We start from the raw sequence: 49,791 nt of genomic DNA on the forward strand, positions 1-49,791 counted from the left end.
ATTGATACGCCTGCGCAGCACGATCGATGGCGCTGTCGAGTGCGGTCTCGAACGTCTCGAAGCCGCCGCCATAGCGTCCGGTTTCCGCGATGTCGTAGAGCAGCTGCTCGGCATGCTGGATCTGATCTTGGGGTGCGCAATCCACCGCCGCGTCAAAGGCGCTGCCGAGCATGTCCTCCGCGATCTTGATCAGCTCGCGTCGCACCGCGAGATCGTAGACGGTGCCGCCATAATCGGGTGCGTTGATAACGGTCGTCGCTTCCGCGGCCAGGCGCGCGAGATATTGCGCGACAGATAGTCCGGCGATGTCGAGTGTCGCGGGAAGGAAGGCCTTCAGCGTGATCGGGCTGGCAATTCGGTTCGAGCGGATCAGCTCGCTCATGAGCTCGAACATGCGGCCATGCAGAGGTTCGAAGAAATGGTTCGGCTTCAGGAAGTCGGCAACGCGATAGAACGCATCATTGTTGATGAAAATGGCGCCAAGCAGCGCTTGCTCGGCCTCAATGTTCTGAGGAAGCTCCCGATAGGGCGGAGCGTCCAACGCCGTCAGTTTGAGTACCGCTTCTGCCACGTTTATCCGTCCGCCGACACCAATGTTGACGTGCAGGATCTACGAACAACATTTGATCATGCGGGGGAGGACGACGAATCGTCCTTCGATGACGGAGTTTAACGTCAGACCCGATATATCCAATGGCTAAGCTGACCGCGACGGTCTCGGGGACCAAGAGGCCGTCGCTCCATGATCTGCCGAATGGTCCCGGGTTTTATAGCCGGTGTTGGCCGCTGCACTGCGCTCTTGCGTCAGGGATGGCCGCCCGCGAGGGGGAAGCCCCGTATGCGGGGCTTCAGCGCAGCCGCCAGCCCGGCCCGGCCCGGCCCGGCAGGGCGACGCCCAACCCCTTTCTCGAATCACGGTCGCATGCCGCGCCGAGGTGCCGGAAATTTCCAGCAATCAGTCATCTACCGAAGGGACCTAGGGTCAGAACTCATTGATCAGAGCCAAAAGATGACGGCGGCTGCGATGCAGATGGCTGACAAGAAGGTATGGGCGCATCGGTCGTAGCGTGTATGGATGCGCCGCCAGTCCTTCAGCCTGCCGAACATGTTCTCGATCTTGTGGCGCTGGCGATAGAGCACACGATCATGCTCGATCGGCGTCTTGCGATTGGACTTCGACGGAATGCATGCCGTGATGCCGCGCGCGGCAAGCGCCTGGCGGAACCAGTCGGCGTCGTAGCCTTTGTCGCCGAGCAACTGCCTGGCGGGCGGCAACGCATCGAGCATCAATGCAGCGCCCTTGTAATCGCTCATCTGGCCTTCGCTGAGCAGCAGGATGACGGGACGTCCCTGACCATCGCATACGGCGTGCAGCTTCGAGTTCAGGCCGCCCTTGGTGCGCCCGATACGCCTGGGAACAGGCCCTTTTTAAAAAGGCTCGCAGCGGTGCGATGCGCCTTTAAATGCGTGGCATCGATCATCAACCGGGATGGTTTGCCGGCCTTGCGGGCCAGTTCGGCGAAGATTTTATTGAACACGCCGAGCCGGCTCCAGCGCACGAACCGATTGTAGATGGTCTTGTGCGGGCCATACTCGCGCGGCGCATCGCGCCAGCGCAGCCCGTTTCGGATGACGAAGATGATGCCGCTGACCACCCGCCGGTCATCGACCCTCGCGATCCCGTGCGATAACGGAAAATACGGTTCGATCCGGCGCATCTGCGCCTCTGACAGCAAAAACAAATCAGCCATGGCGGCGGCCCCCTCACGACACCAGTGAATCAGCCAATCAGGCAAACCGCAAGAAAATTAATGGGTCCTGATCCTAGCACTACTTTGGCAGATCTATTCACGCCGCTGTTTTTCGCTGATTTGTCTTCTGCAGTATGGGCATCGCTGATTTGGTGGTCGAAGAATGAGTTCGACGATGGCGTGGCGCACGGCCGGCAAACTCGGCTGTGGCGGTGGGCCGTTGATTCTTTTTTTTCCGCCCCGCTTGTGCGAGACGGCGATGTTGGAGGAATGCGTAAGCGATCATGGTCATGAGCGCGTGACGATGGAGGCCTTGCCAGGATCGTCCCTCGAAGTGATCAAGCCCGAGTTCCTCTTTCAACTGCTGATGGGCCTGTTCGCAAATCCATCGGGCTTTGATCGTGGCAGCTAACGCGCGCAGCTTCGTCTTGGCCGGCAGATTGGCGAGATAATATTTCTTCTCTCCCGACGTCCTGTGTTCGCCGATGAGCCAGGCTTCGTCCCCCGGAAGATGCTGCTGGCCCATGTCCTTGATCCGCTGAGGTGGCCCATCGGCGGTTCGCACGCGAACAGCGGCGAAGCGAGCTTCCAGCCGACCCTTGGTACCGTTTCGCCAACTCACATTTTGCCACTTGGCATTGGCCAGCATATCTTCGGCCGCCCTCGATAGGATATCCGGAATGTGCCGCTTGCGGGGACGGCCCCGACCAGCAACCGGCCAGATCAGTTTAACCCCGACCGGATACACCTTCAGGTGACGAGGAATTCCGACGGCCCAGGCAAGGCCGCGTGTCGTGAGCCCCTGACGGAACGGCGCGCTGAGCCCGTAACCGGCATCCGCCAGCACACAGCCGAAGCGAGCACCGGCTGCTATCACGCGATCGATCTCCGCCAAGGCGATCTCTGGCTTGGTCCGCGCTGCGCGGTGCTCGACTGGAACGCCCGCACGCTTCAAACGCCCCGGATTGCTCGTCCAACTCTCGGGAACGAAGAGACGTAATGCCACCATGACCGGCACTTCACCCCGCGCAAGCGTCAGCGACACCAATGTTTGGCAATTGGCCGTCTTGCCGAGCGACGAGGCATATTGCGGAGCGACACCAACCGAACGATCGCCCTTCTTCGGCATCGCCGTGTCGTCGATGACCAACACCGCATCTTTGCCGCCGACAAGGCGATCGGCCTGAACGAGCAATTCTGACTCCAACGGCGCCGCATCCCAGACGCCATCAGCGATGAAATGGTGCAACTGGTCATAGTCGTTTGGTGCCAGCCGCGCCGCCATCGGCTGGACGCTCTTGCGATCACCCGGTCCAATCAGTCCCGAAACATACAGCGGACACATCCGCCGCCGGGCCTTGTGACCTAAACGATCCAGGAATGGCTTGAGCCAGCGTCCAAGCTCGTCTTCCCACTTCGACCCCGTGTCCACCATGGTCGGCCCTCCAAAAGCCGACCACCCATGAATCATTGAAAATCTGATTCGGGAATCCAGTTGCGCCCATCAATCGCAAAATCTGCCAAAGTAGTGCTAGGGTCAGGACTCATTGATCAGAGCCAAAAGATGACGGCGGCTGCGATGCAGATGGCTGACAAGAAGGTATGGGCGCATCGGTCGTAGCGTGTATGGATGCGCCGCGAGTCCTTCAGCCTGCCGAACATGTTCTCGATCTTGTGGCGCTGGCGATAGAGCACACGATCATGCTCGATCGGCGTCTTGCGATTGGACTTCGACGGAATGCATGCCGTGATGCCGCGCGCGGCAAGCGCCTGGCGGAACCAGTCGGCGTCGTAGCCTTTGTCGCCGAGCAACTGCCTGGCGGGCGGCAACGCATCGAGCATCAATGCAGCGCCCTTGTAATCGCTCATCTGGCCTTCGCTGAGCAGCAGGATGACGGGACGTCCCTGACCATCGCATACGGCGTGCAGCTTCGAGTTCAGGCCGCCCTTGGTGCGCCCGATACGCCTGGGAACAGGCCCTTTTTAAAAAGGCTCGCAGCGGTGCGATGCGCCTTTAAATGCGTGGCATCGATCATCAACCGGGATGGTTTGCCGGCCTTGCGGGCCAGTTCGGCGAAGATTTTATTGAACACGCCGAGCCGGCTCCAGCGCACGAACCGATTGTAGATGGTCTTGTGCGGGCCATACTCGCGCGGCGCATCGCGCCAGCGCAGCCCGTTTCGGATGACGAAGATGATGCCGCTGACCACCCGCCGGTCATCGACCCTCGCGATCCCGTGCGATAACGGAAAATACGGTTCGATCCGGCGCATCTGCGCCTCTGACAGCAAAAACAAATCAGCCATGGCGGCGGCCCCCTCACGACACCAGTGAATCAGCCAATCAGGCAAACCGCAAGAAAATTAATGGGTCCTGATCCTAGCACTACAGTTGCCTTTTTGAGAGACGTCTGAATCCATAGGCAACCATGATTCGGAGATCATGGACGCAAGCAGCGTCGATTGAGGAGACGCTTGCGTTGTGGGCGGCGTCGCTTCGAGAAATCAAGCAGCGGATACGTCCGTTGTTCACGCAACAGCGTATTGCAGCGAATGCCGGCCTGTTCCTGGAAGGCCTGCTCGGAGACGAGCCGCGCAAGACCGGTTGGATGCGCGCCGAGGCGGCAGGCGATCCTGGCCCCTGGCGGCAGCAGGCCATTCTGGGTCGTGGAGATTGGGACGCGGATGCCCTGCGCGATATCGTGCGCGACTATGTCATCGAGCATCTGGCGGATGACGATGCGGTGCTGGTGATCGACGAGACCGGCTTTCTCAAGCAGGGCAAAGCGTCCTGCGGCGTGGCGCGGCAATACACGGGTTCGGCAGGGAAGATTACGAACTGCCAGATCGGGGTCTTCGCGACCTACGTTTCGCGTCATGGTCATGCGTTCATCGATCGGGCGTTGTATCTTGCGAAGGAATGGACCGACGATCCCGACCGTCTAAAAGCCGCATATGTGCCTGCCGACGTCGGCTTTGCGACCAAACCGAAGCTTGCGACAAGAATGATCGCACGCGCGATAGCCGCGTCTGTCCCATTCAAGTGGGTTGCCGGTGATACCGTCTACGGTGTTGGCGACATCGAACAGCAACTGCGTCGGGCAGGCAAAGGCTACGTGCTTGGGGTCAGCAGCGCTCATGTGTTTCGATCCTGGGGCAAGCGATCGCCGGTCGCCGGGACGGCTGCAGACATCGCCCGGACGCGGCGCTCATCTGACTGGAAGCGCCTGTCGGCGGGAGCCGGAACCAAAGGGCCGCGGCTGCACGACTGGTGTTATCTCGAATTGGCCGATCTCGAGGCCGGTCAGTTCAACCGCACAAATGATGGTGTGTGGACGCGCGGTCTCCTGATCCGCCGTCGCATCGCCGACGATGACCTCGCCTTCTTCACCACCTGGTGTCCAGCAGGCACATCAATTGAAACGCTGGTCGCGGTTGAAGGCCATCGATGGGCAATCGAGGACAGCTTTGAAACCGCGAAAAACGAGTTCGGCCTCGATCACAACGAGAGCAGATCCTGGCATGGGTGGCACCGTCATGTGTCCCTGGTGATGCTCGCCTTCGCCATGATGGCGGCGATCCGACATCGCGCTAATCCGCCACCCAAAAAAACCAAACGCCGCCCGCCGGCAAAAGCCAAAGCATCACCACGCCGCCACTGATCCGTTGGTCGATCCAGGAAATTCGCCGCGTTGCCATCCGACTCGCGCGAAAGCGGATCCAACCCGCACACATCATCGCATGGTCTTGCTGGCGCAGGGCTCACCAGGCTGCCGCTCAGCGCGCTCACTTCAAATCAAAACGGCAACTGTAATGCTAGATCGCAGGCTGCCAAACGGTTATGAATCGGGCGGGGCGGTACGCGCTGCCCTGGGGCGTGGAAACCCCGCTAGCGGTTTGGTGCCGGCCGTTACGGCGCCGCACTCTAGCCGCGCGGGTGTCAATCTTCTTCTTGTTTCCTACATCGTCTCTGATTTTGTTGGGCTTTCGGTTTGCACGCGAAGCTCTGAAGGCAACAGGCTGTCGTTGCCGGATTGCTCCGACATTTCAAGTTTCAGCGCTGTTGTCCTGCTCGCAAGATCATCAGTCTCTCCGTAGTCACGCTGCCTTCTTCCGATCGCGGCGGCTACATTATGATGTTCAATAAGAACAAACAGGTGGGACCAATAGGGGCCACGGCTTCAGCGTTGATCGGGAAGATCCCGGTCAACCAGCCACCCGACCGAACGTCGCTCACCCATCTGCCGTCTTGCTGCAAGACCCCCGGCTTCAGAACTCACCGGGGTTTTCGTTCAGACGGCCGCCGTGGCGACCCGTCCGGATTTCGAGGCAACAACAATTAGCTCCTGTTTGAGCTTGATGCGTTCTTGAGGGCTCAGATTCTTTGGCCGGAAACGATCATTGTTCAGCCACATGTTGTGCATGATCATCGCCAGCTTCCGTGCGACGGCGATCCGGGCTTTGGAGAAGCCAATACGTTTCGCCAGACGTACGCCCCAAGCTTTCAGGCTGTTCCATTGTTGTGTGCCTGAGAGCAAGACTGTTGCTGCTAACGAGGACACGGCGGGTTGCCGGATCGCCGCGGCGGGAGATACCGCCCATGAAGTTCGTCTCCCCTGACTGGAACTGGCGCGGCGTCAGCCCAAAGTAAGCGGCCACGTCCGACGACTTCTGGAAGCGCTGCGGATTATCGACAGCGGCATAGAACGATAAAGCGGTGACCGGCCCTATGCCGGGAATATCCATAAATCGCCGCACCATTTCGATACTATTGGCGATCGCTTGAATCTTTTCTGTCAATGGCGCAATCTTCTCCACCGCCTCCATGTAGAGATTGAGCGATGGCAACACATACGGCCTGACATGAACGCCGTTTCGCTCGGCCTCCGCCAGCCCCTCAAGGGTCCGCTTGTAGAAGGTTTCCGCCGTCACGTTACCGCGTTCGACGATGACTCCGAATGGTTTGAGGACGCCGGCGATATGATTTTCGAGGCCGACCTTCTGGCTGACCAGGTGATCACGCATTGCCAGCAGCACCCTGGTTTCCTGCGAGGCTTGCGAGCGGATGCTGACAACCTTCAAGAAGTCTTCTCCGCCCATTCGGACGAGCTGCGCCAGGCCTCGGGCGTCGTTCTTGTCGGTTTTGTTCCGGTAGGTGGCCAAGAAGCGATGAGCCTGGAACGTCTCCATGCAGACGACATCGAAGCCAAATTTCACGAGGCCGCTGTAAAGCCAACTGCTCATGTTGCCGGCCTCCAAACCAACCTTCGACGTTTTGCCTTCTTCAACGCGATTGGTCAGCCAGCCGCGAATGTCTTCTGGCTGGGAATTACATTTCCCTTCGCAGAATTTCTTGCCGTCGCCGTCGATGACGCAGATCGAGGTTGTCCTCTGCGAAACATCGAGCCCAACAAAATAATCGTATGACCTATGCATGTTCTCTCTTCCGTTTGATGAACCTACGTGAGAGATGATAAAGCCTTCTCGGCTTGGTGAAGCGGTTAGCGCGGCTACACCATAGGGAGCCTGTGGCGTATGCAACAGGTTCATCCGAACTAAAGGCCATAGGGCCGTCTAGCACGGTTTCCAACTCCCCGATCACCAAGAGTCAGCGAGGGATCGTTTGCGGGGGCGTACCGCAGACAAATCCTTATCCGGGGAACATGCGGTGCCGAAGCTGAGATCAGCTCAAGGGGGATCATTGGAGGCGCGAACCGTCGCCGCGCACCGTGCATATGTGACCGCTTTGGCGGCGTGGGAGCGGTTCGCCCACCGGGCGACCTGTCCTGTCTGCCGGACGGAAGATGTGTCCCCTGAACAACAGCAGCGCCAGTGCGATGCCGCAGAGACCGAGAAAGAGCGCTGCCGAGCTGCCTTTCGCGATCTTTGCGGCGAGCTCGGATTTGTGCCGACCGGTCAAGGGTTGCCTTGCCGCCTGAAGATTACCCCTGTCGTCGCGGCCGCTCACCCAACTGAAGCCCGCCGAGGTGAGGAAGGGGCCCGCGCCCTGACGAAGTTGACGGAACTGACGAAAGCTACCATATTGGGGCAAGCATTGGAGGTGGCTCATGACTGTCACACAGAAAAAGCGCGGAAATGCGCGGAAACGCGCCGCGCGGCGCGAGCCGCTGACGCTCGGCTTTGCAACCTCGTTCGGGTCGATCGGAAAGGACGTCGCCGGCCGCAAGGCGGCGCGAGGGCTCTTGTCCGGTTATGCGAACGCCATGAAGCACGCGGAACGGACCGGCAGGTCGGTGCGGATGACCGTCGTGATCGATCCCAAGGCTGCGGCTCCGCAGATCGCGGTCGAGGAGGTTTCACCCCCGAAGGGCGATATGCTTGATACGGCCTTGGCGGCCGCGCGCCAGCGCGGCTCGGCGCGGGTCGCTGAAATCTTGAACGACACGGACATGCTGTCGGCGGATGCGTTTGCCGAGGAGATCGGCGCGACCCGTGAAACGGTGCATAAAAAACGGCGGCGCCACGAGGTGCTTGGTCTCGAAGGCCCGAAGCGCGGCGTCCGCTTTCCAAAGTGGCAAGTCGGCGAGTCGGGCGGCCTGATCCCGAGCCTGCCGCAACTCTTTGAGGTCTTGGGAGATCATCCTTGGACGATCTACCGTTTTTTGCTCGAAGAGCATGACGAACTTGACGGCCGCAGCGGGCTCGAGGCACTTCGCGCCGGCCGCATCGCCGACGTGATGGCAACCGCGGAGACCATCGGCAGAGGCGCCTTCTCCTGACCGGGTCGTCGCCAGGACCGTTGCCGCCGGCCGGGTTTGCATCGCGCGCCCTGTCGGTGGCCGACGTCGCGCGCGGCGCGGCATGGCGGCGGCTTTACAAGAGCCGCTTCCCGGACGCGCTTGGTTATGGTTTCGGCCCGAGCCGGTTCAGCGATCCCGAGACGACGTTGGTCCCGCCGGAGCGTTTCGGCGTCGTTTACTTCGGCAGCAGCATCAAGGTGTGTTTCGTCGAAACGATTCTGCGGGACCGAGGTGTCGCCCGAACCCATACTTTCCCGATCGAATGGGCGGAGCTCGAGGCGTGGAGCTGCGCCGAGGTCCGGGTCGAGGCTGCGTTAAGGGTCGTCGACCTGCGTGGCGATGGTCTCGTTCGCATGGGAATTCCGACCGACGTCGCGCGCGCAAGCGCGCAGGGTCTTGCCCGCGTCTGGTCGCGGGCGCTTTGGGCGCACGACACGAAACCTGACGGCCTGATGTACGACTCACGGCTCAACGGCGAGACGAACGTCGTTGTCTTCGACAGGGCTTTACCAAAGCTGGTGGCGGTCGCGACGCCACGCCTCGTCGATTGCCGCGGCGATCTTGCGACCATCCTCACGGATTTGGATCTGGCCATCGTGTGAACCGCGGGCTCTGTGACTTACCGACTGGAGCCCACGCCCCATGATCAGAAGCTTTCTAAGGTTGTGCAACCGGTGAGCGAACCGTCGCGCAATGGTGCTTTGTGACCATACCGCTCCGATCCGGTTCATGACCAACTCGGCTTGTCCCACAAGCTGAGGAGTCTTCAATGCTCATGGTCATTCCTGGCTCGGACATCAGTCGGCACGCCTGGCTGATGGATCGAGTCTTCCGTTTCCGTCATTCGATCTTTGTCGACGAGAAGGGCTGGATGGACCTGCGCCAGCCGGACGGCCTGGAGCGCGACCGCTTCGACGATGTTCATGCGATCCACCAGATCTGCCTTCGTGGCGACGACATCGTCGGGTATCAGCGTCTTCTGCCGACAACGAGGCCGCATCTACTCAGCGACGTCTTGACCGAACTGTGTCATCGCCGGCCGCCGCGCGGACCGCGCGTCTTCGAGTGGACGCGCTTTTGTGTCGCCCCTAGCAGCCGCGAGATGCGCCCGCGTGCGGACGGCCCCTTTCTCGAGCTCGCGCAAGGCGTCGTCGAATGGGGGATGGCACACCGGGTCGACACTGTCACGGTCGCGATCGATTGGCGTCTGATGGTGATCGCCATGCAGTTGCGGTTCTTCGTACGACCTCTGGGATTTCCTAAGCGCATCGGCCGCGATGAAGTGGTCGCGCTGCGCATGTCCTTCAATCGCGAAACGCTCGCCACGATCCGCCAGGCACGCGGATGTGCCGACCCGATGCTTCCAGATCTACCGCTGCCGACGGCGGCCTAACGGCGCACCCATTCAGACGAGACAGGAGAATGTAAGGTGATTCGAACCGCCGATACGAAGATTGTTGCTCAGGAACTCCTCACGCGATACGATCATGCTCGCGCTGTGACGCTCATCGGACGAACGCTTCAGAAAGCCTTGTTCGCAGGCCGCTCCGATGAAGTCGTCTTCTGGGCTCTTGTCCATGTTCATTATCGTGGCGGCATTCTTTGCAACGCGATGGAAGAGCAACTGCGCGATTTCGCGGATTTCATCATCCGTGAACCATCCGAGATGAACTAGCTGAATGGGCACTGACGGCAGCACACTTCAACGCTGCGGAATGGTGACCCACGGCCTCGGTGATGGACCAATGTGTCGTAATCCGTTTCCTTGTCCGGCGGATGGTGGTGGGCACCACAAGTCAGACATCGGTTGGCGATACGATGATGGACGCGGTGCTGGCTGCCGGCGGGTTGGCGGCGATACCGGTCGAGGTCGGGAAATCGCCGGGCCCGGAGGGGCCACACATGGCCTGACCCTCTTGGCAATTTGGATTTGCCATCGCGCGCGCATTGTTTGCCATCTTGCAGATGGTCGTCCCGTTGATATCGGCGAAGCCGGAGCACGAGCCCGAATTCAGCATCTTTTGGCAATTGCCGGTGCCAAGCTGAATACAGGCGGCAATAAAGCTGGCATCGACTTTCTGGCCATCGAACGTTGACATCGAGGCCAGTTGTCTGACCGCAGGTGAATTATAGCCGTCATTGGTCAGCTTGGCCCAAGCGTCGACCTGATCCTGCAGCGACATACAGCCGTAACCCGCCCGGTCGGTACCGGCATATTTCTGGACGTTGGCATTGTTGAGCTGGAAGATGCCGGTGCAGCAGCTGCCATTGTAGTTGCCTTTGTTGCCGCCGGATTCGAAACGCCCCAATCCGCCAAGCGAGCAAGACGTTCCTTTGAGATCGTCCCGTAATGGCGAGTTCCTCACGGCATCGGTGATATCCTGGGCAGAATAGTTGGTGCGTTCGCAATACTGTCCCGCAACGGCGTGCCCAGCTCCGAGCCACTGAATGCTCGCGCAAAGAACCAAGAAAAGCATTGGACCGCTAAGGCGCGTGCACACGGATTCCCTCCGCATCCCAGAATGTCATTTGAGCGAATAGACGCGTGCGCAGCTCGGCACGTCACGGCCACCGATCATCGTGCGGAAGCTGATCGTGCCGGCTGCCGGATCGTAGCGCGTGTACGAATTGTCGTTGCGGTTCTTCGCCGGCAGGTCCGGGTCGGCGTGATCCGCGTAACAGCCGGTGTCCGACTTGATGGACATCACCTTGCCGTTTTCGATGATGGCGATGCGCAAAGGGCAGATCGACGGCTCGATTTCGGCGCCTTTGTCATTGGCGCCACTATCACAAGCGCGCGACAGCGCCGTGCTGACGATGATGGTGCGGCTGCCGTCACGATAGGTCGAGGCGAGTGCAGTCACCAAGGCATTGTTGCCGCCGAGGGGCCGCTTGAGCTCCGTGGTCACGTAGGCGTTGGCCTCGCGGATGACGTCGGGCCAGACCAGCGTCTGCAGCGGGTCGGTCGTCGACGGGGTCTGGAAACTGTAATAGGTCATCGCCTGCCAAGCACCGGCAGCTTGATTTTGCGCGGCTGCAACGCCTGACATCGTGAGCAGCGCGACAACCGGAACGATGAACTTGAATCGCATCGAAGCCTCCTGATGCTGAGATTGCCCATCAGCATGACACGGCCGCGAGCGCGGTCCAGGCCGCGCGCCAGCGCGCCCCGCAGGGGTCGCCTTGAGGGCGCTGTCAGCGGCCGTGACACCATGATAGACGGGCGGGCAACATGTCATGGCGGATACAGCGCGATGTTTTGTGAGCAACCATCGACGGCCTGGTGATCGATGATGACACCGGTTCTTACGGTCTTGGTGGCGACATCATAGGACGCGTAGGACGCAGCCTGCGGGGTGACGCTGGTGCCGGCGACGGGCGAGGCGAGTTCGAGAAAACACGCGCGGCCACCGTCGAGGGTGTGAACCTGGAGTCCTTCATAGATGGCGATGCGCAGCGGGCAGAGTTTTACGGTCGCGCCGGCGGCGGCGCGCAGTTCTTTCAGCGTGCAGCCGGCGACCGTGTTGAGAATCGAGAGCACGACGGATTTCGTGGAGCTCCAGATCACGAAATGCGCTTCCGTGGCGGGTGCGTTACCCTCGGCGAATCTCTGGTCGCCCCGTGCCTTGTAAGCGCGGTTGTTGACCTCGATGGCGTCTTTCCAGATATTTTGATAGGTCGCGGTTTGTGGTGACTGTTTCTGAAGATCCGCATATGACATTGGCCGCCAAGCCCCGGGGTCGGGCGTTAGCGATTGCGCGTCAGCGCCTGTGGCAAGATCGACCATCATGATCCCCGCGATCAATGCGTGTACCGAGCGCCGTCCAAGCTGCCGGCAAGGGGTGGACGAAATCTGATAACATCTAATATATTGTCCGTGGCTTGTCGACACCCGCGCGGCGCGCACCTCCGCCTCCTATTCGTAGCGAGGCCGGCCGGGGACCCACCACCAGAAGTCCTTCGGCGAGCGCTCACGATTGCGCCAGGGAACGGCGGCGTGTGGCGGATAAACCGGCTGCATGTTCCAGACCGCGCCGTAATAGTAAAAGTTGGCTGTCTCGCGCCGCGATCGCCGTCCCGCGCTGTCGAGAAAGTCCGTCGCACAATGGACCACGGGACCACGGTAGCGCGTCACGCGGGCGGTCTGTTCATCGAGCGCACCCGGCTTGCAGCCGAACAGCCAGATGGAAGCAGGATAGCAGCGGTCCGCTGGCGTGGTTGCGAGGAGGCGACGATAGGCGGCATTGGCCTCGGTCTGCGTCGGATAAGGAAAGCGCTCCGTCAACACCGGTGCGAAGGTCGAACGGTCAGGGGCACATTCCAGGCGGCCCGGGTTCACCTGGTCCGGACTATAAAGGGGCTCGGGCGCCGGCGGACCCGGCTCGACCACCGGCGCAGCGGGCGCGGCGCAACCGGCAAGCGCGATCAACAAGGGGGTGACAAGGCAACAGCGTCTTCCGATCATGGCGTCGCCTCGTCACGCGCCATCGGCTGCCGGTTGCTATTACGGCCGGCGCGCCACTGCCATGGCATCTGGAAGGTGCTCGACCAAAGGCCTCGGTAGGCTTTGCGCGCATTCTGCTCGGCCAGCGCATAGCTGCGAATCCCAGGGTCATCTTGCGTCGCCGGCGACACCACGGCCACGCCTTCTCGGATCATGTCCGCGGCAATATCCTGATGGCCGGCGGCGGCACAACGCACCAGATGTTCGCCAGCCTCGTCGTCGCGTAGCGTGGCGCAGGCGAGCCATGTGTTGAGCGTCGCGGTCACGAGCCACGCCGTGGCCATCGTCCCGCACGGCCAGGCCTGGCGGCCGAGGCGTGCGGATTGATCGGGAGCGCAGGTGTCGATTCCGTAGAGCCGATAGGCTTCGTGCGTTTCGATATCGCGAAAGCGCGTGCCATCGATCACCTCGACGCGCAACGGCGGCGATTGGACGGCAGCCTTGGGAGAATAAACGCCAGGTGAGGCGGCGGGCGTTTGAGCCGTCCCCGCGTGGCTGTTGAAGACCGCAAAGCCCCACACCATCCCAAGGACGAGCTTACGCGGCTGCATCGTCGCGCGATCCGAGATCGAGCTTGTGGAAGACGTTGGCGATGATGTCGGTCGTGTAGACGGTTTCACCGTCCTTCTTGTAGGACCCGTCGGCAATTCTGCATTCGGCATAAACCGCGTCGCCTTTGGCGACGTTCGCGATCGTCCATTCAGCGGCCTTCTCATTGAGGATCGTGACGGTCACCCAGTCTGTCTCCTCGCGCCGTTCTCCCTTGCCGTCGGCCCAGGCGCGGTCGGTCGCGACGTTGATCTTGGCTGCCTTGTTGAAGGCCTTCGGGGCCTGACCGACGCGGCCGCGCAGGATAAAAAGATTGGTCGTTCTCATATTCTCTCTCCCGGAAATGCTTGATGGTTGTCAGGGTGTTTGCGGTGGCGGGGATGACGTCGTCGCTCGGGGCGAAGGGGGCGGGGTTTGCTGATTCAGGGCGCGCAGGATGATGGCGTTCGGATCAGGCAGGTCCGAAAATGCCCACAACCCGGCCTTAGCGCGTTGCGCGACAAGCTGCGCGACGAAATAGGGCGCGTGGACCGGCTGCCCGTCCGGCTTCAGGGCCGCGAAGGCGAATCCGGTCGCGATCAAGGCCGTGCCGAGATCGATCCGCGACCCGGCGCCGGCGCCAGTCACGCGGGTCGCGACACAGAAGACGAAGACGGTTCTGGTCTGAGCCTGTTCGGCGGCGTCGTAGCATTGCGGGCGCAGATCTCGCGTCAGCGCCACCAGCATCGCAAGCGAGGCCTCGCCGCAATCGCGCTGAAGGCCGTGCGCGTTGGTAAAGCTGGTACCGCGAAGGCAGGATTGCACACCGTAGAGACGGTAGGTGACGCCAGCATCAGACCAACTGTCGCCGGTCAGATAGAGGGCGTTCGCGGGGACGGGAAACCAACGGGAGGCAGGCGCTTCTGCACGTGCCGCAGTGAGCGCCAACAAATGCGCGATGATCGCGGTGAGGGCTTGCGCTCGCCGCATGTCAGTAGCCCTGCAGAGAGAAGTAGAAGCGTTGGCTGCCGTTCGCCGTGCTGATGTCAACGTAATAAGGATCGCTGCGCGGATCGCGCGCCGTCGTTGAATAGGTCGTGGTGCAACCGCCATCGCCGCCCGAGCAGACCTGTTGCGGCTTCGAGAGGTCGGCACAAAGATTGCCGCTGGGCGACGCGCCCACCCCGCCATCCGATGCTGATTGAACCGGCGTCAAGCCAGCCGGGCACGCTTGATAGGGTTCATAACCGAGACCACTGGCGTTTCCCTCGGCGCAGGACGGCCAGCCGCCACCCTGTGCCAACTGGCGAAACAGGGTCTGCATGACCGGCACGCAATAGGGAATACCCGACCAGCTTGGCGCGCTGGCGGCCGCGCACAGCAGCACTTTGCATCCAAACGACGCATCTTGCGCGTCGGCGCGCGGCACGACGCCAGACGCACACATAAGGCCGACCGCCATCACCAGGGCTGCACCGCGCTTCATCTATCCTCCAGACGTGAGAGCAGGGGAGGCATTACTTATCCTGTTGCCAATGTATCAACATCTAATATATTGTCTATTGGAAAATAGAGGCGAGGTGGCATGTCGATTCGCATTGCAGCGATCGGGTTCAGCGTCCTGGCGGCTCTCGGCGGCGCGCACGCGCAGGATTCCGCCAAGCCGGCCCGGCTCGCTGCCGTCGATGCCGCGGGCCGCGTGCTTCCGCTCGAAACGCGATCGGCATCGATCGATCGCATCGATAGCGCCTTTGCCGCCGTTGCGCCGTGCGCGGGCGTCAAGGCAATGGCGCCCGCCGAGGCGAGCGCCCTCGTCACGCGCATTGCAACGGAGGAGAATTTCTATCCCGATTTCGTCCAGGCGGTCGCCAAGAACGAAAGCCACTTCAATTCGATCGCACTTTCGGACAAGGGCGCATTCGGCCTGATGCAGTTGAAAGCTGAGACCGCGAAACGCTTCAAGGTCGACCTCTGCGATCCCGCCGACAACGTCCGAGGCGGGGTTCGCTTTCTCCGGGCGCTGCACGAGAAGTATCGAAATCCGTTTTTCATCCTCGCGGCTTACAATGCCGGCGAGGGCGCGGTGGAAGAGAACCGCGGCGTCCCCCCGTTCCCCGAAACAGTACGCTTCGTCGCGCAGGTCATCAACGACTTCTACGTCTGGCCCGCACCAGGCGGCTCAGCCCGCCGCGATGGGCGCAGCCCGATCGGACAGCCGGACGTGATCGAGCCGGGAGCGCCAAGCGCAGCTTCGCCGACCAAAGCGGCGCCGCAGGCGCGCTGGAACGACGGATTCGTCATGCATGTCGACTGAAACGGAGGATCGGATGAGAAGATCGTTGTCGCGCTGGCCCCTTGCCGGAGCGCTCTTGGTGATGAGCATCGCCGACGCCGCGGCGCAGTCGAGCGGTGGAACGCTGCAACCGGTGCAGTCGACATTGACCCAACTGGTGTCGGCGCTGACCGGGCCGATCGCGACCGCGCTTGCCACGCTTGCCGTCATCGCCTGCGGCTTCTTCGCCTGGTCCGGTCGACTGACCTGGGGCATCGCCGGCAGCGTCATTTTCGGGATCGTGCTGGTGTTCGGCTCCGCGCAGATCGTCCAGTTCTTTCAATCGGCGGTCGGGCAATGACAGAAAACGAGCTGGAGGACCCGCTGATCACGCCCCTCGTCAAGGCGTTGACGCGTGCCCCGACGCTGATGGGCGTGCCGTACATGTACTTCATGTTCAGCGGCGTGGTCTCGAGCGTATGCTTTCTCATCTCACACAATCTCTTCATGCTGCTGGTTGCGATCCCGTTGCACCTGTTCGGCTTCGTGATGACGCTGCGTGACGACCGGATCTTCGAAATCCTGTTCGTCAAATCCATGAAATGTCCGCCCCGCTCGCGCGCCTTCTGGGCCGCCGACAGCTACTCAGCGTGAGGGGACGGAATGGTCGCGCGCGCGCTGCTCGATGAACTCACCTTCGGCGCCGTGTCGCGGCGCGAGCGTCCCGTCGCATCGCACCTGCCCTACACGCGGCATGTCGATGACCACATCATCAAGACACGCGACGGCCTGGTCCTCACCATTCTCAAGCTCGACGGCTACTCGTTCGAGACCTCCGACATGAGCGAGGTCAATTCGCGGTTGCTCGGGCGCAACGACGTCGTTCGCACGCTCGCGAACTCGCGGTTCGCGCTTGCGGCCCACATCGTCCGGCGCGAGGTGCAGCCGCGCATCGAATCGACCTTCGACAATCCGTTCTGCCGTGAGCTCGACGAGCGCTACGACGCGGCGCTGTCGCAGCGCCGCATGTTCGTCAACGACATCTATTTGACCCTCGTGCGCCGTCCCCTGCAGGGACAGGCTGGCACCTTTGACATGATGCTGACCAAGCTGCTCGGCCGCAAGGATGAGGCCGGGGAATCCGTCGCCGCGCAAACTGCCCTGACCGAGCTTCGCGACGCCGCGACGGCGGTCCGCGAGAACCTTGCCGGATACGGCGCCCGTCAGCTGGGCGTGGTGCGCCGGGAGGGCTTTTGGTTTTCCGAGCCGCTGGAATTCCTGGTGCAGCTCATCAATGGCGGCATCCCTCGCCCGATGCACCTGCCGCGCATGAACGTGGCGGACGCACTCTCGATGAAGCGGATCTTCTTCGGCCGCAACGCCATTGAAATCCGCGGCGCGGGACCTGAGGATACGCGCTTCGGCGCCATGGTGTCGATCCGCGAATACCCGGCACAGACCGGGCCCGGCTCGTTCGACAATCTCTTGCGTGTGCCGCACGAATTCATCGCGACGCAGACCTTCGCCATCGTTGATCGGCCGGAGGCGGCCAAGCAGATCGACCGGGTATCGCGTCAGGTCGACATGTCCGATGAGGCCGGCTCCATCGTCGCGGAACATCTCGACGACGCACGTGACGAGCTGCTCGCCTCCGAGGCGATCTATGGCGAGCACCACATGACGGTGATGTGCCTCGGTCGCAACCTGCCGGAGGTGGGGGCGGCTGTCACGGCGGTCGGCGCGGCGCTCACGGACCGGTCGGTGATCTGGACCCGTGAGGACCTCAATTGCGAGCCGGCGTTCTGGGCGCAGCTTCCCGGCAACTTCACCTACATCGCCCGCAAGGCCGTGATCTCGTCGAAGAACTTCGCGGGCTTCACCTCGCTGCACAACTACCCGAGCGGCCGCCCGGACGGCAACCACTGGGGCCCCGCGATCTCGGTGTTCGAGACGACCTCGCAGACGGCGTACTACTACAACCACCACGTCCGCGACATCGGCAACTTCACCGTCGTGGGGCCGACCGGATCGGGGAAGACAGTCTTTCTGTCCTTCATCGCGGCGCAGACGCAGCGCGTCCAGCCCCGGCCGAAGTTGTTGTTCGTCGACAAGGACCGCGGCGCCGAGATCTTCATCCGAGCGCTCGGAGGCCAGTACGAGACATTGGTCCCGGGCGAGCCGACCGGCTTCAACCCGCTGTCGCTGCCGGACAGGGCGTCCAACCGCGAATTCCTCTACCAGCTGTTCGCCTTCATGTTGAAGCCTGTGAACGGCGCGAACCTGACCGCATCCGAGGAGCAGGTGATCCGCAACGCGATCGCCGCGGCGCTCACCGGCGGGCCGGCGGGTCGAACCCTGAAAGCCTTCTCGACCCTGCTGCGCGGCCGCATCAGGGCAGGAGAGGGTGACCTGCTGGCGCGCCTCGAGAGCTGGATGCGTCCCGACCAGCGCGGCTGGCTGTTCAACAACGACGAGGACCAGTTCTCGTTGTCGAGCGTGTTCGGCTTCGACATGACGCGGGTGCTCGACGATCCGGTGATCCGCACCGCGGCGTTGATGTACATTTTCCACAGAACCGAGGAGCTGCTCACCGGTGACCCGGTGATGATCTTCCTTGATGAAGGTTGGCGGCTCCTCGACGACGACGTTTTCGCGTTCTTCATCCGCGACAAACTCAAGACCATCCGCAAACAGAACGGGATCGTCGGGTTCGGCACCCAGTCCGCCGCCGACATCGTGCGCTCGAAGGCGTCGAACACCCTGATCGAGCAGACCAGCACCAACATCTTCTTTCCGAATCCGAAAGCCGACGACGAAAGCTACCAAAAGGCCTTCCGTCTCTCCGGGCGCGAGGTCGCCTGGATCCGCGGCACGGTGCCGGAAAGCCGTTCGTTCCTGATCAAGCACGGCCGCGACAGCGTCGTGGCGCGGCTCAATCTCGCCAGCATGCCCGACATGATCAAGGTCCTGTCCGGGCGCACCGAGACGGTCGCGGAGCTCGACGCGCTGCGCGCCCGCGTCGGCGACGACCCGGCGGCGTGGCTGCCCATCTTCATGGGACGGAGCGACGCATGAAGCTCCGGATTGCGATCACCGCCGCGACCCTCCTGGGCGGTGTCGTGCCCGCGTTGGCGGACATCCCCGTCGACGACGCCGCGCAGTTGACGCAGCGCTCGCAGACCGCGGCGGCGACCGTCAAGCTCGTGCCTGTGACGACGCAGCGGCAGGACGCCAACAGCGGCGTCAAGTGCGCGGTCACCACGGGCAAGAAAGCGAATATCACGAATCCCACCGTGCAGCCGCAGAGCGGCGCCGGCAGCCAGGCGATCCAGTCCTATGGTGCCGACCTGCCGGCGGCGCCCGATCCAACCGCTCAGGGCGCTGCGCTCAACAGCCAGACCTTGTTCAAGTCGAGTGGCGACGTGGTGGCCGGGTTAGAGGCCAGCCACTCGACGATGGCGGCGGCTCAGTCGGCGTTCCAAGCTGCCGGCCAGCAGGTCGGGACGGCGCCGACGGTGATGGCAGCGATCGACATGAACAGTGCGGCGCGACTGCAGAACAATCTCACGTGGAATAGCGCTATCGGCTCGGCCAATCTCTGGGTGACGGCGCTGAACGCGCTGAACCTGGCGATGGCGAGCGACATGAGCCGGTCGGCGCTCGGCATGCGCGCAATGGTCAGCGCTGCCCAGCCGACATCAAGTCCGGTTTGTCCCGTCGGCATGGCCGGCTCCGGGACGGCCGCCGATCCTTGCCGGATGTCGTCCGCCTGTTCGACGACGCCGCCGGGATCGCCGCCGGACCCAGCGTGCGTGAGCGCGCGCTACCTCGACACCGACGGCAACGTCATCTTCTACCTCGCCCGGGCGCAGAGCGCCGTCGCCACCGGTAATGCCGGCGCCAACGCACCGTTGACGGTCACCGAGGTGACCGCGGCGCTTGCCGCGATTTCCGCCAACGGCCGCTAGGGAGACCCCGATGCGTTGGATTTTTGTGCTCGCAGTGTTCACGTCGGCACTAGCCGGGGCGGTGCCGGCGATGGCGCAGGTCCCGGTGATCGATAGCGCAAACCTTGCAAAGGCGCAGCAGATCGCCACCAGCACGCAGCAGATCCTCAGTGCCGACCAGCAGATCCTGCAGTTCACGCAGAAGACCCTGCAGGCGGTGACCGGCGACCGGTCCTCTCAAGCCCAAGGCACCCTCGCCCAGATGGCGCTCGGCGGCGGCTTTTCGATGGCGCAGGCGCCGTCGCTCGGCTCGGTGATTTCGGGCGGGGCGCTGTCTTTCGCCGGCATGGGATCGGCGTCGCAGAACATCGTCTCCACGCTGATCAACGGGCTACAGTTGGTGCAGACCATCACCGGTCTCGTCAGCGGCCAAGCCCACCCAGCGGACGCCGCCTACAAAAACTCCGTCAACGTGGCTGCCACCCTTTCCGGACTGATCAACTCGACGCAGAGCGCCGTTCAGCAGCGATCGTCCGCCTTCACGCAAGGCGGCCAGCAGATCGGCAAGGCGCAAGACCTGAAAGGCAGCGTCGACCAGAACACGCAAGTGCAAATCCAGACCGGGCAGACGATCAACGAGCTCAACGGCGTCGTCAACAACGCCGCAGCGGCCGCCAACCAGGCCAACCTCGACCGGATCGCGGCGGAATCCTCCGCGGCCCGCGCGATGAAGTTCACGCAGCAGTAAACCCAGGGGGAAGGGCGTGTCGAAGCGCAGTCTTATTCTTGTCGCCGCCGCCGCGGCCATCGCTTTCGCCGTCGGCAGCTACACTCTCATGCGAACGCCAGGACCGTTGGCCAAAGTCGGCGCACGTGCCCAGCAAGACGAGGCGGCGAAGGCCGCCTCGCGGGCCATGACCTTCACGCAGCCGAAGGCGCCAGCGCAGTGAGGACGGCCACCGCGGTCCTCGTTCTCGCCGTGACGGCCGCCGCGCTCACCGGTTGCGCCTACAAGCCGATGAAAGCGCCCTGTTCACCCGACGAGGGCGGGACGCCGCTCGCCTATTCCGACACGCCGGCGCCCGCGCAGCCCGAGGCCTTCAAGGCTCCCGACCGCTGCGGCCCGATGCGGCCGATCTGAGAGGGGCGATGGGTAACAGCTTCAACGTCACCTCGCTGCTGCAGTCGGTCGACCAGCTCGGACAGAACTACGTGTCGACGGCCTACCAGGCGTTGGCGAGCGCGGCGACGTCCGGCGGCGCGACCAGCGTCGCCGGCCTGCTGCTGACGCTTTACGTCATCTTTTGGGGCGTCGGCATCTGGCAAGGTACCTCGACGGGCGGTCCTGCCGACCACGCCTTCCGGCTGTTCCGCGCGGTGCTGATCTATGCCATGGCGACGAAGTGGGGCGACTTCCAGACGCTCGCGTACAATTTTCTCAACGACGGCCCCTCGGCAATCGGCAACGCCCTGTTGAGTGCGGTGACGTCCGCCAACAATACCGGCACATCCGCAAACCTGAACTCCGTCAACGGCGTGCAGACGGCGCTCCAGAACATGTGGGACACGACCAACAGCGCCACGGAGGCCTTCCTGCAGAACGCCGGCATCACCAATTGGGGGCCCTACATCTTCGCGGCCGTTTTCTACGTCGTGATGGCGATCCTGATCGGCTTTGCGATCTTTCTCATCGTGCTGTCGAAGATGTTCATGTGGCTGCTGCTTGCGCTGGCGCCGCTGTTCATCATTCTGCTCCTGTTCGGGGTCACGACGCGCTTTTTCAGCGGCTGGCTGAGCGCACTCGTGCAGTATTTCCTCGTGCAGGTGCTGGTCTACGCTTTCCTCGCCTTCTACGTCTCGCTGATCCAGCAGACGATCGACACGCTCAATAGCGTCGCCAATTCCAAGTCGGCGACCTGGGCCACCATCGGCCCGGTCGTGCTGTTCGCGATCATCGGCATCCTGCTGCTCAGCCAGATCAACAACATGGCGGCGGCGATCGCCGGCGGCGTGCCGATCTTCGCACCACGCATCGGCGCGGTGCTCGCCACTGCAACAGGCTATCGCCTCGGCGCCGCCGCCAACCAGGCCCGCCTCGCCTTCCGCAATCCGCTTAACCCGGCCTCGGTGTCGCGCCGCGAGGAGCTGGCGTCACGCCAGCGCGCGCGTGTCGGCCTACGCGCTGGGTCCTGGGCCCAGTCCGCCGAGTTCCGTCGGCTCGCCGACCAGCTGCGCAATCCGGGCACGCCGCCGGCCTCTGGTAGCGGAGGTCGGCCATGATGGAGACGACCACCTCGGAGCCGGCGCGCGTCGATCCACGCTATTACGTGGACGGCGCGACGTGGGAGCGGGATATCGCGCGCCGCAACCGCAACTCCCGCGCACTCGCCTGGATCGTTGCCGCGGTGATGACTGTTGTCGCCGTCGGGACCCTTGGGACTCTGGCCTTGCTCATTCCGCTCAAGACTTACGAGCCCTACATGGTCGTGGTCGACAAAGCCACGGGCTTCGTCGAGGTCAAGCGTCCGATGGCCGAGGGTCCGCTGACCCAGGACGAGGCAGTCACGACCTTCAACGTCGTCCGCTACATCAAGGCGCGCGAGACCTACGACCCGAAGGCCTTGAAGGACAACTTCGACCTGGCCCAGCTGCTTGCGAGCGGGGATGCGGCGCGCGAGCTCACCGAAATCTATTCGCCCGCCAATCCCAGCAACCCCGTTAAGGTCTACGGCACCAACACGGTCGTCGCCGTCACGATCAAATCGGTGACGTTCCCGAACAACCGGACCGCGCTCGCGCGCTTCTCCACCGAGGAAAAATCGTCGACCAACGTCATCACCCGCAACTGGGTCTCGCTGGTGCGGTTTCGCTACACCTCCGCGCCGATGCGCAATGAGTGGCGGTTCGACAATCCGCTCGGCTTCCAGGTGTTGGAATATCGCCGCGATCAGGAAACGGCGCCGTCGCCCGGAACCGTGGGTGCGCAGCAATGAGGAAGCAAGGTGCCGTCGTCGGCCTCATCCTCTGCGCCACGGCAAGCGTCGCTCACGCGGAAGCGCTTCCCCGTCCTGGTCGCACCGATTCCCGAGTCCGGGATGTCATTTACAACAAGGACAACGTAACCGCGATCGACGCCAGCTACGGCACCTCGACGATGATCGAGCTGCAGCCTGACGAGAAGATCGAGACGCTCGCGCTCGGAGACTCGGTCGCCTGGAAGGTCGAACCGAACCGCAAAGGCGACATCATCTTCGTCAAGCCGGTCGCCAAGAACGCGATATCGAACCTCAACGTCGTCACGGACAAGCGCATCTATTCGTTCTTGCTGCGCTCGAATACGCGGCCGCCGTCAGGACAGATCTACGCCGTGCGTTTCCGGTTTCCCGATGAGGAGGCGAACGCGAAGCTCTTGGCGGAAGCCAAGGCGCGCGCCGCTAACCCCAATCTCAAAGACCTCAATATCGCCAACGCCAACAACGATTACGGCTACAAGGGCTCCTCGGCAAACAAGCCGGTCGCGGTGTTCGACGACGGGACCAAGACCTGGTTTCGCTTCGAGGGCGAGACGCCGGCGATCTACATCGTCGACACTGAGCGCAACGAGAGCCTCGTCAACTTCCGGACCGAGGGCCCCTACGTCGTCGTCGACAAGGTCTCGCCGCAGTGGACGCTGCGCAACGGCCAGGAATCGACATGCATCTTCAATCGCCGCCTTACCAATGTGCATGAGCCGAACGGACTCGAGCCTTATGCGCCGCAGCGCGTGGGTACGGCCATGACCGTGGGAGGCTGATTGTGCCCACGCCCGACGACTATCGCTCGTTCGAACTGGAAGCCGCAGCGGCAACCTCCGTCGCCCGCGGCCGGACCGCACTCGGCAGTTTTTTGAAATTCGGCGTGCCGATCGGCGCGTTGGTCGTCGCCGCCTGGATGATCTACGGCACGGTCGTCCGACGTCCCCCCACCCTGACGACGCCGGACAAGGAGGAGTTCACGACGACGCAGTTTCCGGAGCCGTCGTTGTCGACGCCGCGCCCCCAAACCAACCAGGGCACCATCGTCATCCCGCAGGCGCCGGCCGATCCCGTCCCGCCGCGGCCTCCGGTCGCGCCGCCTCTCACGCTGCCGGCGCCACCTGCTCCCGAGCCTCCGCTCGCGGGCGCTGCCCCCAACGACGACGAGGCCCGCCGCCTCGCCCAAGAGGAGGAGCGACGCAAGTGGGAGCGGCTGCGCGCTCCACAGGTCATCGCCGACAACGCAGCCGTCGCAGCGAGCGCTGCGAACCATGATGAGGGAGGTAGGGCTGCGAGTGGACCGGAGGATGATCCCAACCGGCGTTTTCTTGCCTCGGTGTCCGCCGCCGGCGTCGAGATTTCGCGCGCCACCAAGAACAACCGGACCGATGCGCTGGTGGCGCAAGGCACAACGATCCGCGGCGTGCTGGAGACGGCGGTTCAGAGCGACCTTCCTGGCATGGTGCGCGCGATCGTAAGCGAGAACGTCTGGTCGTTCGACGGGCGCCGGGTGCTGATCCCGGCGGGCAGCCGCCTCATCGGCGAATACAAGTCAGGCATCGCCCAGGGGCAGACACGCGTTTTCGTCGTCTGGACACGCATGCTGCGCTCGGACGGTGTCTCCGTGCAACTGGGATCGAACGGGACGGATGATCTGGGCCGCGCCGGCAATGCGGGATTCGTCGACAATCACTACCTGCAGCGCTTCGGCTCGGCCATCATGCTGAGCCTCGTCGGGGGTGTGTCGCAATTCCTAAGCGGCTATGGCCAGAACTACAACACGATTGGCAACGGCTCGATCATCACTACGACCGACCCGGTGACGGGGGTGGTGACTCAGACCCAGACGGGCGTGAACCAGAACCAGATGACGCTACAGGCGCGCCAGATCGCCGCGCAAAACGTCTCCCAGACGCTCACCCACATCGCGCAGGAAGCGCTCCGGAATTCGATCAATATTCCACCGACCATCTATCTCGACCAGGGGACACGGATCATCGTCTTCGTGCGGCGTGATCTCGACTTCTCCGCGCTCTATCCGGACCCCGTCAAAGAAGCCCTAAGGGAGCTGAAGCGTGAACGCGCTGGCGCGAAGTCTGACGGTCTTCATTGACCGCGCACTTGATCCGATCCGGCCCTGGCTGGAGGACGACCAGGTCGTCGAGATTTGTGCCAACGGTCCCGGCGAAGTCTGGGTCGAGCGTTTCGGCCAGGCCGCGATGGAACGTCACGAGGTGCCGAGCCTGACCGAGCATGCCCTTCGGCATTTGACCGAGCGGATCGCCGGGCATTCGGGTCAGAGCGTCAATGAGGAACACCCGCTGCTGTCGGCGGCGCTGCCGACAGGCGAGCGCTTTCAGGGCGTGATGCCGCCGGCGACGACGGCAGGGGGCGCGTTCGCTATCCGCAAGCAGGTGATCAGGGAGATGCGGCTCGACGACTACCGCAAGCTGGGGTCGTTCGAGAAGGTGACGACGGCAGGAGAGGGCGCGCTCTCGGAAACCGACCGGCGGCTGTGCGAGCACCTCGCCGCCGGCCGCATCGAGGACTTCATCCGGCTGGCCGTGGTGAGCCGCTACTCGATCCTGCTGTCGGGAGGGACGAGCTCCGGCAAGACGACGTTCCTGAACGCCATCCTCAAAGAAGTGCCCGTCGAGGAGCGCATCATCACCATCGAGGACACGCGCGAGGTCAATCCGCTTCAAAAGAACTACCTGCCGCTCGTCGCGTCGAAAGGCGATCAGGGCGAAGCGCGCGTCACGGTCGAGACCTTGCTGCAGGCCTCGATGCGGCTGCGGCCCGACCGCATCTTCCTCGGCGAGATCCGCGGCGCCGAGGCATACTCGTTCCTGCGCGCGATCAACACCGGCCATCCGGGCAGCATCACGACCGTGCACGCCGACAGCCCGTCCGGTGCCTTCGAACAGCTTGCCTTGATGGTCATGCAAGCCGGGCTCGGCCTGCGCCGCGACGAAATCGTCGGCTATATCAAGTCGGTGCTGCCAATCGTCATCCAGCAAACCAAAGTCGGCGGGTGGCGCGGCACTTCGGCCATCCACTTCTCAAGGATGGCGGAATGGCGCCAGGAGCGGATCGAGAGGAAAGGCCGTCATGACACGCGTCGTCGCGTATAGGGTCGGCATCGCGATCGTGCTGCTGCTCGCCTTCTGGCTGCTGTGGAGTATGGCCTACGAGGTCGTTGTCGCCTTGCGGTGGGCGCCGAGCCGGTTTCCCAGCGAAGGCGCATCCCGCTGGGCTCTGTTCCGGATGCAGAATGCCGATCGTTCCGTCGACTTCTTCTTAATCGCGTGGCGGCACTTCTACGATCGCCTGCTGTTCCCAGGTACGCGCCTCGAAGCGCTGATCCGTGGCGGCTATGCGGTGGCCTCGGTCGTGTCGCTCGGCTTCGCGGGTGCCCTGTTCGCCTACGTCAACCGGCGCCAGATGCCCTATGGCGCGGCGCGGTTCGGCAGCGTCATGGAAGCGGCCAAGCAGGGCCTCACGTCGAAGCAGGGCATCGTGCTGGGAACGTTGGGTGGCGCGACCATCCGTTCCGACGAGCCCGCACATATCCTTGTCGTCGGACCATCGCGGTCCGGCAAAGGCACCGGCTTTGTCCTGCCGAACGGGTATCTCTGGCGGGGGTCGGCGGTGTTCTTCGATCCCAAGCGCGAGAATTTCGACGCGTTGGCTAATTATCGGGCGGCGATGGGCAACAAGGTGTTCATGTTCTCGCCCGGCTCGAACGACACGCACCGCTATAACCCGCTCGACTTCGTGCGTCGCGACGAGCGCATGGCGACCGACTGCCTGGTGGTGGCCTCCTTCGTCATCCCCGAGAAGGCCGACGACACCTGGGCTGGCGCCGGTCGGCTGCTGTTGTCGGCGCTGATCGGCTATGTATTGTCATCGCCCTTGATCGCCGCCGCGCAGCATATGCGCACGGTCGCGCGGATGACCACGACGGGAAACGATATTTCATCGGTATTGCGCGCCATCGTGAAGACGGAGCGCCAGCATCTTCCGACCTGGGTCGTCGACAGCTTCAACCAGTACATCGCGCTCGAGCCCGAGACGCGCAACAGCGCGGTCTTCAACGTCAACATGGCGATGTCGCTGTGGAATAACGGCCTGATCTCGGCCGCCACGGAGACGTCCGACTTCGACATCCGCGAGCTGCGGCGCACGCCGACGACGATCTTCATCGGCTGCACCATCGCGGAGCTGTCGATCTTCCGGCCGCTGATCCGGATCCTGTTCCAGCAGATCCACGATCTCTTGATGGTGAAGATTCCCGGCGACGACGAGCCGCACCAGGTCTTGCTCATGCTCGATGAATTCTACCATGTCGGCCGGATGGATTCGCTGATTTCAAAAATCACCATCAGCGCCGGCTACGGTTTCCGGATGGCGATCGTGATGCAGGACATTTCGCAGCTCGACGAACTCTATGGCCGGAACACGCGTGTCACGACCGTGTCTGGGTCCCAGATCAAGCTGTTCATCCAGATCAACGACCTCGAGACCTCGGAGTTCGTGTCCGAGATGCTCGGCGAGACCACGCAGGTTTACAAGACACCGATCCAGCGGCCGGGGCAGGGCATCTTCGCGCCGCGCGTCTGGGCGCCGCACTACACGCCGCGGCCGCTGCGCAGCCCGCTCGAGCTACGCGAAATGTCAGCGCGTCTCTCGATCCTGATGGTGAAGAACTCGCCGTCTTTCGAGTTGACCAAGATCCGGCACTACCTGGACAAGCCGTACCGTGGCTACTTCGAGCGCGCGAAAGGCTCGCCCCCGGTCCTCCCGCGCCTGCGCGGCTGGCAGGACGAGTCCCTGCAAGGCGCGATCAACCCGGCGTCGGAGCAGCAGGACACGCTGGAGGCCCCACCCGCCCCGACGCCTTCCCGGTCGCGCAAGCCGACCACGCGGCGTGCGCCACAGCGCACGGCGGCGAAAGCCAAGGCCGAGCGGGCGACGCAAGGCGACGCCGCGCGGCTGGCTCTCGCGCCCCCGCGTCTTGCTGAGCCGCCACCGCGCCCTCAAGCACGCAAGGCGCTCTCACTCGGCGCGCAGCCTGCCGCTCCCCCGGGAGAGAGCTGCGACGTGCGAGAGATCTTGGCTGCCGCAGCGGAACAGCAAGACGAGGGCTTCAACGCAATGACGGGCGTGCTCCACGAGGAGTCGAGCCCAAACGTAAGGCAAGCGGCTGAGACGCTTGACGCCTTGAACCGCTCCTTCGGCGACGACCAAAAATAACTCGCGGCAACAAGCCAGGCGCCGCGTCTTGAGATCAGCGACCAGGCGATTGACGCTACCCAATTCAAGGTAGCGCTCGAAAATGAGCCGGACGGTTTTTGCTTCGTCCTGGTGGATGGAGAGCTTGCCATCACTCAGCGAGTAACCGAGCGGAACCATGCCTCCGACCCACAGGCCCTTGCGCTTGGAGGCGGCTATCTTGTCGCGGATGCGCCCGGCTCTAACCTCACGTTCAAACTGGGCGAAGGACAAGAGAACATTCAGGGCCAAACGGCCCATCGATGTCGTCGTGTTGAACTGCTAGGTCACCGAGACGAATGACACGCCATAGGCGTCGAACAGTTCAACCAGCTTGGCAAAGTCGGCCAGCTAACGTGTCAGGCGGTCGACCTTATGGATCAGAAATGGATGAGAAGGACGTTACTCAATTAGAGCGAGCTGCTTCTGCGTCGTTCGGTACCATGGCGACTTTTTTGATATTGGACTCTAGAAACTTTTCTTCTGCAAGTTCGCGCAATTGAGCTGCACCCGTTCGGTTGATACCCGCTTAAGCTAATCCGGCCTGCCGCTCGAACTCCATATGTCTCAGACAGCCGGTGTCGAGTGCCAACATTTTGGATTGTGCGGAGTGAACTTGCGGGACAGCCCGCACCAAGCACTTTATGCGACGCCACACACGTGTGCCACCGAACTGCGCCGTAGCATTGAAAAGGCGCATCGCTCCTTTAAAATGCGCCGCATCGCAGCAAAAGAGCTCGCCGCATGACTGCGTTCGTGAAAGCGCGGTCTGCTTGCGCGGCCTAGCAATAAGATATATTGCAACTGCGTCATGGTGATTGGCATACGCGTTGCTCCGAGGGAGTCGTGTTGCGGCGGCGGAGACACCGAGCGTCAAGAACATCGCCGCTCCTCAGGCAAAGTGCGGCTGTTGCGCAGGCGACCTGGACTAACCGAGGAGGTGTTAGCGAGTGTCAGACCACTTCAGGCACACCGTCCGCTTTGTCGAGGTCGTGGAGCAGACAAGAACTGCATCGGAGATCGAAGATTGCCTTCTGGGGCTCGCGGCAGAATTCGGCTTTACCGGACTCTTCGGGGGAATCGTGCCGACGCGACCAGCACCACTAGCTGAGCTTCGCTCACGAATCCTATTCCAGCGCTTTCCAGCGCAATGGTTAGATCGCTACAGCAGGAAGGGATACGTATTTCGCGATCCGATCATTCAGCACCTTTTTCATGAACGAACGCCGTTCACATGGCAGGAGGGCTACAAGAGCTGTCCTCAGCGAAGCAATGTCAGGCTGATACAAGGTGAAGCCGCGGAATTCGGACTACGCGACGGTTACGTCGTGCCGATTTCGACAATAGACGGTGAGATTGTGTCTTTGTCGTTCGGCGGACCGGGAAGAATTCCGGTTTCGGCCGATCTATCAGTGCTGAACTTTGCGGCCAGCTACGCTTTGGGCCGACATCTCCATCGCATTACGACCTGGCGGCGCTTCAATAGCAATCTGACCGCTCGGGAATGGGATTGTCTGCTTTGGGCGGGCGAGGGAAAGACGAACTGGGAAATCTCGGCGATTCTTGGAATCTCAAAATCAACCGTGACCAAGCATATCATGGCAGCGCGCGCGAAACTTGGTGCAGTCAGCAAAGCTCATGCCATTGCCATGGCGATTCGGACAAAGCTCCTTCGCTGAAGCGTTAGGCCGTCCGTTATCCTTTGATGGGTTGAAAGATGCCATTGTTGGCTTCTAGCTCGCGAACGATCTTTTCCTGCTCAGCGCGAGCGCTCGCAAGTGCATCAGCGAGAAATGGCTGTCCAGCATGGACCGATACTGTCGGTGTCTCGTTCAATCTGAGTCTGCAAGCCGGAAAGCGTAGTGATTTCACTCCATAGATTACGGTTCCTTCGGAGTCTATTCTGGTTCCATCGGATTCAATTTGGCCGGTATTATGGTTCGATCGGAGTCTTTGAAAACAAACCGGCTCAGTGGTGCGAAGGCTGGAGAGGGCAACCTGGGGCGGAACACTCGCCGCAAAAATGAAACCTTTAGAGTTGAGCATTATGGGCAAAAGTAAGGGTCGCTAGAACGATGGCACAAGCGCCTGGATTGATTATCAAGCCCTCGGCAACTGGCCGCGCACGATTAAGGTAGTCCGCGCCCGCACAATAGTCGTCCCATGGTGTTTTTTGTTGCCAAGAAACTTCGCCGTACGCACGCAAGAGAGAGCCGGTCAGCGCGGATGAGCTTCCAATAATAGCGTAATAGCGGGCTCATCGGCGCCGTCTGGCGGATCCTTGAAAACCCGTGCCCGTCCGGACTATTTGAAATTATAACATGCCGTCATTGCACGCCTAAACAGCATGACCTACAAGACGACCGATCGCAGCGGTCGCACCCATGGCGACGGCGCCCCAAAAGGTGACACGTAGCGTCGGCTTGAAGATACCAGCTCCACCCGTCTGAGCTCCAATAGCCCCTAAAATCGCGAGGGTAACGAGTGAACCTCCCGATACCGCCCACGGGATTCGCGCCAACGACGAGAACACTGCAATCAACAGCGGCAATGCAGCACCCATTGAAAAAGTCGCCGCCGAGGTCAAAGCAGCTTGAACCGGACGAGCGACGATGTGTGCCGACAGACCCAATTCATCCCGAGCGTGCGCCGCAAATGCATCCCTTGCCATCAGCTGCTCTGCGACTTGGCAGGCCAGCGAGGGTTCGACCCCGCGCTCGATATAAATGTGCGTTAGCTCATCGAGTTCTGCTGCCGGCTGCTCCGCAAGCTCGCGTCGTTCTCGCGCTAGATCGGCGGCCTCTGTATCGGCCTGCGAGCTCACGGAGACATACTCTCCAGCGGCCATCGAAGCAGCGCCGGCGACGAGGCCGGCAGCGCCGGCAACTAGCACCTCACTATGCGAACTTGCCGCTGCGGCAACGCCGACAACAAGGCTCGCCGTAGAGATAATTCCATCATTCGCGCCCAGAACCGCGGCGCGCAGCCAGCCGATACGCTCAATGAGGTGCGCCTCACGGTGAAGGGGATGCATTCTTCTTATTTTCCGAAGTCTTGCGGCGGGCGGTTGAGAATCTTGCGGCCAGTAAACATCGCCGACGTAATACCTCCGCCCTCATGTATCTCGGTCACGATCACCGCAACGAGATGAGTCAAGATGACGGCCGCAAGCGCATAGAACGCATATAAGTGGACCGTCACAATGGGGGACCGGAAGGCGCGCATTGCCTTATATGCAGCTTGGTCCATCGTATTCGAAGCCAGTGGCGAAACCAACGCCGAATCCAAACCGGGCGCAGCAACCCAGCCCGCGAACCATTTGCCGAACGGCGGCCAGAACAAGTCAGTTCCAGCCAGGATTAGTCCGGTAGCGATCTGAAGGAGGAGCAGAAACAGTATGAGTACGATTGCGATGCGCGCCGCCGGATTGTGCCCAACATATTGTTGCGGCTCGCCGGAAAGGAAAGCAGTGGCATAGCTGCGCAATGCGCCCCAGTAGCCAGGCCCGTAGGGCAACATCGCACGCCATCGCGCATAGCGGTTGCCGAGAAAGGCCCAAACAAAGCGCCAGATTAAATTCAATGCCATGACGTAACCCAGCGCCACGTGGATCTGCTTGAGCTGGACTTTGCCGCCGACCGAAAGTCCAAGCGCATCATCGTTTAGCAGCATAACTCCGACGCTTATCAAGCCGAGCACGACGAGTGCGTTAATCCAATGGAACCACCGCGTCGGGACGTCCCATACATTGTAAGCACGATATTGCTGGGATGGCATCTTGGGCATTGAGGGCACTCCATACCATCGCGGCTTTGTCGCGTTCGAGTAGGCTCTCACACAAAAATGTCTTCCAACGGTTGATTTCCATCAATGATACGACCCGGCATGCCTAATATGCGGGGGCAGCCATGTAGAGATCGCCAGGTCGTGAAGGCTATTCGCGCTGAGTTCTCAGCCCGGCGCGTGGACGTGTGGTTTCGCAGTCAGTAAAGACCTGGCACTTCCCTCAGTGCAGCGCGTTGCAGTCCAGTTTGATGATCTCGTTGATGGCGAGATCACGCATATCCCGGACCCTTCTTAATTTTAATAGCTGTGCCTGTCGTCGGCCATCCGAACACGATGTCGAGGACGCTTTCGGAAGCCGTGCAAAAAGAACGCTCCTGGTTTGGATGGAATTGTCAGATTGAGTTAGAAGAGGGCTACTAATCAGCAGCCCTCTTGCGGCCGGAGATCATGGACGCGATCAGGTTTTCACGATGCTCGAAGCTCATGATCAGCACGCCGATGACGTGCGCCACGACGAGGCCAACGGTCAGATTGGCCAGGAACTCGTGGACGTGTTCGATCAACTTGGAGCCCCAGTAGGCGTCCGTGGTCATCATGTAGCCCGTAGCGCACGTGCCGGCCAGCCCAATCAGGAGCGCGACGATCATGGCGCCGCCCGCCGGGTTGTGCCCGATATAGCGGGGAGCTCTGAGCATCACGACGTCGCGAACATAGGCGAGGACTTCGCGCGGCGGACGAACGAAGCTAGAAAATCGCGCATGCCGCGGACCGACGAAACCCCAGACGATGCGGGCCGCGAGGAGCCCGGCGATGACGTAGCCGGCCGCGACGTGTACCCGCTCGATCTCGTCGCCGGTGGCGTAGGCGATCACGAAACAGGAAACCAGGGACCAGTGGAAGACCCGGACGAATGGGTCCCAGACCTTGATCGTGGCCGGCGGCGTCGCGCCGTCGGCTCCGATCACATTGCTTACGGTTCTCATTTGCGAACCGTCACATCTGGCCGATGATGTGGCCGTTGGTCGGGTCCACGAACAGCTCGACCCGGTTGCCGTTCTTGTCGAGTGTGTAGAACTCGCCGCAGGCATTCTTGAGTTTGGCCTTCTGGACCTTGTAGCCTTGAGCCTCGACTTTGGCCTGCAACTGCTTCACCGGGAGCCACTGGGCCTCGGAGGCTGACGTGCACGGCTTGCCGAGGCTGCCAGCCTGGGCGGTGGCCGCCCCGAGCGTCGCGGCGGCAATGGTAAGGATCGCTATCTTGCGCATAGGTGTCTCCTGACAGTGGCCGGCCGCACCATGCGCCGGCGATGGGGCAACCTTGCCAGAAGCGATCTGACCGCTGCCTGTTGACCCAAGTCAGCGATTTGTCAGGTGATATCTGGCATCCATGTCTTTCGGAGAGTGAGTTGTTTTCATGTGCCTACGTCTGCGCCGAGTTCGTGCCCTGATCCTTGCGACCGCTCTTCTGGCGGCAGACAGCGGGGTACCGGCATTCGCTCACGACCACGATGACGCACGACGGGCCGTCGAAGCCGGTGAGATCCGTCCTCTTACGGACATTCTGGATATCGTCAGGGGCAAGCTTCCCGGCGACGTCGTCAGCGTGAAGCTCGAACGGGAAGCCAGTGCCTGGATGTACGAGTTGCGCGTCGTCGACGACAAGGGGCGGCTGTTCGAGATCCACGTCGATGCTCGCAGCGGCGAGGTCGAGCGGACCAAGGAGAAGTGATGCGCGTGCTTGTTGTCGAGGACGACCAGCGAATCGCGACGGATGTCTCATGCGCGCTCGAAGCATCCGGTTACGTGGTTGAAACGGTTACGAACGGCGAGGACGCTTGGTTTCTCGGCGACACCGAGGACTATGGCGCCATCATTCTCGATCTTGGCTTACCCGGAATGGATGGTCTCGCGGTCCTGAAGCGTTGGCGCGCCAACGGACGCCACATACCTGTCCTCGTTCTCACCGCGCGAGGAAGCTGGGCCGAGCGAGTGGACGGAATCGACGCCGGCGCCGACGACTACCTGCCGAAGCCATTCCGGATGGAGGAGTTGCTGGCGCGGCTGCGGTCCATCGTGCGGCGCTCAGCGGGGCATGGTTGCTCGGTCATGACCGCGGGCGAGATCACCCTGGACGAGCGGCAGATGAAGGTGACGCGACGAGGCGTGCCGATTGCGCTTTCGCCGCTTGAGTACAGGCTGATCGCTCATCTCCTCCGAAATCGAGGGCGGGTCGTCTCGCAGCAGGAGCTTGATGAGAACGTCTATGGTCACGGGGAAGAGCACGATTCCAACACGCTCGAGGTACTTGTCGGTCGCGTGCGCAAGAAGCTCGGCGCTGATGTGATCGAAACGCGGCGCGGCTTCGGTTATCTGATACCAGAGGTCCCCGCATGAACCGGCATTCGCTCAAACTGCGACTCGTCGCCGGCGGCCTCATCGCGATCCTGATCGCGCTTGCGATTGCCGGTGGCGCGCTCATCGTTCTCTTCGAGCGTCATGTCTCACGCACCCTGGCTCAAGATCTCGACGTTCATCTGAAACAGCTTCTCGCGGGCATCGACATCGACCCGCAAGGCAAGCTGGTGCTGATGCAGACGCCGGTCGATCCACGCTTCGCCGAGCCTCTCTCCGGACTTTACTGGCAGGTCGGCGATGACCGCGGGCAGCTTCTGCGCTCGCGCTCGCTCTGGGATTCCGCCATCGAACTCCCGCCGGATCGGCTGAGCCCCGGCGAAATGCACCAGCACCAAGCGTCGGGACCTGGGGGCCAGCGCGTGCTGGTCGCTGAGCGCGCCGTCACGCTTTCCGCAGATGGGAAGCCGGTAATCGTCCGCCTTGCGGTCGCCGAGAACCTGGCGAGGGTGTCGGCTGCGACCTCGGCCTTCGCCAAGGATCTCGCGCTCGCGCTCGTGCTTCTCGGCTGCGTGCTGGCTCTTGCGACATGGGTTCAGGTGGGCGTCGGCTTGCGTCCGCTGGCCACGTTGCGCCGCGGCGTGGCCGATATCAGAGCAGGGCGGACCCGGCATCTGCCATCCTCGGTCCCGACCGAAGTTCGTCCCCTCGTCGAGGAGGTCAACGCGCTCGTCGATGCACAGGAAAGTGAGATCGAACGGTCCCGCGGCCGCGCCGCCGATCTGGCTCACGGACTGAAGACGCCGCTTGCGGCTCTTGCAGCGGATGCGTCGCGACTCCGTGATCGGGGTGAGCCCGCCATTGCCCGGGACATCGAAGCCGTCGGGGAAGCCATGGGCCGCCACGTCGACCGCGAGCTCGCGCGGGCCAGAGTTCGCGGGCGAACGCGGGGCGTCCCTGCAGCGTCCACATTCGTGAAACCGCTCGTGGACTCCATCGTCGCGACCGTGTCGCGCACTCCCGACGGCGCGCGAGTGAGGTTCGAGAACCTCATCGCCGATCATCTTTGTGTCCCGCTCGACCGGACTGATCTTGCGGAGGTTCTGGGTAATCTGATCGAGAACGCGGCCCGGCATGCCGCTAGATCGGTCCGCATCACCGACGGAAGCCAATTATCCCTTGTCGTCGAAGACGACGGCGAAGGCATCGAACCGAGTCACCTGTCACGCGTGCTCGCACGCGGTGCCCGTCTCGACGAGCGAGGCAGTGGCGCGGGTCTGGGGCTTGCCATCGTGCAGGATGTCCTGGATGCGTACGGCTGGGGGCTGAAACTCTCCACGTCGGAGCTCGGTGGCCTGAAGGCGGTAATCGCTCCGACGTCCGAAAGCGACCGTTATCGTCGCAGAACGAAAGAGGGAGCGTCAACCTCGGAAGCGATCCCGCCCATTCAAAGTTTATCCCATCCACAAAGATAGGATAGGTACATGATGACGAAGCAGCACATCCACGAAAGCCATCACGTCGACAATTGCCTCGAAGTCGCGGCCAACGGCGACTCCTCGAAGCCGACAAAGAACGTGCGCGCCGAGTTCAAGGCGATCGCGCGCTACCTATGACCGGAAACCAGCCGATGTCTTCTCGAAAGTCCATATTGTTGCTGGGTCTCGCCGCCGTCGTCGCGGCGGGCGCGTTCGCAGCTTGGGGACCGGGAGCGCCGGCGCTGCGCAAGATGACGGGTCTGGTCGCGACGGAGCCGCCGCAGCAATCCGGGCCGCAGGGGGAGAAACGAAACCCCGTCATTCGGATGGACCAAGAGCGGATCGCTTTGGCCAAGATCGAGCAGGTCAAAGTCGGCCCGGCGACCATAATGACGAGACTGTCGGTTCCGGCCGTCGTCGCACCCGATGCCGATCGCGTCGCCCACGTGTCGGTAAAGCTGTCGGGAACCGTCGCCGAGCTCCGCAAGAACATCGGCGACGAGGTCGAGAAGGGCGAGGTCCTTGGAGCGCTGGAGAGCAGGGAGGTCGCCGACGCGAAGAGCGAGTACATGGCCGCGCGACTGTCGAACGATCTGCAGCAGGATTTGGCTGCCCGCGACAAAGCGGCGTGGGGCAGCAGCAAGGCGATACCCGAGCAACAATACATCAGGTCACGGAACGCCGCGTCGCAGACGGCTATGCGTCTAGACATCGCCCGGCAAAAGCTGCTCGCGCTCGGAGTCGACGAAAGCGAGATTGTCGCAATCCCACAGGCACCCGAGGGAACGCTGAGGCTTCAGAACGTCCGTGCGCTGATCTCTGGACGGGTGATGGAACGTAAGGTTGACCTCGGGACCGCCGTCGGGAGGGACAACCTCGAGACCGAACTCTTCGTCATTGTTGACCTTAGTAGGGTGTGGGTCGAGATGGCGGTCAATTCGTCTGACCTGCCTGCGGTTCGCGAAGGGCAAAGCGTCGCGGTGTCCATCCGCGGCGGTCCCGTAGGGACTGGCAAGATCATCTTCGTCAGCCCGTTGCTCGACAAGGACACGCGAGCGGCGCGTGTCGTGGCCACCCTGGATAACCCGGATCGACTCTGGCGTCCCGGATCGTTTGTGACGGCAGCCATCGCCGTGGACTCGCGTCTCGTTTCTGTGGCGGTGCCGGCGGTCGCCGTGCAGAGCGTGAATGGGCGCAAGGTCGTCTTTGTGCGGACTGCCGAGGGATTCGAGAAGCGGGACGTGGTGCTCGGTTTTCGCGACAATGGGATGGTTGAAGTCACCTCTGGGCTTGCTGCCGGCGAAACGATCGCATCTTCGAACACCTTTCCGCTGAAAGCCGAACTCTCCAAGCCGGGCGTCGAGGACTGAGATGATTGCGCGCATCGTCGATTTCTCGGTCAGGCGCCGATGGCTGGTACTGCTGGTCACTTTGGTTGCTGCGGTCACCGGACTCTGGTCGCTGACCAGGCTACCGATCGACGCAGTTCCAGACGTGACCAACGTCCAGGTGCAGATCAACGCGGTGGCGCCGGCGCTGACGCCAGTCGAAATCGAGAAGCAGGTCACGGTCGCGCTGGAAACGGCGCTGGCCGGCATACCCGGCCTGGAGTCGACACGCTCCTTTTCGCGGAACGGTTTCGCACAGGTAACCGTCGTGTTCGTGGACGGCACGAACATCTACTTCGCGCGGCAACTCGTCGCCGAGCGCATCAACGACGCCAAATCCTCGTTACCCCCGGGCGTGGAGGTGAAGATGGGGCCGGTCTCGACCGGTCTCGGCGAGATCTACTGGTGGGCCGTCGAATACGAAAAGCCCGGCACCACCGCACCGGTTCGTGACGGCCAGCCCGGCTGGCAGAGCGACGGCAGCTATCTGACGCCGGAGGGCGAGAGATTGACCGACGACTTCCGCCGGACGGTTTACCTCCGAACGGTACAGGATTGGATCGTCCGGCCGCAGATGAAGACGGTACCCGGCGTGGCCGGCGCCGACGCGATCGGCGGTTTCGTCAAGCAGTATCAAGTGCAGCCGGATCCCGCGAAGCTCGTCGGCTACGGCCTCTCCTTTAAGCAAGTCATCGAGGCGATCGAAGCCAACAACGCCAGCCGAGGTGCCAACTACATCGAGCAGAACGGCGAGGGCTACGTGGTCCGCGCCGCCGGGCGCGTCGAGAACGTGGAGGACATCGGACAGATCGTCGTCTCGACCCGGAAGGGGGTGCCGGTGCGGATCAGGGACGTTGCCGATGTCACCATCGGGAAGGAGCTGAGAACCGGAAGCGCTAGTGTCAATGGACGTGAGGTCGTGCTCGGAATAGCCCTGATGCTGATCGGCGGAAACAGCCGCACCGTCGCTGCCGCGGCGGACGCCAAAATCAAAGAGATCACCAAGATACTACCACCGGGCATCCACGCACGAACGGTACTCAACCGCACGCAACTCGTCGACGCCACGATCCACACCGTCGCGACCAATCTAGCCGAAGGCGCGCTTCTGGTAATCGCCGTGCTGTTCCTGCTGCTCGGCAACTTCCGCGCCGCCCTGATCACGGCCTGCGTCATTCCGATCACGATGTTGCTAACCGCGACGGGCATGCTGCGGGGGTACATCAGCGCGAATTTGATGAGCCTTGGCGCGCTCGACTTCGGCCTGATCGTCGACGGCGCGGTGATCATCTGCGAGAACAGCCTCAGGCATCTCGCCGAGCGGCAGGTAACCCTCGGGCGGGAACTTTCGCGCGACGAACGCCTCAGGACGATCACCGCGTCCGCGGTCGAGATGATTCGGCCGACCGTCTATGGCCAGCTCATCATCATCCTCGTCTACGCCCCACTGCTCACCTTCTCCGGCGTGGAGGGCAAGACGTTCGAGCCGATGGCCCTGACGGTGATGATCGCGCTGGCCATGGCCTTCGTGGTCTCCCTGACCTTCGTCCCGGCCGCGACCGCGATCGTCCTGACGAGGCCCGTGAGGGAGAGCGAGAACTTCCTCGTCCGGAGCCTGAAGGATGCCTACGGGCCGATCCTGTCCCGAAGCATTGCGAAACCCGGCTTGATCATCACAGCGGCGGCCGTGCTCTTTGCTGCCTCCCTCGTCCTGTTCTCCCGTCTGGGGCAGGAGCTCACGCCAACATTGGACGAGAAGAACATCGTCATGGAGGTGAAGCGCGTACCGAGCACCGCACTGGCCCAGGCTCAAGCCATGCAGCTCGAAATCGAAAAGGTGATCAGCAAATTCCCGCAGGTCGCGTTCGTGTTCTCGCGAACCGGCACGCCGGATCTTGCGGCTGATCCGATGCCGCCCAGCGCATCGGACACCTACATCATCGTCAAGCCGCAACGCGACTGGCCCGATCCCTCGATGACGAAGGATGATCTCATCCACGCAATTGAGTCGGAAGCGACCAAGCTCCCCGGCAACAAGGTGGGCTTCTCGCAGCCGATCGAGATGCGCTTCAACGAGCTCATCGCCGGCGTCCGCGAGGACCTCGGAGTCAAGGTATTCGGCGCCGACTTCTCCGCGATGCAGCGAACCGCGTACGCATCGCGGACATCCTGAGAAAGATCGATGGTGCCGAGAGCGTGAAAGTCGAAGAAACCAGCGGGCTGCCGTTCCTGGAGATTGGGATCGACAAAGCCGAGATCACGCGGCGAGGCCTAAATCTCGCAGACGTCCAGGACTTGATCGAGGCCGCTGTCGGCGGACGCGCGGCGGGACTGGTATTCGAGGGAGACCGGCGCTTCCAGATCGTGGTCCGGCTGAACGACGCGTTACGCAACGACATCTCCGCGCTCGAAAACCTCCCGGTGCCGTTGCCGCATTCCAATCCGAACGCGCCGGCTTCGACCATACCCCTGCGCGCGGTCGCAACGTTCGAGCAAACGGAAGGGGCCAACCAGATCAGCCGCGAGAACGGCAAGCGGCGCGTTGTCACTACCGCCGAAGTCCGCGGCCGGGACATCGGGTCGCTGGTCGCTGAGGCGCAGGCGAAGGTTGCGAAAGAGGTGAAGCTGCCGCCGGGGAGCTACTTGGCCTGGGGCGGGCAATTCGAAAACTTCTCAGTCGCGCGCCAGCGGCTCGTGATTGTCGTCCCCGCATGCTTCGCGATGATCTTCCTGCTCCTCTTCGGCGCCTTGGGATCGGCGCGCGATGCACTCCTCGTCTTCAGTGCTATTCCGCTGGCGTTGACCGGCGGGATTGCCGCGCTGTGGCTGCGCGGCATGCCGTTCTCTATATCTGCCGCGGTCGGCTTCATCGCCTTGTCGGGCGTGGCCGTTCTCAACGGGCTGGTGATGTTGACACAGATCCGGTCGCTGATCGATAGCGGCGTGCCGCTTGTCCAGGCCATCTACGATGGAGCGCAGACGCGTTTCCGTCCCGTCGTCATGACGGCGCTGGTGGCGTCACTCGGCTTTGTACCGATGGCGCTGGCCACGGGGACAGGCGCGGAAGTGCAGAAGCCCATCGCAACCGTCGTCATCGGTGGACTGCTGACGGCAACGGTGCTGACGCTTGTGGTGCTCCCAGCGCTTTATGCGCGTTTCTCGCCCCGACGTTCGGAATTGGATAACGCGAACGGAATTGCAATGAGTCGCGCAGCCGAATAGATTGGAGCTTTCCGTGCTTTCAATTCTTGAGAACCTGTTGCCATCTCTTTGCGGCGCAGGTCATTGCGTTGACCGGCACAGGGCTAGTCTAATGTCTGTCTGTTGTTTGGCCTGGTGGCCTTCAAGATGGCAGGCAACGAGACGCGCATGCGAAGCGGCGTGTGCACGTCTTTGTGAAAATTCCCTTGGTGGAGGACCGAATGATCGTCCGTATCCTCTTATTGGTGTGTTCTCTCCTACTTGCGAGCGAGCTGCCGGCTGCATCCCAACAACCTAAGGATGATCCCTGGAATCCTCAGCACATAGATGCACTGCCACCCGACATCCGTAACTATATAGCGGTAATCTGCAAGGGACCGGCTAAGGCGCAGCATGATTTCGCGACCTATTCTCCAACCGAGCGGCGTTGGCGAATAAACCTCGAATATCTTCGATGCGATGGTCTCCGCGATCTCCGACGAGGACACCAATGCCTCGACGTAGATTTTATCCAAGTAGGCTCACGATTCCGGCTTGCCTCAAAGCAATACCGTGAGTGCGGCTTCTGAAGCGGAGCCGCATCGCGTCGGCTACGACAGCTTCGCAATCACTACGCCGGCATCCCAATCCTTCCTGGTCCGGATTAAATCGCGGAGTTGATGGTCAGAGATGTGGTCCGAGCAACGGTGCGCCGTCCTGCCGGCTGTTTGTCAATCGTTTCCAAATATTGCAGAATAACAGCCGCGCATGGCTGTCTCAGCTAGCATTACAGTCGTAATGTTTGTTTGATGTGGGCTTTTTGAGCGACGGCCTGGTGAGCGCGTCGCCACAGCGACCATGCGATGACATAGCCAGGTCGAATTCGTTTTCGCGCGAGCCGCTGCGCTATTCTGCGGATTTCCTGGACCGACCAACGGATGAGGTCTCGCGCGTTCGGGTTGCGCGCGATGTGTTTTTTTGGGACGGCGCGTTAGCTTTTCGGCGAATGGCGGCCATCATGGCGAAGGTCAACATGACAAGCGACACATGACGATGCCAGCCATGCCAGGATCGCGTTTCATTATGATCGAGGCCGAACTCGTTCTTGGCGGTCTCAAAGCTGTCTTCGATCGCCCAGCGATGGCCTTCAACGGCGACCAGCTGCTTGATGGACGTTCCGGCGGGACACCAGGTGGTGAAGTAGGCGAGTTCGCCGTCAGCGATATGGCGCCGGATCAGCAGTCCGCGCGTCCACAAGCCGCTGCGCTCCTCATTGAACTCACCGGCGTCGAGATCGGCGAGTTCGAGATACGCCCAGTCATGCAGCCGCGGCCCCTTGGTTCCGCTGCCTGCCGACAGGCGGCGCCAATCGGTCGGCTTCAGCGCTTTGGCGATCTCTTCCGCCGAACCGCCGATCAGCCGCTTCCGGCTCCAGGATCCGAACCAGTGGTTGGCGGCGACGCCGAGCACATAGCCTTTGCCAGCCTGGCGCAAATCCCGCTCGATGTCGCCGACGCCATAGACCGTATCGCCTGCAACCCAGGCGAATGGGACGCGCGCCGCAATGGCCCGCGCGATCATCTTGGCCGCGAGCCGCGGTTTCGTCGAAAATCCGACATCGCTTGGCGCATGCGCGGCTTTCAGGCGGCGCGGATCGTCCGTCCAGCTCTTCGGCAGATAGAGCGCGCGGTCCATGAAGGCATGACCGTGGCGCGACACATAGGCCGCGAATACCCCGATCTGGCAATTCGTGATCTTTCCGGCCGAACCGGTGTATTGTCGCGCCAAGATTGCGCGCCGAGCTGGAAGGTCCGCGCCGAGGCTCGACATACCCGGCGCATCGAGTGAATTTGGTTCGCCGCCAAGAGAGGCGGACAGGAACTATCGGCGAGAGCGAGTTCGCAGACAGGGGAAGGAAATGACAAGAACCGATGCATTCATCATCAGCTCATCCGATCAGGTTCCCCGACGAACTGCACTCAAGCGATTCCCCATCCCCCGCAATTACGGTGTATCGCCCGACTCACGTATCGGGGCCGGGCGCACATGGTCTGGGCCGAAAGGCGCGACCCGTATCAAACGATTTGAGATTTACCGCTACGATCCCGACAGCGACGACAACCCCCGCCTTGACATATTCAAGGTCGATCTCGACGCTTGCGGCCCCATGGTTTTGGACGCGCTGATCTGGATCAAGAACAACATCGACCCGACGCTGACTTTCCGTCGCTCCTGCCGCGAGGGAATCTGCGGCTCCTGCGCGATGAACATGGACGGCACCAACTGGCTGGCCTGCACGAGATTTATTGAGGACACCGATGCGCCCGCGAGAATCTATCCGCTCGCCAATATGAGGATCGTCAAGGACCTCGTTCCCGATCTCACGCATCTTTACGCACAATATGAGATGATCGAGCCGTGGCTTCAGACCAGGACGGCCGCTCCGGACCGGGAGCGGCTGCAAGCACCCGAGGAACGCGAAAAGCTCGACGGCTACTACGAGTGCATCCTGTGCTTTTGTTGCACCTCCGGCTGCCCAAGCCATTGGTGGAACGGTAACCGCTTCCTGGGACCGGCCGTGCTCTTGCAGGCTTGGCGCTGGCTGACCGACAGCCGCGACGAAGCGATCGGAGAGCGGCTCGACGCCCTTGAAGACCCGTTCCGGCTTTATCGGTGCCACACCATTCTCAACTGCACCCGGACCTGCCCAAAGGGACTCAATCCGGGCAAGGCCATTGCGCAGATCAAAAAAATGGTCGCCGAGCGGCGGAGCTGAGAGGCGGATCATGGAACACTTCTCAAGCAAGAATATTCGGCCGCTTTCGCCCAATATCCAGATTTACCGGCCGCAGCTCACTTCAGTGCTGTCCATCGCCAACCGGATTACCGGCGTCTTTTTAAGCGCGTGCGCCGTCATTCTGGTGATCTGGCTGATCGCGGCGGCGAGCGGGCCAGACGCCTATTTGCGCTTCCACGATATCATTGCATCCTGGCTCGGACAGATTTTGCTGCTGGCGGCCACATTCGCCTTTTTTCTGCATCTCTGCGGCGGCATCCGTCATCTGGTCTGGGACACTGTGCGCGGTTTTGAACTTCGCCAGATATACGCTTCTGGCTGGATCGTGGTTGTCGCCAGCGTGGTGCTGACTGTGGTCTGCTGGTCTGCCAGCCTGCTGATCGCGGGGCAAGTCTGATGGACGGTCATCGCTTCCGCTCCTCGCTCAGCCGCGCCATGGGTCTTGGGTCCGCCAAGGCGGGGTTCGAGCATTGGTGGACCGAGCGGATCACGGCGGTCGCGCTAATCCCGTTGAGCATCTGGTTCATCGCTTCGCTGATTGCCTATAGCGGCAGCAGTTATGAAGCGTTTATCGGTTGGATCGGCTCGCCCATCACGGCGGTCCTGATGGTTTTGCTGCTGACCACGCTGTTCTGGCATGCGGCGCTTGGCCTCCAGGTTGTCATCGAGGACTACGTTCATTCCGGCGCGAAGATTTGGATGCTGCTGGCCATGCGCTTCGTGTGCTTCGCGCTGGCAGTGGCTGGCATCATGGCGACGTTACGGGTTGCCGTCAGTGTGTGGACAGCCATCTGAGTGCAGCCAAAGGGGGGAAGAAACGCCAATCGAAGAATCGGAAAGTAGCGATATGACGTGCTTACAGTGGAACGAATCTTACCGTCAGTTCAGGAAAAACTGGTTACGGTCAAAACAGATGCTTTGCTGATCGACGCCGCGAAATTGCTGAATGATCCGCGACAGAATCTTGTCGTTGTCTGTGACGACAGCGGAAAGATGGCCGGCGTCATCACCAAGACCGACATTGTCAGCCGCATCAGCTATTGCACAGGCTGTAGCTGTACGATGGCGGCCTCGCAGGTGATGACGCGAGAGGTTACCTTCTGCCGTCCGAGCGATTGGCTGCACGAGGTCTGGTCGATCGTCAAGCAGCGCGGCCTGAAGAACATTCCGGTCGTGGATCAGGATACCGTGCCTCTTGGCGTGCTGAGCGCCAGGGACATGGTGCGAGTTCTCCTTGAAGATACGGAACACGAGGGATCGCTTCTGCGCGACTACGTCGTGGGCATTGGATACAGATGAGGCGGTGCATGATGGACAAACGATCAGATACTTCCACCAGTGATAGGTGGCTAGAGCACGCTTTGGCCCAATGGGAATGGGAGGGCGGGCACGTTGCACCTCCTGCGGAAAAACACACGGCGCCTGGCGGGAAAGAACAGATTGCGCTGAGCCGAGAAGAAGAGCTCGCCACAATCGACCCCACCGTCGGCAAGTCGGGCTCACATTGACAAGTTACATCAGCTCCGCGCTGGGGGTTACGGTGTTTCGTGAGATTGGGACACAGCTTCTCCTTAAGCGCGCGGCGCGCAAGTCGTTGCCGATGCAAAGGTCGCCGCGGCAAGCTGGGGCTAGAAGCTCCGGTGCTGTGGCCAGCGAAAGCGCTAGCACCTGCGCGACGTTCTCAAGACTCGCGAGGCAACCTCGCCGAAGAAGGTAGCCAAGCTCGGCGATCACTGGCCCGGCACCCGTGTTCGACGACGAGCAGTCGGCAATGGAAGCGATCCTGTCCGACAAAATCAGTGGCTGACGTTGAGAGCCTCGAGGGTCGCCAGCGCCAGGTTGGAATGAGCGAATGCACCGCCAGCGCGCATTTCAGCTGCGACCCAGATCGCTTCCATGATCTCCTGCGGCGTTGCTCCGTCACGGATCGCAGCCTTGGTATGACCCTGAATACAGTAGGGACATTGCGTGACGTGGGCGACGGCAACGGCGATCAGCTGCTTGGTCTTGCGCGGTAACGCACCTTCCCTGAAGACAGCTTCGCTAAAAGCTTGAAACGCCGCTTCCGCATCCGGCGCCAGATCGCGGCGTTTGTCCGCCAATGCCTTGGTCGGCTTTGGATAGAGAGTGTCATTCATCGATAAACCTCCGTTTCTGATCAATCTTCAGGCTGAGTCCAGGCTTAAAGCTTTACTCGGCATGCCGCGGCGCGCCGTTACGGCTCGACCACCAGCCGCCCCGTCATGTTGGGATGGTATCGGCAGTAATAGTCGAAGGTGCCGATCTTCGTCAGTGTCTGCGAGACCGATTTTTTTGTCGGCTGGATGACGTCAAAGCTGTTGTCGCGTGCGGTCGCGGTGTGATCAAGAATGTCTTTGTTGACCCACAGAATGTGAATGCTGATCGAAAAATGACCCCCATCGGCATCATGGGAGCCCCTTCAGCCTATTGATTTCGTTGAGTTGGCATGATGGCCCCCCCCTGCAGATCATGGTCGAGACCCCGCGCCGAAACACACGAGTCAGCTCGAGACCGCCGGGATGCCGCACGCGCTTGCTAAGACGGGCAAGCAGCCAATGCCCCGGCATTTTCGTGACATCAAAATCACTGCTCGGCAGAACTATGCTTTGGAACGGAAACGGAAGTCAGTCTGCAAATCTCCCGTTTCGGAAGCAAACGTCTCGTCAGGCGCCGGCACGACGCACAGTGCCCGGAATAGGCCGGTCGCCGAAATCAATCGCCGTTCTTCGAAGGATGCGACCCGTCAGGTCAGTGCTCAGCCGTGCACGGCAGTGTCGGTAGAAGAAACTAAGGCGGAATTCACCCGCGTGCTCATTCATTCCGCGCTCGCAAGCGCTGGTGATATGCCCTTCGCGCATTAGGGCCGGCACACGTGTCGGTGATATGCGCAGAAGCTTGCCGATGAGTGCGGCGTCAACCAGGAACGTGTTGTCGCTGATTTCGATGACTCTCTCGGAGGGCCTTGGCGATTCTTGGCGGCTCTCGATCATCGCATTTTCCTTGTCGAGGCACTAAAAAGATGTATTGATAATATATCTTTTTAGTGAGAGGTCAAGCTATGACCATTTCGCTTCGACTAGAAGTCCGAGCAGAGGTGCAGCCTGCTCAAGGCCCTATCCTTCAGGAATGTTTGCCAGGGACTCGGAGTTTCCCGAAACGGCCGAGCTCGCGTGCCGGATCTTCACGGCCTTTCGTGCTCCGCATGAATCCCCTGACGCTCGAGCGCAGCGGACCCAACGAGAACCCGAGAATGGAGAAAATGACATGTTGAGCAATTCCCATCGCCATGTGCGCCCAACAAACGAAGCAGCCCGAGCCTATCTCGAATCGCTGATTAGCGAAGACTTCGAGCGGTGCCATCCCGGGGAAACACTCGATGACATTAAGCGCAGAGCATCGTTTTCGAAAGAAGATAAGGGTCTCCTTCGCGACTGGATGGCGGTGGCGGCCAGACGGGCTGCAGCGGATCCGCCCAAGCTATCAGTCAAGCTCGCCGCCTAACCGGCACGTCTGCGCAGCGCCAATCACGCCGCCGGCCGCACTCCAAAATCCTTTGGCCTGAGCATAGGTCGGCAAGCTGACGCCAAGGAGTCAATGCTGGCGGCTCCCGACGATCTTTCCCGGGGCTCGTCGGAGGGGCGTCGAACGCGTCCGTCCCAAGATGATGACGGTGGTCGCCATCGTAACGGGCCTGCTGCCTATCCCGTGGAGTACCGGTACCCGGTCGGAGATCATGCAGCGCATCGCTGTGCCGATGATTGACGGGATGACGTAGTCGACGCTGCCGACACTCGTCGTGATCCATCACACGTCCTTGAACTCGCGAACCAACTGGAATCCAGTTGACCTCGCGCAAAAAGAGAATCGGCCGGCGAAGTAGAATTAGGTTCCTTCAACGATGGAGCAAGCCGATGCAGAACGTCTTGGTCCAAGCGGTCGCCGCTTTCTCCCTTCTACCCGGGGCAGTATGGGCGCAGGCGCCGTCAGATGCCGAAGGCTACTACGGGTGGAGGCACATGATGGGGTGGGGCGGAGGGTACGCCATGATCTTTGGTCCGTTGTTCATGATCCTTTTTCTCGCAGTCCTAGTTGCCCTAGCGGTTGTCCTCGCGCGCTGGCTGGGCGGCGCATGGCCAGGGACATATCCGCCACACCAATTGTCCTCCACCCCGACGCCACTTGATATTCTCAAGGAGCGCTTTGCGCGCGGCGAGATCGACAAAGCGGAATTCGAGGATCGGCGGCGCGTTCTCGGCGAGTAACTCGGCGCGCCACCAAATCTGGTCTTCCATTTATAAAACGTCGCATCGCTGATCCGTGCTTCCGACAAAGCTCCTTTGTCTTGAGGCCAGCCTCGTGTTCGGCCAGCACCGCGGTGATCTGCGCTTCAGTGAAACGGCTTCGCCGCATGGTTCATCTCCAATGGATGGGCCCAACCTACCAATGGCAGGAGATCCAGGGAACACGTCATGACATAGTCACTTTGGAAGGTCCTGGACGTGACCGTTTAAGGCGACGTAAAGAACAATTCTGTTTCAGATCAAATGATGCGTACGCTCTTTGAAAGAGGCGTAGAATTTTTTCCATCAGCGCGTGGCTCGTGGCAATTATCAATGCTGAAAGCAGCGCTCCCGCCTTCCTAAAAATGGAAAGGAGCGCGCCATGTGCGTGATGGAATAACCGCGCGCATTGATTCTAGCGCAAATCAAATATCGGGGGTCGATGCTAGGTTGGTCCCGGATGTTTCAGGCCCCGTTTCTCCGGGCCTGTTTCCCCCAAATGACTAGCCCGGCGCTTCACTGCGTCGGGCCTTTTTGTCGTTTCACCGGCCGTCACTTCGACCCATGTTTCATCACTAAGCCAAGCGTGGTTATGGCGCGCCAAACAGGGGCCCCGCGCGAGAACCTTTCCGTTTAGCCGACGGATTGGCGAAGCGCTTCGAGATCCAGAATGTCGATGTGGCGGTGCGATGAAATCTGAATCACTCCGGCTCGCCGCAACCGCGTGAACTCGCGCGAAACTGTTCCAATCGTCAAGCCGAGAAAGTCGCCAATTTCGGCGCGCGTAAGCGGAAGATCGAAAGCCGTGACGGCGTTGCCTCCTGCAAACGGATCGATCTGCCGAACCATCATCATAAGAAAGCTGGCTACCTTTTCGTGTGCCGTCTTTCGTCCAAGCGCCAGCATCCACTCGCGACCCTGATCGACCTCGCGAAGGGCTTGGTGCAGCAGTTTTGCTTCGAGAGCCGGATTTTCTTCGAGCATCTTCCGCAGCGCGTTCCTGGGTATACTGCAGATCTCAACATCCGAAGAGGCTTCGACCCGGACATGGCTCTCGTCCTGATGAAGTCGTCCGACGAAATCGGGCGCGAATTGAAGTCCGACGATTTGTTGGCGACCATCGGTCAGAGTCTTGGTCAGCTTGAGCACGCCGCGCATGACATTGGCATAGGATACGATTGGCCCCTGCTCCTGCAAGAGAACGTCGCCGGCGGATATCTTCACCACACGCGTGAATTGGGCGAAATCCACTAATTCCTTGGCGTTGAGCGCGCCGCACATACCCTTGTGCCGTACATCACAGCTCTGACAGAGCTTCGGCACATTGGAGTTATGGATATCCTTCCGGGGCGTGTTCATGCTGCTCTGGCTTGAGGGTAATCATCTGCTGAGTCGAGACATCGCCTCTTTTCGAGCAGGCTGTCGGTTCTCTGGACGGACCCTGCATCCCATAAATCTTCTTGTCTTTGCTATCGCGCAAAGGCGAACCTGAATTGTTGCGGTACCGTAATCCTAAACGTTTGATGACGAGCGGTGACTGCGAGCGCGCGATTTTCTGAACTGACGACCAGTGAACGGCAAGGCCCATTGCACTTCTCACGGCACTGGCCATTGTCGGGCTAGCGATGGTGGCGGCGGATGCGCGAAAGCACCCCGAGTGGGGTTGATTCCTTAATCAAATCAGATGCGCGGGTCCGAGCGACGGCGCTCGGTGCGCCCGTCGAGGGTCTGCCAATTCAAGGCTTCCGACGAACCCGGGCTCAAGCGAAAGCGCAACAAGGACGGCTCTTTCCGTTGGTACTAGGAAGCCCGTTCCGACCTAGCAAAGCGCGGCTACCGCCCGAGCAACGTCCGACTGCACTATCCAGATACACCAGATGGCAACCTACAACGCGCCGCTCGATGCAGAATCCTATGGGCCGAAATGCTCGCATGAGAATCGGGTGGTGGTGCATTCGCGCCGCGTGGTTACGACGGTACTATTCGTAGTCTCTGCAACCTTTTCCAGACAGACGAGTACTCGCCATACAAGAAGGCAAAATGAAATTCGCAACGGCTCTACGATCAGAGCATCAAGATCATCGTCAGCACCGTGGGAGAACGCGTGGTGAGAGGCCGGATCGGTCCTGACTTCCAGCGCTGGCATTCGAAGTCAAGTGAACCATCGCCTGTAAATATTCCATAAGATAGCTTATGCGAATTTTAATCTGAACGATATTTCATATGGTTACTTGCTAAACATTCCATATTCTCTACTGCAATGCGAAGGCATCGAGGCTCGCCTTTCTCGAACTGATTTCTTTTCCGAGCTCAAAAACATGACGACTAGATCGATTTGACCATGTTCCCTTGCTTGGCTCGGGCTGATCAATCAAGCTCGGCTGGACTGACAAAGGTCTTGAGAAGCATTGGATCGGATTGACGGCAGGCGAAAGCCCTCGACAGCGCAATCCAGCCAG

The 49,791-nt window shown here is 61.4% G+C and carries 52 protein-coding genes and 5 pseudogenes (1 of these 57 cut by a window edge); 33 read left to right on the forward strand and 24 right to left on the reverse strand.

The genetic code is table 11. The features are described from left to right. The 4 genes and pseudogenes from V4R08_RS16710 to V4R08_RS16725 all read right to left on the reverse strand — a co-directional run. Nucleotides 1-571: pseudogene (locus V4R08_RS16710) on the reverse strand (replicative DNA helicase); it reaches 920 nt to the left of the window's first position. 425 nt (nucleotides 572-996) lie between these two features. Beyond that, nucleotides 997-1,751 (reverse strand): IS5 family transposase gene (locus V4R08_RS16715; protein WP_335580486.1). Its coding sequence is split into 2 segments (ribosomal slippage): nucleotides 997-1,418 and nucleotides 1,418-1,751, totalling 756 coding nucleotides; the frame shifts between segments, so codons are not numbered across the junction. A gap of 97 nt (nucleotides 1,752-1,848) precedes the next feature. Further along, a complete protein-coding gene (locus V4R08_RS16720; RefSeq protein WP_335580487.1) occupies nucleotides 1,849-3,186 on the reverse strand; it encodes an IS701 family transposase in 1,338 nt (445 codons plus the stop codon). A 116-nt stretch (nucleotides 3,187-3,302) separates the two neighbouring features. After that, nucleotides 3,303-4,057, reverse strand: a protein-coding gene (locus tag V4R08_RS16725) for an IS5 family transposase (RefSeq protein WP_335580488.1) whose coding sequence is annotated in 2 segments (ribosomal slippage) — nucleotides 3,303-3,724 and nucleotides 3,724-4,057 — 756 coding nt in all. Because the reading frame shifts where the segments join, the coding sequence is not laid out codon by codon here. Nucleotides 4,058-4,179: 122 nt separating this feature from the next. Here V4R08_RS16725 and V4R08_RS16730 point away from each other — a divergent pair. Further along, on the forward strand, nucleotides 4,180-5,412 hold the full coding sequence (locus V4R08_RS16730) for an IS701 family transposase (RefSeq protein WP_335577531.1): 1,233 nt from the start codon (nucleotides 4,180-4,182) through the stop codon (nucleotides 5,410-5,412). 736 nt (nucleotides 5,413-6,148) lie between these two features. Here V4R08_RS16730 and V4R08_RS16735 read toward each other — a convergent pair. Next, nucleotides 6,149-7,186 carry an IS110 family RNA-guided transposase gene (locus tag V4R08_RS16735; RefSeq protein ID WP_335580489.1) on the reverse strand — a complete coding sequence of 346 codons (1,038 nt, stop codon included), beginning with the start codon at nucleotides 7,184-7,186 and terminating at the stop codon, nucleotides 6,149-6,151. A 232-nt stretch (nucleotides 7,187-7,418) separates the two neighbouring features. Between V4R08_RS16735 and V4R08_RS18340 the strand changes: the two genes are divergently transcribed. The 5 genes from V4R08_RS18340 to V4R08_RS16755 all read left to right on the forward strand — a co-directional run bounded on the left by V4R08_RS18340 (nucleotide 7,419) and on the right by V4R08_RS16755 (nucleotide 10,186). Continuing rightward, entirely contained in the window at nucleotides 7,419-8,093 is a 675-nt protein-coding gene (locus V4R08_RS18340; RefSeq protein WP_498038908.1) for a transcriptional repressor TraM, read from the forward strand. Further along, nucleotides 7,975-8,490, forward strand: coding sequence for a hypothetical protein (locus V4R08_RS16740; RefSeq protein ID WP_498038909.1), 516 nt, complete (start codon nucleotides 7,975-7,977; stop codon nucleotides 8,488-8,490). The genes V4R08_RS18340 and V4R08_RS16740 overlap by 119 nt, the downstream gene beginning before the upstream one ends. Nucleotides 8,491-8,546: 56 nt before the next feature. Then, nucleotides 8,547-9,113, forward strand: a complete 567-nt coding sequence (locus tag V4R08_RS16745; protein ID WP_335580491.1) for an RES family NAD+ phosphorylase — start codon at nucleotides 8,547-8,549, stop codon at nucleotides 9,111-9,113. A 167-nt stretch (nucleotides 9,114-9,280) separates the two neighbouring features. Continuing rightward, nucleotides 9,281-9,904, forward strand: coding sequence for an acyl-homoserine-lactone synthase (locus tag V4R08_RS16750; protein WP_335580492.1), 624 nt, complete (start codon nucleotides 9,281-9,283; stop codon nucleotides 9,902-9,904). 36 nt (nucleotides 9,905-9,940) lie between these two features. Beyond that, nucleotides 9,941-10,186: a hypothetical protein gene (locus V4R08_RS16755; protein WP_335580493.1), complete on the forward strand. Its 246-nt coding sequence runs from the start codon at nucleotides 9,941-9,943 to the stop codon at nucleotides 10,184-10,186. 121 nt (nucleotides 10,187-10,307) lie between these two features. Here V4R08_RS16755 and V4R08_RS16760 read toward each other — a convergent pair whose 3' ends face one another. The 8 genes from V4R08_RS16760 to V4R08_RS16795 form a co-directional block, all read right to left on the reverse strand. Beyond that, entirely contained in the window at nucleotides 10,308-11,012 is a 705-nt protein-coding gene (locus tag V4R08_RS16760) for a hypothetical protein (protein ID WP_335580494.1), read from the reverse strand. A gap of 24 nt (nucleotides 11,013-11,036) precedes the next feature. Beyond that, nucleotides 11,037-11,603 carry a hypothetical protein gene (locus V4R08_RS16765; protein ID WP_335580495.1) on the reverse strand — a complete coding sequence of 189 codons (567 nt, stop codon included), beginning with the start codon at nucleotides 11,601-11,603 and terminating at the stop codon, nucleotides 11,037-11,039. Nucleotides 11,604-11,746: 143 nt separating this feature from the next. After that, nucleotides 11,747-12,418 (reverse strand): hypothetical protein, encoded by a 672-nt coding sequence (locus tag V4R08_RS16770; protein WP_335580496.1) that lies wholly within the window; start codon nucleotides 12,416-12,418, stop codon nucleotides 11,747-11,749. A 9-nt stretch (nucleotides 12,419-12,427) separates the two neighbouring features. Beyond that, complete coding sequence (locus tag V4R08_RS16775) at nucleotides 12,428-12,976, reverse strand: hypothetical protein (RefSeq protein WP_335580497.1); 549 nt, start codon at nucleotides 12,974-12,976, stop codon at nucleotides 12,428-12,430. Continuing rightward, a complete protein-coding gene (locus tag V4R08_RS16780) occupies nucleotides 12,973-13,566 on the reverse strand; it encodes a thermonuclease family protein (RefSeq protein ID WP_335580498.1) in 594 nt (197 codons plus the stop codon). Before V4R08_RS16780 ends, V4R08_RS16775 begins: the two co-directional genes overlap by 4 nt. Continuing rightward, complete coding sequence (locus V4R08_RS16785) at nucleotides 13,553-13,891, reverse strand: single-stranded DNA-binding protein (RefSeq protein WP_335580499.1); 339 nt, start codon at nucleotides 13,889-13,891, stop codon at nucleotides 13,553-13,555. The genes V4R08_RS16780 and V4R08_RS16785 overlap by 14 nt, the downstream gene beginning before the upstream one ends. A 30-nt stretch (nucleotides 13,892-13,921) precedes the next feature. Beyond that, nucleotides 13,922-14,533 (reverse strand): thermonuclease family protein, encoded by a 612-nt coding sequence (locus tag V4R08_RS16790; RefSeq protein WP_335580500.1) that lies wholly within the window; start codon nucleotides 14,531-14,533, stop codon nucleotides 13,922-13,924. Nucleotide 14,534: 1 nt separating this feature from the next. Next, a complete protein-coding gene (locus V4R08_RS16795; RefSeq protein ID WP_335580501.1) occupies nucleotides 14,535-15,029 on the reverse strand; it encodes a hypothetical protein in 495 nt (164 codons plus the stop codon). A 99-nt stretch (nucleotides 15,030-15,128) separates the two neighbouring features. Between V4R08_RS16795 and V4R08_RS16800 the strand changes: the two genes are divergently transcribed. From V4R08_RS16800 to V4R08_RS16865, 14 genes are read left to right on the forward strand one after another with little or no spacing between them, the layout of a single operon-like run. Continuing rightward, nucleotides 15,129-15,857, forward strand: coding sequence for a lytic transglycosylase domain-containing protein (locus V4R08_RS16800; RefSeq protein ID WP_335580502.1), 729 nt, complete (start codon nucleotides 15,129-15,131; stop codon nucleotides 15,855-15,857). A 13-nt stretch (nucleotides 15,858-15,870) separates the two neighbouring features. Next, on the forward strand, nucleotides 15,871-16,176 hold the full coding sequence (locus V4R08_RS16805; RefSeq protein WP_335580503.1) for a TrbC/VirB2 family type IV secretion system protein: 306 nt from the start codon (nucleotides 15,871-15,873) through the stop codon (nucleotides 16,174-16,176). Then, on the forward strand, nucleotides 16,173-16,469 hold the full coding sequence (locus tag V4R08_RS16810; RefSeq protein WP_335580504.1) for a VirB3 family type IV secretion system protein: 297 nt from the start codon (nucleotides 16,173-16,175) through the stop codon (nucleotides 16,467-16,469). The genes V4R08_RS16805 and V4R08_RS16810 overlap by 4 nt, the downstream gene beginning before the upstream one ends. Before the next feature lie 9 nt (nucleotides 16,470-16,478). Then, entirely contained in the window at nucleotides 16,479-18,890 is a 2,412-nt protein-coding gene (locus V4R08_RS16815) for a VirB4 family type IV secretion/conjugal transfer ATPase (protein WP_335580505.1), read from the forward strand. Continuing rightward, entirely contained in the window at nucleotides 18,887-19,783 is an 897-nt protein-coding gene (locus V4R08_RS16820; protein WP_335580506.1) for a hypothetical protein, read from the forward strand. The genes V4R08_RS16815 and V4R08_RS16820 overlap by 4 nt, the downstream gene beginning before the upstream one ends. Before the next feature lie 10 nt (nucleotides 19,784-19,793). Beyond that, on the forward strand, nucleotides 19,794-20,510 hold the full coding sequence (locus V4R08_RS16825) for a type IV secretion system protein (RefSeq protein WP_335580507.1): 717 nt from the start codon (nucleotides 19,794-19,796) through the stop codon (nucleotides 20,508-20,510). Nucleotides 20,511-20,526: 16 nt separating this feature from the next. Further along, nucleotides 20,527-20,712, forward strand: a complete 186-nt coding sequence (locus V4R08_RS16830) for a hypothetical protein (protein WP_335580508.1) — start codon at nucleotides 20,527-20,529, stop codon at nucleotides 20,710-20,712. Then, entirely contained in the window at nucleotides 20,709-20,903 is a 195-nt protein-coding gene (locus tag V4R08_RS16835) for a hypothetical protein (protein ID WP_335580509.1), read from the forward strand. The genes V4R08_RS16830 and V4R08_RS16835 overlap by 4 nt, the downstream gene beginning before the upstream one ends. A gap of 8 nt (nucleotides 20,904-20,911) precedes the next feature. Then, the gene (locus tag V4R08_RS16840; protein WP_335580510.1) at nucleotides 20,912-22,042 is read left to right on the forward strand and encodes a TrbL/VirB6 family protein; all 1,131 of its coding nucleotides are present in this window, start codon (nucleotides 20,912-20,914) and stop codon (nucleotides 22,040-22,042) included. After that, entirely contained in the window at nucleotides 22,039-22,755 is a 717-nt protein-coding gene (locus tag V4R08_RS16845) for a VirB8 family type IV secretion system protein (RefSeq protein WP_335580511.1), read from the forward strand. Before V4R08_RS16840 ends, V4R08_RS16845 begins: the two co-directional genes overlap by 4 nt. Continuing rightward, on the forward strand, nucleotides 22,752-23,555 hold the full coding sequence (virB9, locus tag V4R08_RS16850; protein ID WP_335580512.1) for a P-type conjugative transfer protein VirB9: 804 nt from the start codon (nucleotides 22,752-22,754) through the stop codon (nucleotides 23,553-23,555). The genes V4R08_RS16845 and virB9 overlap by 4 nt, the downstream gene beginning before the upstream one ends. A gap of 2 nt (nucleotides 23,556-23,557) precedes the next feature. Then, nucleotides 23,558-24,889, forward strand: coding sequence for a type IV secretion system protein VirB10 (virB10, locus tag V4R08_RS16855; protein WP_335580513.1), 1,332 nt, complete (start codon nucleotides 23,558-23,560; stop codon nucleotides 24,887-24,889). Then, complete coding sequence (gene virB11, locus V4R08_RS16860; protein WP_335580514.1) at nucleotides 24,852-25,910, forward strand: P-type DNA transfer ATPase VirB11; 1,059 nt, start codon at nucleotides 24,852-24,854, stop codon at nucleotides 25,908-25,910. Before virB10 ends, virB11 begins: the two co-directional genes overlap by 38 nt. Then, on the forward strand, nucleotides 25,888-28,032 hold the full coding sequence (locus V4R08_RS16865; protein ID WP_335580515.1) for a type IV secretory system conjugative DNA transfer family protein: 2,145 nt from the start codon (nucleotides 25,888-25,890) through the stop codon (nucleotides 28,030-28,032). Before virB11 ends, V4R08_RS16865 begins: the two co-directional genes overlap by 23 nt. A gap of 21 nt (nucleotides 28,033-28,053) precedes the next feature. On the opposite strand, the pseudogene V4R08_RS16870 reads toward V4R08_RS16865, so the two are convergent. Continuing rightward, a pseudogene (locus V4R08_RS16870) lies at nucleotides 28,054-28,428 on the reverse strand (recombinase family protein); the annotation flags it as partial. 572 nt (nucleotides 28,429-29,000) lie between these two features. Here V4R08_RS16870 and V4R08_RS16875 point away from each other — a divergent pair. Then, the gene (locus V4R08_RS16875; RefSeq protein ID WP_335580516.1) at nucleotides 29,001-29,729 is read left to right on the forward strand and encodes a helix-turn-helix transcriptional regulator; all 729 of its coding nucleotides are present in this window, start codon (nucleotides 29,001-29,003) and stop codon (nucleotides 29,727-29,729) included. A 659-nt stretch (nucleotides 29,730-30,388) separates the two neighbouring features. On the opposite strand, the gene V4R08_RS16880 is transcribed toward V4R08_RS16875, so the two are convergent. The 4 genes from V4R08_RS16880 to V4R08_RS16895 form a co-directional block, all read right to left on the reverse strand. Further along, complete coding sequence (locus V4R08_RS16880) at nucleotides 30,389-31,084, reverse strand: VIT1/CCC1 transporter family protein (protein WP_335580517.1); 696 nt, start codon at nucleotides 31,082-31,084, stop codon at nucleotides 30,389-30,391. Nucleotides 31,085-31,089: 5 nt separating this feature from the next. Further along, on the reverse strand, nucleotides 31,090-31,836 hold the full coding sequence (locus V4R08_RS16885; RefSeq protein WP_335580518.1) for a cytochrome b/b6 domain-containing protein: 747 nt from the start codon (nucleotides 31,834-31,836) through the stop codon (nucleotides 31,090-31,092). 416 nt (nucleotides 31,837-32,252) lie between these two features. Then, nucleotides 32,253-32,819, reverse strand: a complete 567-nt coding sequence (locus V4R08_RS16890) for a cytochrome b/b6 domain-containing protein (protein WP_335580519.1) — start codon at nucleotides 32,817-32,819, stop codon at nucleotides 32,253-32,255. A 10-nt stretch (nucleotides 32,820-32,829) separates the two neighbouring features. Then, nucleotides 32,830-33,102: a PepSY domain-containing protein gene (locus V4R08_RS16895; protein ID WP_335580520.1), complete on the reverse strand. Its 273-nt coding sequence runs from the start codon at nucleotides 33,100-33,102 to the stop codon at nucleotides 32,830-32,832. A 148-nt stretch (nucleotides 33,103-33,250) separates the two neighbouring features. Between V4R08_RS16895 and V4R08_RS16900 the strand changes: the two genes are divergently transcribed. The 6 genes and pseudogenes from V4R08_RS16900 to V4R08_RS16925 all read left to right on the forward strand — a co-directional run bounded on the left by V4R08_RS16900 (nucleotide 33,251) and on the right by V4R08_RS16925 (nucleotide 40,276). Then, nucleotides 33,251-33,565 (forward strand): PepSY domain-containing protein, encoded by a 315-nt coding sequence (locus V4R08_RS16900; protein ID WP_335580521.1) that lies wholly within the window; start codon nucleotides 33,251-33,253, stop codon nucleotides 33,563-33,565. Next, nucleotides 33,565-34,230, forward strand: a complete 666-nt coding sequence (locus tag V4R08_RS16905) for a response regulator transcription factor (protein WP_335580522.1) — start codon at nucleotides 33,565-33,567, stop codon at nucleotides 34,228-34,230. Before V4R08_RS16900 ends, V4R08_RS16905 begins: the two co-directional genes overlap by 1 nt. Further along, nucleotides 34,227-35,663 carry a sensor histidine kinase gene (locus V4R08_RS16910; protein ID WP_335580523.1) on the forward strand — a complete coding sequence of 479 codons (1,437 nt, stop codon included), beginning with the start codon at nucleotides 34,227-34,229 and terminating at the stop codon, nucleotides 35,661-35,663. Before V4R08_RS16905 ends, V4R08_RS16910 begins: the two co-directional genes overlap by 4 nt. Nucleotides 35,664-35,675: 12 nt before the next feature. Further along, nucleotides 35,676-35,804, forward strand: a complete 129-nt coding sequence (locus tag V4R08_RS16915) for a metal-sensitive transcriptional regulator (RefSeq protein WP_335580524.1) — start codon at nucleotides 35,676-35,678, stop codon at nucleotides 35,802-35,804. 14 nt (nucleotides 35,805-35,818) lie between these two features. Continuing rightward, nucleotides 35,819-37,036: an efflux RND transporter periplasmic adaptor subunit gene (locus tag V4R08_RS16920; protein ID WP_335580525.1), complete on the forward strand. Its 1,218-nt coding sequence runs from the start codon at nucleotides 35,819-35,821 to the stop codon at nucleotides 37,034-37,036. Between the two features lies 1 nt (nucleotide 37,037). Beyond that, nucleotides 37,038-40,276, forward strand: a pseudogene (locus tag V4R08_RS16925) (efflux RND transporter permease subunit). An 864-nt stretch (nucleotides 40,277-41,140) separates the two neighbouring features. On the opposite strand, the pseudogene V4R08_RS16930 reads toward V4R08_RS16925, so the two are convergent. Next, nucleotides 41,141-42,022, reverse strand: a pseudogene (locus tag V4R08_RS16930) (IS701 family transposase); the annotation flags it as partial. Between the two features lie 130 nt (nucleotides 42,023-42,152). Between V4R08_RS16930 and V4R08_RS16935 the strand changes: the two are divergent. The 4 genes from V4R08_RS16935 to V4R08_RS16950 all read left to right on the forward strand — a co-directional run bounded on the left by V4R08_RS16935 (nucleotide 42,153) and on the right by V4R08_RS16950 (nucleotide 44,330). Next, nucleotides 42,153-43,010 (forward strand): succinate dehydrogenase iron-sulfur subunit, encoded by an 858-nt coding sequence (locus tag V4R08_RS16935; RefSeq protein ID WP_335580526.1) that lies wholly within the window; start codon nucleotides 42,153-42,155, stop codon nucleotides 43,008-43,010. Between the two features lie 10 nt (nucleotides 43,011-43,020). Next, complete coding sequence (sdhC, locus tag V4R08_RS16940) at nucleotides 43,021-43,428, forward strand: succinate dehydrogenase, cytochrome b556 subunit (RefSeq protein ID WP_335580527.1); 408 nt, start codon at nucleotides 43,021-43,023, stop codon at nucleotides 43,426-43,428. Then, nucleotides 43,428-43,826, forward strand: a complete 399-nt coding sequence (sdhD, locus tag V4R08_RS16945; RefSeq protein WP_335580528.1) for a succinate dehydrogenase, hydrophobic membrane anchor protein — start codon at nucleotides 43,428-43,430, stop codon at nucleotides 43,824-43,826. Before sdhC ends, sdhD begins: the two co-directional genes overlap by 1 nt. Before the next feature lie 66 nt (nucleotides 43,827-43,892). Then, a complete protein-coding gene (locus tag V4R08_RS16950; protein ID WP_335580529.1) occupies nucleotides 43,893-44,330 on the forward strand; it encodes a CBS domain-containing protein in 438 nt (145 codons plus the stop codon). 497 nt (nucleotides 44,331-44,827) lie between these two features. Here V4R08_RS16950 and V4R08_RS16955 read toward each other — a convergent pair whose 3' ends face one another. Together V4R08_RS16955 and V4R08_RS16965 are read right to left on the reverse strand one after the other, a co-directional pair. After that, nucleotides 44,828-45,169, reverse strand: coding sequence for a carboxymuconolactone decarboxylase family protein (locus tag V4R08_RS16955; protein WP_335580530.1), 342 nt, complete (start codon nucleotides 45,167-45,169; stop codon nucleotides 44,828-44,830). Between the two features lie 546 nt (nucleotides 45,170-45,715). After that, nucleotides 45,716-46,042 (reverse strand): DUF6522 family protein, encoded by a 327-nt coding sequence (locus V4R08_RS16965; protein ID WP_335580531.1) that lies wholly within the window; start codon nucleotides 46,040-46,042, stop codon nucleotides 45,716-45,718. A gap of 274 nt (nucleotides 46,043-46,316) precedes the next feature. Here V4R08_RS16965 and V4R08_RS16970 point away from each other — a divergent pair, with 274 nt between their 5' ends. Both V4R08_RS16970 and V4R08_RS16975 read left to right on the forward strand, forming a co-directional pair. Continuing rightward, nucleotides 46,317-46,553 (forward strand): hypothetical protein, encoded by a 237-nt coding sequence (locus V4R08_RS16970; protein WP_335580532.1) that lies wholly within the window; start codon nucleotides 46,317-46,319, stop codon nucleotides 46,551-46,553. A gap of 542 nt (nucleotides 46,554-47,095) precedes the next feature. Then, nucleotides 47,096-47,314 carry an SHOCT domain-containing protein gene (locus tag V4R08_RS16975; protein ID WP_335580533.1) on the forward strand — a complete coding sequence of 73 codons (219 nt, stop codon included), beginning with the start codon at nucleotides 47,096-47,098 and terminating at the stop codon, nucleotides 47,312-47,314. Nucleotides 47,315-47,322: 8 nt separating this feature from the next. Here the strand turns inward: V4R08_RS16975 and V4R08_RS16980 are convergent. The 3 genes and pseudogenes from V4R08_RS16980 to V4R08_RS16990 all read right to left on the reverse strand — a co-directional run. Next, nucleotides 47,323-47,462: pseudogene (locus tag V4R08_RS16980) on the reverse strand (transposase); the annotation flags it as partial. A gap of 503 nt (nucleotides 47,463-47,965) precedes the next feature. Continuing rightward, a complete protein-coding gene (locus V4R08_RS16985) occupies nucleotides 47,966-48,691 on the reverse strand; it encodes a Crp/Fnr family transcriptional regulator (RefSeq protein WP_335580534.1) in 726 nt (241 codons plus the stop codon). Beyond that, a complete protein-coding gene (locus V4R08_RS16990) occupies nucleotides 48,663-48,920 on the reverse strand; it encodes a hypothetical protein (protein WP_335580535.1) in 258 nt (85 codons plus the stop codon). Before V4R08_RS16990 ends, V4R08_RS16985 begins: the two co-directional genes overlap by 29 nt. Between the last annotated feature and the right edge of the window lie 871 nt (nucleotides 48,921-49,791).

Source organism: Nitrobacter sp. NHB1 (assembly GCF_036964665.1).
In the GTDB taxonomy this organism is placed as follows: domain Bacteria; phylum Pseudomonadota; class Alphaproteobacteria; order Rhizobiales; family Xanthobacteraceae; genus Nitrobacter.

Coding starts and splice junctions, on each gene's coding strand:
- sdhC (WP_335580527.1), top strand. CDS start 43,021: ATGGAACACTTCTCAAGCAAGAATATTCGGCCGCTTTCGCCCAATATC.
- V4R08_RS16905 (WP_335580522.1), top strand. CDS start 33,565: ATGCGCGTGCTTGTTGTCGAGGACGACCAGCGAATCGCGACGGATGTC.
- V4R08_RS16735 (WP_335580489.1), bottom strand. CDS start 7,186: ATGCATAGGTCATACGATTATTTTGTTGGGCTCGATGTTTCGCAGAGG.
- V4R08_RS16970 (WP_335580532.1), top strand. CDS start 46,317: ATGTTGAGCAATTCCCATCGCCATGTGCGCCCAACAAACGAAGCAGCC.
- V4R08_RS16825 (WP_335580507.1), top strand. CDS start 19,794: ATGCGTTGGATTTTTGTGCTCGCAGTGTTCACGTCGGCACTAGCCGGG.
- V4R08_RS16880 (WP_335580517.1), bottom strand. CDS start 31,084: ATGCATCCCCTTCACCGTGAGGCGCACCTCATTGAGCGTATCGGCTGG.
- V4R08_RS16985 (WP_335580534.1), bottom strand. CDS start 48,691: ATGAACACGCCCCGGAAGGATATCCATAACTCCAATGTGCCGAAGCTC.
- V4R08_RS16785 (WP_335580499.1), bottom strand. CDS start 13,891: ATGAGAACGACCAATCTTTTTATCCTGCGCGGCCGCGTCGGTCAGGCC.
- virB9 (WP_335580512.1), top strand. CDS start 22,752: ATGAGGAAGCAAGGTGCCGTCGTCGGCCTCATCCTCTGCGCCACGGCA.
- V4R08_RS16805 (WP_335580503.1), top strand. CDS start 15,871: ATGAGAAGATCGTTGTCGCGCTGGCCCCTTGCCGGAGCGCTCTTGGTG.
- V4R08_RS16795 (WP_335580501.1), bottom strand. CDS start 15,029: ATGAAGCGCGGTGCAGCCCTGGTGATGGCGGTCGGCCTTATGTGTGCG.
- V4R08_RS16890 (WP_335580519.1), bottom strand. CDS start 32,819: ATGAGAACCGTAAGCAATGTGATCGGAGCCGACGGCGCGACGCCGCCG.
- V4R08_RS16765 (WP_335580495.1), bottom strand. CDS start 11,603: ATGCGATTCAAGTTCATCGTTCCGGTTGTCGCGCTGCTCACGATGTCA.
- V4R08_RS16895 (WP_335580520.1), bottom strand. CDS start 33,102: ATGCGCAAGATAGCGATCCTTACCATTGCCGCCGCGACGCTCGGGGCG.
- V4R08_RS16730 (WP_335577531.1), top strand. CDS start 4,180: ATGATTCGGAGATCATGGACGCAAGCAGCGTCGATTGAGGAGACGCTT.
- V4R08_RS16815 (WP_335580505.1), top strand. CDS start 16,479: ATGGTCGCGCGCGCGCTGCTCGATGAACTCACCTTCGGCGCCGTGTCG.
- V4R08_RS16810 (WP_335580504.1), top strand. CDS start 16,173: ATGACAGAAAACGAGCTGGAGGACCCGCTGATCACGCCCCTCGTCAAG.
- V4R08_RS16720 (WP_335580487.1), bottom strand. CDS start 3,186: ATGGTGGACACGGGGTCGAAGTGGGAAGACGAGCTTGGACGCTGGCTC.
- V4R08_RS16750 (WP_335580492.1), top strand. CDS start 9,281: ATGCTCATGGTCATTCCTGGCTCGGACATCAGTCGGCACGCCTGGCTG.
- V4R08_RS16955 (WP_335580530.1), bottom strand. CDS start 45,169: ATGAATGACACTCTCTATCCAAAGCCGACCAAGGCATTGGCGGACAAA.
- V4R08_RS16780 (WP_335580498.1), bottom strand. CDS start 13,566: ATGCAGCCGCGTAAGCTCGTCCTTGGGATGGTGTGGGGCTTTGCGGTC.
- V4R08_RS16915 (WP_335580524.1), top strand. CDS start 35,676: ATGACGAAGCAGCACATCCACGAAAGCCATCACGTCGACAATTGCCTC.
- V4R08_RS16910 (WP_335580523.1), top strand. CDS start 34,227: ATGAACCGGCATTCGCTCAAACTGCGACTCGTCGCCGGCGGCCTCATC.
- V4R08_RS16865 (WP_335580515.1), top strand. CDS start 25,888: ATGACACGCGTCGTCGCGTATAGGGTCGGCATCGCGATCGTGCTGCTG.
- V4R08_RS16920 (WP_335580525.1), top strand. CDS start 35,819: ATGTCTTCTCGAAAGTCCATATTGTTGCTGGGTCTCGCCGCCGTCGTC.
- V4R08_RS16885 (WP_335580518.1), bottom strand. CDS start 31,836: ATGCCCAAGATGCCATCCCAGCAATATCGTGCTTACAATGTATGGGAC.
- V4R08_RS16935 (WP_335580526.1), top strand. CDS start 42,153: ATGACAAGAACCGATGCATTCATCATCAGCTCATCCGATCAGGTTCCC.
- V4R08_RS16775 (WP_335580497.1), bottom strand. CDS start 12,976: ATGATCGGAAGACGCTGTTGCCTTGTCACCCCCTTGTTGATCGCGCTT.
- V4R08_RS16740 (WP_498038909.1), top strand. CDS start 7,975: ATGAAGCACGCGGAACGGACCGGCAGGTCGGTGCGGATGACCGTCGTG.
- V4R08_RS16820 (WP_335580506.1), top strand. CDS start 18,887: ATGAAGCTCCGGATTGCGATCACCGCCGCGACCCTCCTGGGCGGTGTC.
- V4R08_RS16840 (WP_335580510.1), top strand. CDS start 20,912: ATGGGTAACAGCTTCAACGTCACCTCGCTGCTGCAGTCGGTCGACCAG.
- V4R08_RS16900 (WP_335580521.1), top strand. CDS start 33,251: ATGTGCCTACGTCTGCGCCGAGTTCGTGCCCTGATCCTTGCGACCGCT.
- V4R08_RS16965 (WP_335580531.1), bottom strand. CDS start 46,042: ATGATCGAGAGCCGCCAAGAATCGCCAAGGCCCTCCGAGAGAGTCATC.
- V4R08_RS16990 (WP_335580535.1), bottom strand. CDS start 48,920: ATGGGCCTTGCCGTTCACTGGTCGTCAGTTCAGAAAATCGCGCGCTCG.
- V4R08_RS16975 (WP_335580533.1), top strand. CDS start 47,096: ATGATCTTTGGTCCGTTGTTCATGATCCTTTTTCTCGCAGTCCTAGTT.
- V4R08_RS16845 (WP_335580511.1), top strand. CDS start 22,039: ATGATGGAGACGACCACCTCGGAGCCGGCGCGCGTCGATCCACGCTAT.
- sdhD (WP_335580528.1), top strand. CDS start 43,428: ATGGACGGTCATCGCTTCCGCTCCTCGCTCAGCCGCGCCATGGGTCTT.
- V4R08_RS16800 (WP_335580502.1), top strand. CDS start 15,129: ATGTCGATTCGCATTGCAGCGATCGGGTTCAGCGTCCTGGCGGCTCTC.
- V4R08_RS16790 (WP_335580500.1), bottom strand. CDS start 14,533: ATGCGGCGAGCGCAAGCCCTCACCGCGATCATCGCGCATTTGTTGGCG.